This is a genomic window from Neobacillus vireti (assembly GCF_036962465.1).
In the GTDB taxonomy this organism is placed as follows: Bacteria; Bacillota; Bacilli; order Bacillales; family Cytobacillaceae; genus Neobacillus; species Neobacillus vireti_B.
Genome location: NZ_JBALNF010000028.1, coordinates 1 through 50,437, shown reverse-complemented (window position 1 = coordinate 50,437; position 50,437 = coordinate 1). Strand labels below are relative to the sequence as shown.

Here is a 50,437-nt window from a genome sequence, read left to right as displayed (position 1 = left end):
CTCGCCGGCACCTTTAGTTCGAGCCATTAGCTCAGTTGGTAGAGCAGATTGCAGACTTCTGTGAGTAAGCTTCTGCGGGCAATCTGCGAGAAAGAACGTAAGTTCTTTTGAGCATCTGACCTACCACGAATTAGTTATAGAAGATCATCTTTGTATGAGCCATTAGCTCAGTTGGTAGAGCATCTGACTTTTAATCAGAGGGTCGAAGGTTCGAGTCCTTCATGGCTCACCATAGTTTTGTGCAAACAGTATGCGGGTGTGGCGGAATTGGCAGACGCACCAGACTTAGGATCTGGCGCCGCAAGGCGTGGGGGTTCGACTCCCTTCACCCGCACCAAAGTTTTCTCAAATGCAAAATTACTTTATAATAATGCGCCCGTAGCTCAATTGGATAGAGCGTCTGACTACGGATCAGAAGGTTATGGGTTCGACTCCTTTCGGGCGCGCCATTATTTATCGGGAAGTAGCTCAGCTTGGTAGAGCACTTGGTTTGGGACCAAGGGGTCGCAGGTTCGAATCCTGTCTTCCCGACCATCTCAAGTGGATATTAACATTATGGGGCCTTAGCTCAGCTGGGAGAGCGCCTGCTTTGCACGCAGGAGGTCAGCGGTTCGATCCCGCTAGGCTCCATTTTATATACATGGAGGAATACCCAAGTCCGGCTGAAGGGATCGGTCTTGAAAACCGACAGGCGGGTTAAACCGCGCGGGGGTTCGAATCCCTCTTCCTCCTCCAGTATTTTTTTATACTGTTATTGCGAGTTGTACTCATCGAGCTGCTGCTTGAATAGGCATTCTGAGATGAGGACAGTCAGTAACAAAAACATGGAGCATATTCCAAACTTAATAATTTCTATTATCGCGGGGTGGAGCAACGAGCGTTGCTACATTGAAAAAATCAGCGAGTTGTACCCATCGAGCTGCTGCTTGATTAAGCTTTCTGAGATGGGGACAGTCAGTAACAAAACTTGGAGCATACTCCAAACCTAATTATTTATACTATCGCGGGGTGGAGCAGTCCGGTAGCTCGTCGGGCTCATAACCCGAAGGTCGCAGGTTCAAATCCTGTCCCCGCAATTTGGTCCGGTAGTTCAGTTGGTTAGAATGCCTGCCTGTCACGCAGGAGGTCGCGGGTTCGAGTCCCGTCCGGACCGCCATTTTTATCCCAGTAGGACAACTCTACTGTTGATATACATATAATTTGTGTGGCTCAGTAGCTCAGTCGGTAGAGCAAAGGACTGAAAATCCTTGTGTCGGCGGTTCGATTCCGTCCTGAGCCACCATTAGCTTTAATGCCTACAATATAAGGGCCTATAGCTTGCTGGTTAGAGCATACGCCATCTAAGCGCAGGGGTTAGAGGTTCGAATTCCTATAGTTGCATAAGAAATTAAAGGTAAAAGGCGCTTGTATAAGTGCTTTTTTTTTATATCTTTTTAACCCTTTCAGCGATAACTTTTTAATCAATGCCACCATAATACCGGCTGGAATCACATTGGCTTTACAAGATTACGCATATCTTAATGGAAAATAAAAAAACCCTCTATTTATGAAAAAAAGAGGGCTTTTGCATACTATTTTTTTATGGGCACCTATTAAATATCCACCAACTTGCTCCGCCGGCACTCCTCATGAAACGCCCGCAGCCGCTTCGTCCGATCCATCAGCGTTTCCAAGAAATACTCCCAGTCATCCACGCGCTTCAACTTCTTATACAACGTACGCAGCTTCTTCAAATGCCGAACCGCCATCTTATAGCTCGACCGGTTCTTCTGATCAATCTCCCGCTGCGCCGTCTGATGAAGCATCCCAAGCAGCACCTCAGGCCGCTCCTTCTCTATCACCTTCAAGCGCTCCTTCGGCAAATCATAAAAATCCAGTCCGACAAATGCCTGGAGCTCGCCCCAGCGGTCATACTGCTTGCGCTCAAACAACAAATACTCATACTCCCCGAAACTATACGGCAGCATCACGAGCAAGCCGCGCTCATACAAATCAACCCGATCATTCTCCGCACAGTAAGCCGTCACAGACTTCAGTGCATTCCGCGCAAACGTCACACAGCTATGATAGCCGCCCAAAGCAGTCAAATACGCCTTCACCTTTTGGAAAAATAACTCAATCAACGTCCCAACCCGGCGCCAAGCCTTCAAACCGGACAAGTAATCAATCCAATACACCAGATAAGGAACAATCTCCTCATCGGTAAACTGGCCGATCAGCTTCATCGCTTCCTCATCTTCCCCTATAAGCAGATGAAGATGAATCCCAGCCACCATCATCGGGAGTGGATTTTCCCAATCCTGAAGCTCTTTCAGACCTGCTTTAATCTTCGTTAACTCATCCTCACGCCAAGCCTTCTTTTTGAAAAATTGTACCCACATCAGCCGGTACAAATAAATCCGCTCATATTCCAACCCACTCGCACATCGGAGCAGCTCAAAGGCATCATCCTTCAGCCGCTCAATAAACTCATCGAATGCAAACGGCAGCGACTGTACGCCGATTTTTATTGCCAAATCCTCCGCATCTTCCATCAAATTGTGGAACAAATGCAGATAGGCCCGCCGTACGGTATCCTCATCATGGCCAAGCTTCTCACTTAGGGCGGCCAGTTTGCGGAATGACACGACGATCGCAATCATTTCATATAACAGGCGCCATTCCTGTTCAACCGGAGCACTGGCATGGATCCGGCGCTCATAAATCCCGTACAATTCCGGAATCACATAGGGGCTTGTATATTTTTTCGAAGCGAGCAGCGTGTCAAAGCTGACCTCAAATGAATGCACCCAGCGGCTGTAATCTGGCTTCAATAAGCCGTTGGCCTTGATCAAGTCCTTGGCTGTCTGCATGCCCCAGTCTGCCACTTCCTTTTGCTCGCGAGCAGGCTCGCGCCACGCTGTTACCCAGTCGCCAACACTGCCATACTTGGAAAACGCAGCAAAAAAGGTCGCCACCTGATGACGGCAAAATCCTTCGTTTGGACAGGTACACGTACTCATTGAGGCGTATACCAGATCAAGCTTCACATAAACACGCGTCACATCCTGGACCATGGAGGTGATTTTATTATTAAATATTTGTAATTGCTTCACCACCCCTTGGCGGTACAGCATTAACCCCTTTTGGACCAGCTTCGCATCCTCCACATTCGTGGGAACGAGCAGTTCGCGAACTTGTTCCTCAAAATATTCCATTTGTTCATTAGCAGGTGTCGACACCACGGCCGTAACCCCCTTTATAAAAAAATCCATATTCATCTATTATATCCAAAAAATCAAGATAAGCGAAGCATGGGGACGGTTCCAAAGTAAACGCCCGGCCGCATTTTGCGGCCGGGCGTTTTTTTGAGTTTCTTAGTTTAATGTCAAGATAAGGGGACAGAGTGAATTGAAAAATAATTAGTGGTCGGTAAATCGTTGGTAATAAATGGGCTAGTTTCCGCTTCTGTTGCAATTCCAAGCTTATTCAGATTCAGCATAAGCTTCGATAGTTGTTTCTCTGCACTCCCAGCACTCTGTCCGATTTCTCTCCATAATTGCTAGTTCCTCGCCGCATGAAATACAAGTATCCATAAGTAATCCCTCTTTTCGTGTTTTTTTAGTAAACAAACTGCCAACCTGATTTAGTATCTAAGTTGTTAGAAATATTATAACACATAATATTCTGAAAAAAATATCCTACATATGTAATTTTAGTGACAAAAATTGCAACCCTATCACATGAACATGTCAGATTTTCAGGCAGCCAGAAGCGAAGTTGACCTATTAATTACAAATATTACTTTTTTATTAATAACGACCAAATTAATAGCAAGGAATCAATGTTTTTATTAAAATGGGAATCAAAATTAAAAGGATCATGGAGGGATTAATTTGATATTCAAAGCCAAAAAGAAAGCAGACATAGGCGACCGTATCTTTTTTAAAAATGGAGTAAAAGGAATCGTTGAGAAGGTCAATGATAATTCAGTCATAACGAAGATAACTGAAAACAAGACGGAGTTGGAGTTTAAAGAAAACATTACAGTCGTTGCACACAAAAATTATCAGGTTTTGGCATAGATGAGGAAGCACGGGGAAGCACGGGGACGGTTCTATTGCTTCTTGGGAAGCAGGAGAACCGTCCCCATGCTTCCTGTCATGATTAACATGAGAATTAATATACCACCGCTTATGTAGTAAGGAAAATTAGGTTTATAACCAAAACGATCGAATATAAAAAAAGAGAAAATGAACAAAAACGATAAAAATAGCTCAAAAATGAAGGTAAGGATAAAGAATAATAGATAGGGTATAACTACCCCTGTATAAGAAACATGCTGTAAAGTTAATCCTTCCCAACATAAATCTGCTAATTTACTTATTTTCCTCATTTGTACCACTCCTAGTCATTCTCATATTCTTCTACTAGGTTTTCACAATATTACTATTTATATAACAATTAGTTGTAATTTTATGAATGAGGCAGCAGGAAGGCATGAAAAAACTCACCAAAAAAAGCATTGCTCACGTAAGCAATGCTTTAAACATCTTTAATATAACAACAGGGCAGTACCATTTCTATGCTAATCGTCGCTTTTTAATTCCCACCATCTCCACCATTTCTTTTGCTTGGCGGCAGCAGCAATCTGTTTTCTAGTTTCTTCCTCAATCATTTTACTTCGTTCTATTGGCGGAGAGTGCTAACATCTTTATCAAAATAGCCTCTGTGTCCTTTCGAATTACGGTGAATAGAATACCCGTGTCCTTCTAAGAGAATGGCATACTTCCGTAAAGTACTGCTATCTATTCCAAGCAAGTCTTGTACGTAACTAGGTGAATAAATTTCGGTCATGACATTAAACCTCCGCTAGAAACTTCTTCAATAGGAATTTTACAGAACTATCTTGGGAGTTTATTTGATAAATTGATCAAACGTAATTCTAACCAGCCAACCAAGAACAAGCGCAGCTGACAGATATGTACCTAGATAAAGCAAAATCTCCGGCAAGATTTCTCCTCCTCTTATTTTTACTTTAAACTGCAAATCCTCGCTTTAGACAATGTTATTATAACAAGCGAATCTTAGAAATTTGTCGAATGAACAGAAGGTAACCAAATTGTAAAAAGACTTTAACATGACTTAATAAACCTACAAGCAGTTGGTAATTATGAACATGAGGACGCAAAGCCTTCATATGACCCTATTAATGAAACGTGTGCTATATTAACTATTTTAATAAGTAGGTAAGACTTAACTAGACAATACTATCATTGTTACTTAGACTGAAAACTAATAATGATAAACATCCGTATAGTCTACTAAACATAGAAAAGTGAAATTTAGAAAAAGTACGAAGAGTTCTTCGAGTAACCTTGATTTGTGCAGAAACAAATCAGTTTGGATAACGAGGAGGAGAGATTATGTTGGAATTTGATATGAAAAGGGACCAATTGGCCACGATTAAAGTGATCGGTGTTGGCGGCGGGGGAAACAACGCCGTGAACCGTATGATTGCCGACGGAGTGGAAGGCGTAGAATTTATTGCCGTTAATACAGATGCACAAGCGATTCATCAATCTAAAGCAGGCACCAAGATGCAAATTGGTCAATCCTTGACGAAAGGTTTAGGAGCAGGTGCAAATCCGCAAATAGGAAAATTAGCAGTGGAAGAAAGCAAAAAACAGATGGAAGAAGTGCTATCAGGTGCTGACCTAGTTTTCGTTACTGCCGGAATGGGCGGAGGGACTGGCACAGGAGCAGCCCCTGCGATTGCAAAAATTGCCCGAAAACTGGGTGCCCTGACAATTGGTGTTGTCACACGTCCTTTCAAATTTGAAGGCCGCAAACGTGCAGTAAACGCGGAAAGTGGAATTGACGAAATGAGGGAAGCGGTTGATACCTTAATTATTATTCCAAACGATCGCTTATTGGAGATTGTCGATCAGAATACACCTATGATTGATGCTTTCCGTGAAGCGGATGCTGTCCTTCGCCAAGGTGTGCAAGGGATTTCCGATTTGATTGCTGTACCTGGTTTAATCAACCTTGATTTTGCTGACGTGAAAACGGTCATGTCCCATAAAGGAACAGCCTTAATGGGGATTGGTATTGCGACGGGTAACAATCGCGCCGCCGAGGCTGCCGAGAAAGCCTTAAATAGTCCATTACTCGAGACTTCCATCAATGGAGCACAGGGTGTCATTATGAACATAACTGGGGGTCAGAATCTAAGTCTTTTTGAAGTACAGGAGGCAGCTGAAATTGTTGCTTCTGCATCCCACGAGGAATTAAATATGATTTTTGGTTCAGTCATTAACGAAAATCTAAAGGATGAAATGATCGTAACGATCATTGCCACTGGATTTACGGAGCAAGAGGGTAAAAAAGAAAGTGCAGAAGAATTACATAATCCTTCTCTGCCACCAGTGGAAAAAATGTCTAATCCATATCAAAGGGAACGACGTAAACAACCTAATCTGATAACCCATGGCGAACCTGTTCAAGAGTATGATCGGCACTCAGAAAACTCTGCAAAAAATCTGGATATTCCAACGTTTTTGCGCAATCGAAAAAGACGATCTTGATTAATTTAATAAAATGCAAAAATTCCTGCTAATGACTGAAAGGTAGGAATTTTTTACTAATGTTTAAGATTTCCAAGATACAATAACGTTTCAATAGTTTTTTAGCAGCATTTTATCGATTGAACGTACTGTATCATATGATTTTAGTAGCTTCTCAGGTACAAAGGTCCTGCCGTAATCCCAGGAATTCCTTTCTATTAAAGCGAGAAGCTTTTCTTTTTCTTCATCCTCACCATACTTTAGAGTCCGTAAATCATGTTTGTTTTTCTTAAAATCTAAAAAATAGCCGAGTTGATGAAAAAGAATGAGTTTAACACAGTCTTCATCTGTCTCTTTAATTTTAAAATTAATATTGGCTATGTATCCATTTATTTGCAGGTAGTTAAACTTAATCGTATTTGTCGAAACGTTATAACTCATAGGTGCAGGTAGTTTATTGTTCAATTCATAATTAATGTTTAATTTATGCTCTTGCAACGTATTCTTAATGATCTCCTCAATATCCCATATATAAAGCAACTTTCTCATCACGACCTTTCCGAAGAATTTGATACTCTTTATTTTTAAAAAATAAAGGTTGAAAGTAAATCCTGCTATTTTCCTTTATTTTATCCCTATGTCAGAATCGAGCCATATTTATTATTACATGTTTGGTGCAAAGTTGAACCTATTCCACAAAAAAGAGGTAAGCACAACTTACAAGTGCTTACCTGCTAGAACCTCATCCAGAGAAAGAATTCTATGCTTTAACTCATCGTTGGAATCTAAAATACCGATCACAATTTGATTATCTTCGGTAATGGTCGCATATCTAAAACGTTCATCCTCATTAATGAGAAAAGATGTTCCCTGTTTTGCCTCCATTTTCGCAAAGACACTTTCTGTGTACTCTAGCGGGAGAAAATCATCTAATCCTTCTGGCGGTCTACCAAGCCATTTAAATAGGAAATCTTTGATTGAAAATTGCTCAATCATCGATAAATGATTTTTAAATGCTAGCTTATTTACGGGTACTGTTTTCAGCTTAATCACTCCTTAAATAGTAAGTAAAGCTTACCCTTTCAAGTTTCTAACATCAACGGTATTACCGTGACAGAATATTTACATTTTTATTTCGATAAAACGATATAGGGAAGTGGAGGATACGGACTGTATCTTTTTTAATAAAAAAAGGCATAGGAATTCTTAAGCCGTTCCCTTTTGAGGTACCCGCACAGGAAAGCGCAGAATGAATTAAGAAGCTTATTGAACTACCAGGAAGGATAGAGAAAAAAGGAATTTCGGTAATTAATGTAGAACATTGAGTGAAAAAATGGTTTTAAAGGAGTTTTGATATATGACAAACTTCGGTAAAGTGGTTAATGCATTCAATAAAGCGTTGAAAAGTAATCAAACCGTAACGAATGACGAAAGAAAAGAATTAGTAAGTGAATTAGATAAGGCAGCTGAAATATTTAAAAGATTAAATAGTAAAGAATTTATTACAGAATTTGAACAAAATCTTCACAATCTTAAAATGGATATGGATAAGGAAATAGTTAAAAAAACCGTGAATATAATTCCGAGAATAATAAAACAAATGAAGATAAAAAATGAAGTAGAAGCGATAACTATAAAGGTAGAATCATTTGATTTCCCTTTCCCACCTGCGGTTTTTATTTCAACTGACCATGACCAAATAGAGTTGGAAGCAAGCATTATAAAGCCACAAGAGCTGCATTATGAATTTGATGCCGCTTCAGCAGATTATAATAATGAAAATTCCAATCAGGTCGATGTGATTCTGAAAACTTATCAAAAAATCATATCTGAACTTAGCCAATATAATTGGAAAGGCATTTGTAAAATCTCCGATAATTTTGTGATTGATTTTATTAAGCCTGGATTTCTTGGCGAAACAAAGAAAAGGCAAGAATAGAGAATGGAACTTGATGATAACGAAGGACATAAAGAAATAACTCCCCGAAAAAAAAGCCAACCCGCTTTCATCATAGGGTTGGCTCAATATTTAGCTCTTCATTATTTGATAGAGTAGTAACTTGTTCGAATAAGTGAGTAAGATAGCTGTTCAATTCAAATCCATCTTCCTTAACAAACTCCGTTAATAATGATAATTGACTGTTCATTGCTCCCATCTCCCTTGTAATTATCTTTACTAGTACTATTCCCAATCTAGCACTCTTTTATACATGAAAAAATCTCCCAATTTGGGAGATTTTAATAGAAACGCTTAAAAGCCGCGAAATGGGCTGTATAATAAGGGCTGTGTAAATTAGAAATCATAATGCCGTGCTTTTCATCGGCATGGATAAATTGATTCTCGTTAAGATAGATACCTAAATGGGAGATTCCCTGTTTATATGTATTTTCAAAAAATACAATGTCGCCAGCTTTAGGCGAATCCACGTAATAGGTTCGGTCATAATAACCGGCAGCCGAAGTACGGGGCAGCGATTTCCCTGCTTTATTGGCAACATAAAAAACAAATCCACTGCAATCAAAACCAGAAGTCGTACTGCCGCCCCAGACGTAAGGAACCCCGATTAGACTTTTAGCAATCGAAACGATCTGTGCGGAAACATCTGTCTGCGTTACTGGCGCTGGCGCGGTTACGGTTTTAACGGTGCCTGTCACCTTCAGCGTTTGCCCGACATAAATCCGATCAGATGTTAAGTGGTTAAGTGACTTTAAATCTGGGACAGTCATATCGTAGGTAACCGCTATTTTTCCAAGTGTGTCTCCGCTTTTGACAATATAATTACTAGTGACAACCGTTGGGGTGGACGTTGCCGGCTTTGCGGCTGCAGGAGCGGCCGGTGCAGCGGGAGCTGGAGTACTAGTCTGATTCGCATAAACCTTTAGCGTCTGCCCGACATAAATTAAATCTAATTTTAAGTTGTTGAGTGATTTCAATTGTGCAACCGTCATTCCAAATTGACTGCTAATTTTACTTAGACAATCCCCACTTTTAACCTTATAAGTGGTAGTTGGCTGTGTCGCAGCAGGAGCCGGAGCTTTGGTCGTTGTCACAGTCGCTGCCGCTGGTACAGTAGTTGTCGGTGCAGACACGGTCACGGTTTTCCCAGGAGCAGATACCTTCAGGGTTTGTCCAACATAAATGATCGTACCCTTCAGACTATTCCACTGCTGCAGCTCGCCGACCGTCACATGGAAGCGGTTGGCGATCGTAATTAAAGCATCACCGCTGACAACTTTATAAGTCGTTTGCTGAACTGCCTGAACGGAGGCAGTTGGTGTATGGGAGGAAAGCTGAAGCGTTTGATTGACGTAAATCTGATCAGAGCTTAAATTATTTAATTTCTTGATATTATCCTCACTCGTATTGTTATCTGAGGCAATTTTTGAAAGACTATCACCTTTTTGAACTTTATATGTAGACGCCAATGCGGAACCGGCAAAAACGCAAGAAAAGAGAGCTGTTGTCGATAGAGTTCGAACGATTGTTTTCTTCATCTAGGAGAAATCACCTCGTATTTACATATTTTTATTAATTTTACCATAGTTTGCTAGTATTATCAGAAAAATTCCCCAAATTTCTCATAGAATTTTAATTTAACAGGATCGATTTCCGCCTTACCCAAATTTTCTGAAATTAAACGACAAAACATTACAGAAACATTACATTTTGATAACGTTTTCGACATATTCTGGCATTCTTCCAAAAAAGTTGTAAACTGGAAATAGATTAAAACATTTGGGGGAAAGTATGAAAAAGAAATTGTTAACGTTCATTACTGCTACCGTATTTGGGACATCATTATATAGCACTTCAGCCATGGCTGCTACAATAAAAGTTAAAAGCGGGGATACTTTATCGAAGTATTCTAAACAATATAATCTATCAGTATCAGAAATTAAGACGGCTAATAAATTATCTAGTGATAGACTTAAAATAGGTCAGAATATCATCATTCCTGAAAAAGGGAAGGCAGTCGCTGCGGCTAAACCTAGCACCAGCACGGCTTCAGTAGTATACACGGTTAAATCGGGCGATAGCCTATCAGCGATTGCCAAGAAATATAAAACAACAGTGGCACAACTTAAAGCTTGGAATGGTCTGAAAACGGACAAGATTAAACTAGGCCAAAAATTAAAAGTGAATGGTGCTCCTGCAGCAGCACCAAAAACCACGCCAACAGCGGCAGCTAAACCAGCAGCGTCTACCATTAATAAAGGCAAGTTAATCTCAGACGCAAAAGCAGTGATTGGCACTCCATATAGATGGGGAGGAACGACGCCAAGAGGATTTGATTGCAGTGGATTTATTCACTATTTGATAAATAAACAAAAACCCGCCCCTCGTCTGACGGTTGATGGGTATTGGAAGACAACGAAACCCGTGTTTTCTATCTCGGTTGGTGATTTCGTTTATTACCATACTTATACGAATGGTCCTTCACATATGGGAATCTACATTGGGAATGGCAAGTTCATTCATTCCGCGTCCAGTGGTGTCCAGATTACGGCCATGAGTAACTCATATTGGAAAGCTCGTTATCTTGGAGCAAGACAATTATAATAGAATGTGAAAACCCATCTTCGATTTTGAAGATGGGTTTTTTATCTCTTTCCCCAAAAAATCATAGAGTTAAAGACACTGCTAATAATAAATTTCCCACAGCCCTTATCATTCGTTGGGTATATCAGATTGTTAACATCTTTGCTTATGAGGTGATTTCCAATCTTTAATAACTATGAGAATACTCAATTTTACGTGCAATTGATTCTGTTAAACGAGATGCTACTTTGGGAACAGCCCATTTAATAATTGGTGTTAACACTGCACCTGATAACCCGCCTGCACGGACTTCCACCCTACAAGTCATTGTTGTTTTACCATTAACATCTTCTGAAGTAAAGTGACCGCTTCCTGTAAAATTATCTGATAAACCTTTTAGATCAAACTTAATATTTGTAGGCTCATTCCATTCAGTAATATCTACCTGCGCTTGGATTGTTTTTTTAATCCCTTTCATACTACCTTCGAATGTCCAAATAGACTGCTGGTCATTTATGATTTCATGTTCTTTATAGGCTGGTACTGTCGTTGCCCATTTTTCAAGGTCACTGACATAATCCCAAACTGCTTGTACATCTACTGGAATTTCTACTGTATGTGCTCCTGTTGCCATTATGATTCCCACTTTCCCTATGTATGTATTGTAAATATATATATCTACAAAAAATGATTATTACATAAAAGACATAAACTTACATCCCTCATTACTCCTAGCTTTCTTTCCTTCAGTAATCTTATTAACTCCTGAGCTGAGAATCATAAATTTTTCAAAAAACTAAGATTTTGAAAAAAAATTGTATACATGGTGGTCAGACACATAAGTACGACAATAATGAAATCTTAGAGGGGATTTTTCAATTCCTAGAAGAATATCACAGCTTCAATCGTGAAGCGATGTATGGAAACGTAGGATTCACAAAAACAGAAGGGTTCTTTGCAGAAATTTTCTTAAATGAACGGTAACCTGCCTAAAAGAATAGATAATAAGTATAGTAGGACCATCAATATTGTTTGGTGGTCCTTTTCGTATGAAATGGAAACTTTTTCAATTTAAATCCGTCTAAATCATATATTATTTAAGTGCTGAATTTTGGCTTTGGAGGCGGAATAATAATGAAAAAGAAGGGACCCTTTGATTTAAAGCAAAGACAAATTCAAAAAATCTACAAAGAAGAACTTATGCAGAAAGAATCAGAGCATACGTTTTTTCTTATCATCTCTGGATGTTTTATTATTTTATTACCATTGATTCCACTTACTTATAATTTTTTTCACCCTTAACAATGTGTACTCAAAATACCTACAGGGCCGGTAATAGCACAGATAAATTTTTACCTTATTAATAAATGAAAGCAGTAAGGACTTCTGTTATATCTGCACTTTAGTACGATAAGAAAACGGGTTCGCAGCAGCGGACCCGTTTTTGAACATAAGCACCTATAGTAAACGTTTCAAAATTTTGTAGGTGAATATAACAAGACAATATTTGAAATGTTGGAAATAATTAAAAAGTGTCGGAGAGAATTAAGTTTAATCATGGACAAAAATGGTAAAATAAAGTAAGTGGTGGAAATTTTCCAGGTTAATAGATTAGAAGTTTGGAGGGATACAAGTTGAAGAGAAAATGGGTTAGTCTTTTTTCCATGGCGTTTCTTCTGGTGTTTAGTGTAAGTATCGTTGTGCCTCCAGATTCCGCATCCGCGGCTGGATCATCTGCCCTTGTTAATACAAGTGGGGCAGTTCTTAAAAAAGGAAGCCGAGGACCTTCTGTAACAGAGCTGCAGAGAAAGCTTACATCGCTTGGATACAGCACAAAAGGAATTGATGGGGTTTTTGGAGTAAATACAGAAAATGCGGTCAGGCAATTTCAAAAGGCTCGTCATCTACAAGTAGATGGAATTGTGGGCGCGGTTACCGCAAAAGCGCTGGGGACCAGCATTCAAAGCAACAGCATGGTATTGAATGTTCCACTGATTAACCAAATGGCTGCACCTCGTTTAAAAAATGGATGTGAGATAACCAGTTTAGCTATGGTTTTAAACTATCACGGTGTGAAAGTGACGAAAAATACATTAGCAAACCAGGTGAATAAAGTTCCTTGGATGTATCGTAATGGCTTAAAGGGAAACCCAAATGCAGGGTTTGTAGGTGATATGGCAAACGGACCGGGATTAGCTGTATACAATGGTCCAGTTTTATCCCTTGCCAAAAAATATGTAGGAAATAAAGCTGTTAATCTAACGAAGAAGCCTTTTTCTGAAGTATTAAGCTATGTCGGAAAAGGGCTTCCAGTTTGGATTATCACGACAACCACTTTTGCACCGGTATCTAATTTTCAGTCGTGGAATACACCGCAAGGATCCATTCGAATTACGTTTAGCGAGCATAGTGTTGTGATTACCGGATATGATCAAAATTATATTTATATTAATAACCCTTATGGTAATAAAAATCAAAAATTAAACAAGACTAACTTTATTAAAGCTTGGGAACAGATGGGAAGCCAAGCGATCGTCATATTAAAATAAAGCTCACATGAAGAAAATGCGGAAGGTAATTCTGTCGTGTCCAATATCTTCATACGAATACCACTACTGGAAGCATGATCCCTCAAACAGACTTGCTTTTTTTACATAATGAAAAGACATTTCATTTACCGTATCGGGGATAAAATGCATCTCATCGGGCAATGAAAGAGGTCTTCATTTACTGTGGCCTTTCCTGCCGGAACAGATTGTACACAAACCCGGCAAGCCCGGTTGAACCTTGAAGTGATAAATAAGGGACGATGAATTAAAATTGTATTTTTAGCCTAAGGAAATATTTCTTCTATCAAAGAAAAATAGGGTGCCTCCAATTTCCATTTGGTAGCATCCTATTTTATGGTCAGCTGCTTTTACCCGTGTCATAAGGCCATCCTTCGATAAGTGGTATTAGGTAACCTTTTATTTTAATTGGATTTCATTAAATAAACGAATTGCAGGACGTATAAGCATTTGGGTACTTCCTGTTATAAATAAACAAATAGCTAGAGTTTCCGTAGATGGAAAAAGAAATAATACACTTCCTATTAAAAATTCAAGCCCTAACAAAATATCATTTAATGTATAGATCACCTTAAAATTCCTTTTAATAAATAAGCTGAAAGGACCAGCTTTTACTTTAATATCTCTTTTCTGAAGCTTTATTTTAAACATTTGCAGCCTCCTGTGAAATGTATATCAAATAATATCATCTTATTAAATCCGTAAAAATTGAAATGAGCCAAATGATATAAAGAGATTACTCCTATTAAGTAGTTGCCAATGGGCAAAAAAGAAATAAAAGGAAACGAAAAACCCCATTTCCTTTACGAATGTACTACCCCATTGATACTGGAAAGTAACAACTTTTTTTCTTTATGCCATCCTTCATCGTTTGCTTTATGTTGTCTTAATCCCCTAGTATCAAGTAATTTAATCTTATATAATTTCACAATCTTCACTTTATATTTAACAAAGAGATTTAATATTCCCTAAAAAGGGTTGTTGTTAATAAGCCATTCTCTTTTGAGGTACCCTCAACGATAAAAACACATATAAAAGCAACCCATTTCGGAGGGTAATTAGCAATTGAATTCGCTCTATCTTTTATTTATTTAATAAGGTTTATTAAGGAAATTAGGGTTTAAATCAATATAAACCATAATAAAATTATGGTCTGCATTTTCGTGTGCTATTTCATACGTCAATAGTATTTTCATCAACATCAAAAAATTAGGGAGCTTCATTTGAAGTTCCCACTTTTTAAATCACTTTGCTCTTCTGCTAAGGCACCATTAAGTTGAAGAAAAACATTACCTATTTAATTTATACAATTTATAAGATATCAAATAAATTACATAATAAATTGGAAAAGAATAAATATATCTCCAAATTAAATATTCATAATGATTAATGTAATTAAAAATTGGTTCGGCAATAAATGATGTAAGAAAAGCCAAAATCAATGCTTTTATCATAGGGTTCATTTTGGGGCGTATCAACAAAAGAAATGTTACTGATGTAGGAAGTAAGGTGAAATCCCAAGGAATATCAATTGTTAAGGGTGCTAATTTTACTTTATATAACCAAAAACCATATGAAACACCAATATAATCAGTAAATGAAGCGAAAAGTATACAAAATAGAATTGGACTTATGACATCTTTAGTTGCATTTCTTTTCACGATATATCCGCCTACAATTATCCATGGAATAATAAACAATCCCAAAGATATCCACCATTGTGTTTTAAAAAGAAGCTCCTCACGCCAATAAGAATAGAGCTGACTATTCAAACCAAATAATTTCTCATATATCAGCTCTATTGTTTTCTTATCCATATCAAACTTCTTCCTTTCCTTGTACTACAGTTTTGAGTAGTATTCTCAAGAAAAAGGAATATATTCAAAATGTTCAACTATCCTGCTTAAGTTAGTTGAACAAGCCAGTATTGGAAATTTTAAGATAATCTTCGTGCTAAAAGCAGTGAGATTTAAATTGTGAAATCCACTGCTTTTATACTTGTTTTTATATATGTTTTTTCCTATGCGGATACTCCAAAAGAGAACGGCTTAGTATGTTAATTCATACGCCTTTTTTGTGCATTGGTTCGATATACCCGGATTCTTAATTATAGGAACAACCGCTGAAACAGCCAAATTGCCCCTAACGCCACAATCGCATACGAACTATAGGTGACTACTTTTCCAGAGTTCTTCAACTTAAATAAGTACGATAATAACGGAAGCAGCAATAATACAATCGACAGCTGAACCGCCTCAATCCCCAAGTTGAAATTGATCAGCGCCACAGCCAAATGACTTTTCGGAATCGCCATCTCTTTTAAAATCATCGCAAAACCGAGGCCGTGAATCAAACCAAACAAAAAGGTGATACTCCAGCGATAGCGGATTTCTTTTCTAAAAATATTCTCCAGCGCGACATAACAAATACTAAAGGCAATCACTGCCTCGACAAATCGTGACGGGAGCGTCACCCAACCCAATACCGCCAGACTAAGCGTAATACTATGGGCCATTGTAAACGACGTAACAATGGCCGCATACTGTTTAAAGGTTTGCTTTCGCAGCAGTAGGGCCAGTAGGAATAGCAGATGATCATAGCCCGTTAAGATATGAAGCATGCCTAGTTTGAAAAAGGATAACCAGGACGTGGCCGGCGTTTTTTCATCAGTGGTTGCGGCTGGCTTCGGCTGCACTTGATGAGTGTCAGGTTGTGCCGTTTGCCCTTGTTCCTGCTGAATTTCCGTTACTAAAACCGTCCAGGTCCGCTCTTTTCCTTGTAAAACACCCTCGCTGGATTCCCCATTAATGGTAGCCGTGATCAGGTCAACATAGTTGGTGCCGGTGTCATGAAAATAAAAACCATCATTGTAGTTAATCGTGTCACCAGGTGAAAAGGCAGGGAACGACATGTAGGTAGACAAAAATTCTTTATTTTCCTTTTTAACCAGTTTCATACTGGTTATTTTAGGAGTTTGTTCCTTGTTCCCTTTATCAAGGGTCAAGCCTTCCTCGATTAGCTCTTCGAGATGATGTTTGTTTTTAGTGATTTCTGATTTTTCAAGGACAAAGTTTTTATTCGCATCAATAGAGGGTATTAATTCAAGAATGGACAATGTATCAAGCGTAAAGACAAGTTCTGTTTGTTTACTGTCCATTGTTATTTTTGTATAACTCGCACTGTATGCATGTGCTAATGCTTTAGAAGGAATAGACATCCAAACTAATAGAATGGGTAAAAATACCAAGATTAAAGGTCTAATTCGATGTTTGTCGAAAAATATAGGCACAGTATTCCTCCTGAAATTACTATATTTAAATAATGAACATATAAGTTGATAGAATGTTATAAATTCCAAATCTATTTCTATATAAACATATTTTAAACCCGTTTGTACACATGGAAATAACTACTAAATAAATAATGTTCACAAATCTGACAAACGATATATCATTATAATTTAAAATTTTGTAGAATAGTAGTGTAATTGAAAGTATTCAGAAAGAAGGGGGATTTCGGTCTACTTTTTGTCGAAAAAACTATAAAAGGGTGGAGAATGAATGAAGGGGAAGAATAGGCAGTTTAAGCGATGGACGAGTTCGTTCATGGCAGCACTACTATTAATTGGTACATTTTTGCCGAGTAGTTTAATAGGCAGAGCGCATGCTGAGCAGGCTGATCATGTGGTCATCTCTCAAGTGTATGGCGGAGGGGGGAACAGCGGCGCTACTTATACGAATGATTTCATTGAATTATACAATCCAACCGATAGCGAAGTTGCATTGGACGGATGGTCTGTTCAATATGCGAGTTCGACAGGTCCGGGATGGACCGTTACACCGATTTCAGGAACCATTAAATCTCATGGTTACTATTTAATTCAAGAGGCAGCAGGTACTACTGTAAAGGACAAGCCATTACCGAAACCTGACACGCAAGCTTCAATTGCAATGGCAGCAGGAGCGGGTAAAGTGGTGTTGGTTAATTCTACTACTGCCGTTTCAGGACAATATCCAACAGGTGTAATCGATTTTGTTGGATATGGAACAGGGACTGTTGGTTACGAAGGGACGACTGGTCCAACAAAATCACCATCAGCCACATTAAGTGCAGTCCGCATACCGTATGCCAACACAGCACCTGCTCCAGGCCTTGGTAATGCATGGGATACAAATGATAATGCGGCAGATTTTGCTACCGTAACACCAACTCCAAGAAACACAGCAAGCCCAACCGAAGCTCCAATGGTCCCGGTAACCAGCCTGCAGCCGAAAGGATTGAACATCCAATTCCTTCAAAACGGCACAGCGGTTAAAGTAATCGGTAAACCAGAAGCAGCAGAACCAGGCTCCACCGTAAAAGTATACGAAACCGCAGCAAAAGGCACAGTCCTAGGTACAGCAACGGCCGCTGCTGACGGATCATTTACAATTGAATTCACAAAGGAGGCCCTATCCTCCGTTTATGTGGCGTCCACGCAAACAGGACTAGCTGAAAGCGCAGCCATCCAAATCAGCGTAGCAGCACCAAGTACACCAGTCACACAAGCAAAACTAAGCTATGTAGTAGCGGACGGGGTAGGGACACTGATTGGCGGCGCAGGTGCAGCAGCAGCAAATGCCAGCATCAATGTCTATCCTAATGACACAGCCACACCATCTGAAAAATTAAATACACAAGAAGTGACAGCTGGAACAGCAGGAGACTTTACCGTTACGATTAACAACGCTCCAAACACGGTTTATGTCACCCAAACAACCAGCTCGGCAAAAGGAATCATGCTCCAAAGCGGAACAGTATCTGTTTCGAAAGCGGATACAACTGCCATAACAAAGATCGCTGAAGTCCGTACATCGGATACAAAAGGCCAGCCAGTCAATCTGAACAAGTTCTTTACAATTGAAGGCGTGGCAACCGTAGATAATCAAATCCTTGGCACACAAAAGCAAAACTTCTATGTCCAAGATGATACAGCGGGCATCAATATCTTTAATACTTCCCTAGATTTAGGCTATCAGATCCTAAAAGGAGACAAGGTCCGCATCACAGGGAAAGTACTAGTCTATAACGGCTTAACCGAATTCGAACCAACTTCAATCGAAAAAATAAGCGAAGGAAATCCCATTCCAGCAGCTAAAACGTTAACAATTAATGATTTAAACACTTACGCAACGGCTGAACCGCTTGAAGGAAGCCTTGTAACAGTGACGGGAAAGGTTTCAGCAGTGGCAGCTTCAGGTGCTAACTATAACGTTACCTTTGTCGATGAAAACAGTAAAGCTACGACCTTAAGGGTAATGGGTACAACAGGTATCAAGCCAGATAACGATCTTGTAACTGGAAAAAGCTATACCGTAACAGGAGTATTAGGACAATATACAACCAATGCTTCCGCAACAAACGGATACCAATTGTATCCTCGTAATGTTAAAGATATTGCACCAATTCTAGGCATCACACACACGGCTTTAACAAAAGTCTACAAAGACGCAAATGTAGAGTTCCAAGCAAATGCCGACGGTGCCGAATCGGTCACACTTTACTACCGGGCAACAGGTACAACCGGTTATACGGCATTACCGATGATAAACGGAGGCGACGGGCGTTACACAGCTACATTAGCAGCAGCGAATGTCCCTCAAAACGGCTTTGAGTATTACATCGAGGCAAAAGCAGGAACACAAGTACAAACAGCTGGAACCAGTGCAGCTCCATATCCAGTAACCTTAATCGAAGATACGACTGGACCAGAAATTTCCGGTTTCACACCACAGGATACAACAAAAGTAGAAAGCCCAACACCAGAAATTTCGGCTTTAATTGATGACGCAAGCGGTGTTGACCAAGCAACAGTTCATATGTGGCTGGATGAACGAGAGCTAACCGCACCAGCAGCAACCATCAGCAAAACACAGGTAAAATATACGCCTGAAACAGACTTGGCACTTGGAACCCACAAGGTAAAGGTTGCGGCAAAGGATACAAAAGGCAACCTAACCGAAAAAGAATGGACATTTGAAGTGGTTCCACGTTTTACAGGTGGTAATCACTACCGCGGTACAACGCATAACCATACAAATATTTCGCATGACGCCGCCGGTACTCCTGAAGAGGCGTTAAAAGCAGGTAAATACCATCATTACGATTGGTTTGCTTTCTCAGACCACTCTCATGATATCGATCCTGAAAAATTGGGAACAGATACCGTGCAGCGTACAACAGCAGATGGTAAGGCAGTACCAGAACGTTCTGGCGGATCGGACTGGCAGTTAACCAAAGATCTTGCGAAAGAGTACACAAACAAAGATTACGTAGTATTCCCAGCATTCGAGATGACTTCAACCACATGGGGACACTCCAACATCTTCGGTACCGATAACTTTATCGACCGAAATATTAACGGCAAGCAATACCAAGATTTAAGCCAATACTATGCATGGGTCATGACATACGACGATATCGTTGGGCAATTCAACCACCCGGATATGTCAGCGAATGCGTTCAACAACTTTAAGCCATATGATGCAAAGGTAGACAAGCTATTCACCATGTTGGAAGTAGGAAATGGTTCAGGCCACTACGGCTATGCCAATGCTGAAGGAAAGTTCTTCTCAGCACTAGATTTAGGCTGGCATGTAGCACCGACTTATGGGGAAGACAACCATGAAGGTACATGGGGTCAAGTCAATGCCCGTACGGTTATCGTAGCGGACGATCTTTCCCAAGCTTCTCTTCTTCACTCAATGCGTAATATGCGCGTTTACATGGAAGAGGATCCGAACTTCACCTTAGACGTGTTAGCCAATGGCTACTACATGGGTTCAACAGTCGACAGCAAAAACCTTAAATTTAACATTAAGGGAAGCGACTTAGTGGCAGAAGCTCATAACGACACAGATTATAGCTATCTTCCAACAAGCTACAAATCAGATGACCGAATTGCAAAAGTAGAATTAATCACCAATGGCGGTAAAGTAGTCGATTCGATTACGCCGATGGAAAAAGACTTCACATGGACACCATCTTATTTAGTTACAGGCGGCCAGCAATGGTTTGTTGTTAAAGTAACCCAAATGGACGGCGAACGAATTTACTCTTCACCAATCTGGTCAAAAGAAGAACCAGTGGATGTAAAAGTAAACAGCATTGATGTAGACGGCGGCGTCATCATTGGCGGTAACCCGGCAACATTAAAAGCAACCGTAGCGAATAATGGTACACAACCAGTTAAAAACCTAAAAGTAGACTTCTATTATGACGAAGTAAACCAAACCAACTTAATTGGAACAAGCAACATTTCTTCAATCCTAACGAAGAGTTCAGCAACAGCATCTACGACCTGGAATGCACCAATAATAGGCGACCATAAAATTATTGCAGTTGTTACCTCATTAGATGGTCTGGATCTAGGTAATACGCAGTTTACCTTACCGGTAAAAATTAAAGAGCCGCTCGGCGTAAAAGTATTAATCGATGCCAACCATGGTAATGAAAATACAAGTGGCGACAGCGGAACCTATAAGGATAACCTAAAAGCCTTTACCCTTATGCTTCAAAAAGAAGGCTATACGGTTACAGAAAATAAAACAGCTCTTACAGATGCAACATTAAGCGGTGTGAAGGTATTAGTACTCACCCACACAAGAACAGCGTTAACGGCTGCTGAAGATACAGCTGTAGCAAATTTTGTGAAAAATGGCGGTTCCTTGTTAATGGCCGGGAAGAGCAATAACAGCACTGACCCTACCATGAACAATGCCCTATTAAGTGAGATGGGCTCAGCCATTCGCATGAGCAGTGATGGAGTCTTTGACGACAGCAAGAGCGGTAACTTCTGGAGTGATCCAAAAGTCAGCCCATATGCAGTCCGAGTGCATCCAGGATTAGTATCAAACTTAATTACCGACCGCGTATCGTTTATTGATTACTACAGCGGTTCAAGCTTATCAGGCGCAAATAATCAGCCTCTAACAGATGGCGGGAAAGTGACGATCCTTGCAAAAGGAAATGAAACCACCTACCAAAACAATATTAAAGGCAGCTACACCTACGATGCTGTTTCCGATGAAACCGGCGGTTCGGCGATTCCGTTAATTGCCTCTGAAGAAATTGGATCAAATGGACGGATTGTCGTGTCTGGTATGAACATCTTTAACGACAAACAAATGGATGAATCATATGAGCCAAAAGGAAACGATGAATTCACATTGAATGCCGTCAACTGGCTTGCACATCGCGAAACGAAAGTGTCCAAAATCGCCGATGTACGCTCGAAGGAAGATGGTACAGATGTAGTCGTGGAAGGGACAGTAACAACTGGAGCAGGCAATTTCTTTGATGCGTTCTACCTGCAGGATGAAACCGGCGGTATTATGGCATTCCAGGAAGTTCCGGAAGGTTCACTGAAACTAGGCGACAAAGTCCGTGTAAATGGCCATATTAAGACTTTTGAAAATAACAAAGAACTAGAGTTTACAACCTTTGCAAGTGACGTTATTAAAATTGGTTCGGGTGATCCACTCCAGCCGAAGACAGTGGCAACTGGGGAAGCAACAACTTCCGCAAACCAAGGTCTGCTTGTAAAAGTAACCGGAAAAGTCGTATCCAAGTATGACGATAATTCCTATGTAATCAATGATGGATCTGGTGATGTTTTAGTCTTTACAGACGGATACATTGTCAACCAAAGCGGTCCTGTCCCAGCTCTTAAAGTGGGAGACACGTTAGAAGCAGTCGGTCTTTCTGGGGCATTTTCAGAAGGGACTCGAATCCGTGTAAGAAACACGAAAGAATTGGTTGGAACAGACACTTCAGCTCCAGACGCACCGGTAGTAAATGGGGTAACCGATCAAGATAAATCCATCACGGGTACAACCGAAGCAAATGCAACCGTAAATGCAACAGTAGGCGGCCAAGAAATTGGCACAACTACAGCTGATGCAGATGGTAAATTTACAATTACGATTGAAACACAAACTGCAGGAACCAAGATTGCATTAACAGCAACAGACGCTGCTGGAAACCATGGGGCAGCAACTGAAGTCACTGTAAGTGATGCAACGGCTCCTGATGCACCAGTAGTAAATGATGTATCAGATAACGACGTTGTGATTAGTGGGACAACCGAGGCAAATGCTAAGGTAGAGGCTAAGGTTGCTGGCGAAGTAATCGGTACCGCTACAGCAGATGAAGTGGGCCATTACACGATCACAATCGAGAAGCAAGCAGCAGGAAGCAAAATTTCTGTCACAGCAACAGACGCTGCCGGTAACGCCAGCGAAGCTGCTAAAGTCATCGTACTTGATCGAACTGCACCGGAAGCACCAGTTATAAATGGTGTAACAGATAAAGATGTAGTTATCACTGGAACAACCGAAGCAAATGCAACTGTAACAGCAGTGGCAGGCGGCCAAGAAATTGGTACAGCTACAGCTGATGCAGATGGTAAATTTACAATTACAATTGCAAAACAATCAGCAGGTACTAATATTGCAGTCACAGCAACAGACGTTGCTGGTAATCAAAGTGCAGCAACTGAAGTGACCGTACTAGACGCAACCGCTCCAGATGCACCAAGCATCAACCTAGTAAACGATAACGATGTCGTTATCACGGGTAAAGCAGAGTCAGGTGCAACAGTTGTGGCTACAGTGGATGGCAAAGAGATTGGTAGAAGTAAAGCTGAATTTGACGGCACATTTACCATTGCGATTGCCAAGCAAGCAGCTGGTTCAACCATCTCGATTACAGCTACAGATGCAGCTGGTAACATTAGTTTAGCTGCTAGTGTAAAAGTTGTAGATGAAAAAGTAACAAAGGTAAGTGTCACAACAGCAAAGCCTGGTACACAGGTGTTTAAGGAGCCAATTCAATTTACAGCAGTCTCAGAAGGCAGCAGAACTCCTGAATATCGTTTCTATATCATCGATAAAAAGGGCAATGTCATCTACTCGCAAGCTTATGGGACTAGCAATACATTGACTTGGACGGCTAGGACTCCTGGAACCTATACACTTGTCGTAGAAGCAAAGGATCAGTTTAATTTTGGTCTAATCACACCGTATTCTGAGGCAAGAACTCAATTAACATTTGAGGTTGCGGCAGGCAAAGCTAGTAAATAGTTTTTAAAAACGTAAATGTTTTTTCATAGTTTGTTCATATTCAGGGGGTAGAATAAGGACATGAAGAGGTAAGCTAATTCAACCCTTTTTCATGACCCCCTTTATATAGAATCGTTGTCCGACCAACATGCGGCCGGACATTTTTTTTACCGTCCTGAGCAGGAGGGGCATCTTAGATGGCTTTGTTAATAATCAGAGGAATTTTGTTAATAAAACTATTTTTTTGTTAATATATCTTATTTTTTGTTAATAAAGTCCCCAATTTTGTTAATAAACCTTGAATTTTTGTTAATAAACAAGCTTGGAGTTTTTTTCGAAAGGGCTGGATCAGGAATTGTGCATAAAATTAGGATTTTTCTACAAAGCCGGAGGAGGATTCTACAAACCTAGCACCCAATTCTACAAAACTAACACAGTATTCTACGAAACCTCCATCTAATCCTACAATAATTGGTAATTAACTCTCAATCCCATAAAAAAGGCTCCTACAACGTGTGTAGAAGCCCACTTCTTTAATATACCTTCACCAAAACCGACCGACTCTGATTCCCCGCCCGATCCATCGCGGAAACATCAAGAGTAGATCCCTTTGCTTGTGCTTTAATAACCGCTTTAAAATTACCATACTTGTCGGACACGGCTTTTCCTACTAGGCTAGTACCCTTATAAATATAAACCGTTGCGCCCACTTCAGCTTTACCAGTAACGGTGGTTGACCGATACGTCACTTTATTAACACTAGGTGCAGCAGGAGGAGTCTTATCAATCACCGTTACCGAAGTGTAACTTTGATTACCGACAAGATCACTGGCATAAATCGTGACAACCGTTCCAGCTTTTTGCGCGCGAGCCATTTTGATTACAAATGTTCCTGCGGTGGTAGCAATGCCTTGTCCTAACACCGTGCTTCCGGTCTTAACGACAATCTTTGCCCCAGCTTCCGTTTTTCCGATAAGCACCGTTTGATTCTCTTTAAGCGATGTGGTAAGAGCTGGCTTTACAGGAGCGGTCTTATCCAATACTGTTACCTGAACTTCAGTACTTTTATTACCTGCACCATCCTGAGCGTAAACAATCAGTTTGGTACCGGCCTTTTGTGCCGAAATACTAACGGAGAAGCCGCCAGTACTTGAGGCAAGCGCATTGCCTAACACGGTTGTTCCGGATTTTACATATACAGTCGAACCTGCCTCCGCTGTACCAGTAACTGTTGTTTGATTATCTCCGACGGTATTAACAGTCGGCGGTGCTGGAGGAGTTGTATCTCCTGTATTGTCATTTATTAGCGTATAAGTGATATCCGAGTCTTTATCTGTGGGTGCAGTAAATGGTAAATCAACTAACTTAACAACTGCACCGCCACCGTTTAAATACATTCCATAATCGTTATAGATTTTAGGAATCAGAGCATTAAAGGCAGGTACTCCTTTAAATCCATAAAGACCAGTAGCCTGCTTTAACAATAAGGCCTCTCGAAATGAGGTCATAAATTTTCCAAATGACATGTTCGGGTCAATGTATTTATGGATGACCGCTTCCACAGCACGATAGTTATTGTTTGGATTCTCTACAATTTCCTTAAATATTTTGTCGCCTTGGCCCGCTTGCAGCTTGAGATATTGAAAGAACAAGTAGGACAAGGAATAGTTGGATAATACATCACCGTAATCATCCCAATACAATAACGAATGACCGTTGGTAATCGAATCAGAGTAATTGTAATAATCAATCCGATCTGTTAGGGGACTGCCTGTATAGATTTGTTCAGCAGCCATTGATAATCCTTCATCTAACCACGTATCCATTTGGGTAGTGCTGCCCTCGATAAAGGCGGTGCGGTTAAAGTCGACCATGTGTTGAAATTCATGGGCTAGCGTGCTGTAAGCTTGTGAAACATCTTTTCCAGAACCAATTCCCATTGTTGGATAGGTATCGATGTTGAAGACTTCCATTTGATTGGAGTCAGGAAGGTCATATAGATCGTATGGATTGAAGTATCCTGCCACATAACCGCCGGTTCCGCTGAAGCCATCCTGGATATCATAGCAAAGGATATTTACTTTCCCATTTCCATCGACATCGGATTCCATCCCAAAGTTGGTATTGACCATCGGTTTTATTTTCGTGTCAAACTCTTGACCGAGTTTCTGCGCATCGGCAGCGGTAATTTGATTGTTATAGACCCAAACATTAGAGGTTGTCCCACTGTATAGCAATTGAGCCGTAATTTCATAATCATAATCTGACTCAATATTGGCCACCCAAAAGGATTTGCTGTCTCCTACTGCAAACGATGAGGTAGACAACATATTTCGACGAAGTTTACTAGTTTTGTTTTTTGCTATATTAAAAGGTTTAACATAATCCATTTTATAAGCACTAGGCTTTAATTGTTTATTATACGTATAGTTCTTATTGCTAATTTTAAAAGATCCTGTATAGGCAGTTCCATCTCCGTCTGTGGACTCGTTATTGATAATAACATAGCCCTGACCTGATGTAATCGCATGTGCGGTTTCTCCAGCAGAAACGGAGAATAATAGAAGGCCGGATAAGACGATAGAAAATAATCGTTTGAATTTATTCATAAGAGCTCCTCTCACTCATCATTGATTTCTGTGTATTAACTTAGTAAACGGTTGCCCACGCAGAACTACTTTGATTGCCGCCTTTATCGATGGCTAGTACTTCTAGTTTAATGCCCTGCTTCTGAACCGGTATGATCGCGCTATAGTACCCAGCACTATTGCTTGTGGCTTGTCCCACCAAAGTGGATCCGGAGAAAATATAGACCCCTGTACCTGCTTCTGCTTTACCGGTGATGGAGGTGGAGGTGCTCGTCACTTTATTTACGGTAGGCGCCGCTGGAGCTGTTACATCCATGACGGTTACAGCATTCCCTGCACTGCGATTTCCAACTTTATCTATGGCGTAAACCGTTAGGACTGTGCCTGCTTTCTTTAGGGCTGTGAGTTTAATTGTAAAGGAGCCTGTTGAAGTAATTTGGCCAATGACGCTAGTGCCTTGTCTAATTTCTACTCTAGAGCCGTTTTCGGCTGTTCCATTAATAATCGTTTGGTTATCACCAATAGGACTAACACCTGGTTTCCCTGGAGGTGTCCGATCGATAACGGTGATGGTCGTACCTACGCTTTGGTTTCCGGCAGCATCTTTTGCATAAACGGTTAGTTTTACTCCAGCCCGTTGTTTAGGAATGGACACACTATATGTCCCGGTTGAGCTGACTTTTGCTGTACCAACTGTGGCACTTCCATTTTTTACAAGAATATAAGAATTTGCTTCTGCTCTGCCTGTAACAATCGTGTCATTGTCGTCAACTGTGTTAACGGTTGGCTTGGCCGGCGGTGTTTTATCAGGCACCGAATAGAAAGGATTGGTTACCTTAAATTGCGTGACATCTTGGTAGTACGAATCACTCAGATATTCGGAGACCCCTATTCTTACATATATGTAGGGCTGGCCTTGAAAGTTTGCTTTATTTATATAAGAATTCAACAAAACATTTACATAACCTGTTGTATTAAAATTTGTTTCCCCCGTGTATTGTAAAGTTCCAGCATTATTTTTATAAAACTCAATTGTAATATATGGATCTTTAAAAATGTAATAATCGCACTGATATAGCATTTGAACATTCATAGCAGTAAAAGAATAATTTATAACTGACTTGAAGTAAAGATCGTGATATGTACTCCAACTATCATACAAGGAATCTACATATGTATTATTTCCTCTTAATGGATAATCTCCCGGATTTACAGATAAAGACTTCCTCATAACCGTACTTGGTAAGCTGCTTTTAGTAATGTTGCTGCTTAAACTTTTTTGCACCGGAATCAATTCCGCAGCATGTGCACTAATCGGTATCCCAATCAAACCTAAAAATAACAAACATAATACAACCCTTAAACTTTTCATTCCTTCACTCCCTAAGCCTAATTTCATCAGACAATAGTCCTCTATTAAGAATATTATAAATTATTCTACTGATAAAATATATCACAAGTGGAAATTATTTGTAATAAGCTGTAATAAAAAAAAGGAGCCTACGCTAGGCTCCCTTAAAAACTATTAAAATATAAAAACTAACGTTTAGAGGCATTAGGAACAAATAATGGCTTACCAAACTTGGTTTTACCATATTTTCCAATAATTCCTTGGCCTTCTTTGCTGACTAACCAATCAATGAAAGTCTTACTTGAATTTGGCTTTTTCGTTCCCTTTACTTCAATGACACCATATGGATTGTATAAATCACTTTGTCCGTACACTAATTTCGCTAAAGACGTTTTATTCGTTAAAAAAGTAGCCTCATCAGTGAGGGTATATCCGTCTAATTCTTCGGCCATACGGAGAGTATCACCCATACCAAGTCCAGCCTTTTTATACCAAGTACCAGAAGGAGTAATGCCTGCCAATTTCCATAGGGCAATCTCTTTCTTATTAGTACCAGAGTCATCTCCTCTAGAGATAAAGATAGCTTTGGCAGTACTGATTTTTTTAAGAGCTGTTACCGCTGAAGTTGAACCTTTAATATGAGCAGGATCTGCTGATGGTCCAACAAGCAAGAATTGGTTATACATCACGTTCCAGGCATATGTACCATAACCATTCTTCACAAATTGGTCTTCACTTTTACGATCGTGCACAAGAACCACATCGGCGTCGCCTTGCTGACCCATTTTTAAAGCTTGTCCAGTTCCGACTGCGATTACCTTTACATCTACATTATACTTGGATTCAAAAACAGGAATAATCGTATCCAGCAGGCCTGAATCCTGGGTACTGGTCGTCGTAGCAAGAATAATTGAGCTTTCAAGTTTTGGTGCTGCAGCGGTAGTAACGACATTCTTGGTATATTTGGAATAAACATAACCAGTGGTTGTTTTCCAAATGACTTTATACCATGAACCCTTTGTACCAATAACCGAAAGTACCGTGCCCTTCTTGGCAATGGCAATACGGCTATAATGAGAACTAGCTCCTTTTCTAATGTTGGCATTGATCGTCGTTGTTACTTTCTTAATCACCTTTGGCTGACTAGTAGCAGCCAATGATTGGGTGCTCACCGAAAAGACGAGCATAAGAGCTGCAAAAATGGAAAGGACCAAACTTCTAATTTTCATACTATCCCTCGCTTAGAATGTTAATTTTTACAAACCTATCATAAGGGACAATTTACCTATAGTAAATCAAGTTTTGTCTAGTTTCATTAAGTTTTGTTAAGTTTATTACAGAATTGTGGCAGTTCATAAGACTTACTTTTCAATGATAATGAAAACATTTACAATAGTGTCTACCTTGTAAGCTTTTGGAGGAAACGAGATGAAAGAGTGGATCTTCTTATTTAAGCAAGAAGCGATTATCAAAATCATTACCCTGTCACTACAGGTTTCGTTAACAGCCTTGCTCATTGGCGGCCTGATTGGGATCCTATTTGGAACAATCCTAGGAATCTATCGGTTCAAAGGTAAAAATATCATTCTATCAGTAGTCTATACGTTCATGGGTGTACCTCCTGTGTTAATTGGCGTGATTGTTTATCTTTTATTATCTAGAAAAGGGATATTTGGTTTCGCTCAGCTCTTATTTACTCCAACCGCGATGACGATAGCACAAATCCTATTAGTAACCCCGATTGTGACGGGACTAATCTATTCAGCTTTATCAGCCAATGTGAACAAATATTCAGCCGCCGCACTGACGCTTGGGGCAAACCAGCTACAATTATGGATGGTCCTGCTAAGGCAATCGAGAAGAGGCATTATTACGGCTTGTTTAACGGCATTCGGACGGGCGATTTCAGAAGTGGGAGCGGTTATGTTAGTCGGCGGTAATATTGAAGGCGAAACAAGGGTAATGACCACAGCGATTATTCTCGAGACAAGGCAGGGGAACTTCAATACGGCGCTTGCTTTAGGTTTGGTGTTATTATTGATTAGTTTTCTGATTAATTTCTTTGTCTTATGGAGATTTATGTTACCCAAAGGTCCGAATCAAGGGGTGATTCAGGTATGACCAATGCGGTCGTAATCCAGCAGCTTCAAGTGAAAACCAAGCAAAGAATGCTGCTTGAAATTAATGATATTGAAATCGTTTCAGGAAACAGATATGTGATCATCGGGCCGAGCGGTGCAGGAAAAAGCACACTGTTAAAATCGATTGCCTCCCTGCAAACGTATAGTACAGGAGAGATAACACTATTTGAAGCAATATTAGAGAAGAAAACCAAACAAGCGTTAAGAAAAAGAATGGTCTATGTCGCCCAGCATGAGGTCTTATTCACCGGGGACGTTGCTTATAATATCGGCTTAGGACTTAAATTCCGGAAAGTTTCCAAACAGGAAAGGCAAGGGAAGATAAAGGAGATCCTAGCCTTAGTCGGACTCGAAGGGTATGAAAAAAGAAATATCGACACGCTTTCAGGCGGTGAAATCCAGCGAGTGGCTTTAGCAAGGGCGCTTGTTTTTGAACCAGAGCTGTTGCTGTTAGATGAACCCACTGCCAATCTCGATCCCTACAATGTCCAAATGATGGAACAGGCAATTCTGAACTACTGTAAGGTGAAAAAAGCAACCTTGATTTTGGCCACCCATAATATGAATCAAGCGAAACGGATTGGGCAATATGGGCTTTTTATCGCTAATGGATTATTGAAAGAGTTTGGGGAATTGCCTGGTTTAGTCGAAACTCCAAACTCACCTGAGTTAGTGGAATTCCTCGAATGGGCGTAAACAAAGCCTAACGGTTTAGAGACACAAAAATTCTATCCGATCTGAAAAAAAATACATTTGTAAAAATTAACTAATCAAAAATATATTATTAATTACGTATAAGTACCAAAAGACTAATAAAAGTTCTACAGCAATAAATAATAAAATTTTATTGATGATTGTTCTTTTATTAACAAATACTTTTCGAAAAGCAAATAAGAAACAAACGACAAAGCAAATAAAATTTATCACTAAGGTACCGCCTATAAGCGAAGGAATGAAATCGTCAATGGTGCGTTTTGCTCTCAAATCAGGATTGAAAGAATTCAAAGCGCCCATGAATTGTATAAAAAGGTAAAAGAGTACTGCATTAAAAATAATATAGTATAAATTTCTAATCATAAAATGAGCCCCCTTTACTAAAATAATAACATTACAAAGAGGGCCTGCAACAGTATATCGTGCAGGTCCTTTTCGTGTTATTCATATCATTCTGTTTCGTTTGGCTCAGATACGTTTTTAAATAGTTCACCGAGGTGTTCTTTTTCGATATATTTACTGAATACATCTTTGATGATCCAATAATTCACTGCTGTCCTCGTATAGCTATTATTAGGTAATTTAGAATGTGAACTAGCCGGATCCGCCCCGATGATGACGTAGCGTTTGTCAAAATTTAAAACATGATTTTCGACACGATCATCGCCTTTACCAGCGTCATGAGCCGAGCCTAATGCACTATTCAGCGTGACGATAGAATCATCATACGTTAATGGTATTTCTGGTGAATCTCCTTTAAAATATGCATCCATTATCCTTTTATGTGCGTAAGTGGTGAAATCCCCATTTTTGGGACTCAGCTCTTTTTCTAGATAACGAACTTCTACCGGTTCTCCGGGAGCCTTGTCATAGGAAGAAATACCGCCAATTGCAAAATACAAAGCATTTTTCTTACTAGCAGTTGTGAAGTTTTCATTTAGACGATCTGGGAAAGACATGACCTTAACCCATTCATATTCTTCATCAGTAAAATTCCACATTAATTCATAATGGTTCGGATCCAAGTCTCCTGCTGCCGGAGAAGCAATTTGGTCATATGTTTTTCCTGACCATTTTTTTGCAGAAGCACAAATAGAAGCATGTTCACCGCAATAATCGGCAAGACCATTTCCTCCCCAATGCGGTGTCGCGATGGTAATGATTCCATCAACATCTACCGATTTCACACTGACTTTTTCGTTGTAGTAACGGGAAACTAACCCACCCATGGAGTGAACCACAAAAATGACTTTCGGTTTAGAACCTGCTGTCGGTCTTTTTAATTTACCCGCTGCAACTAAGTTGTCTAAATATTTACCTAAGATAAAGGAGGACTCCCAAGGATGGGCTAAGTTTGGATAATTAAAGGTATACAAGTCGGAGAAACGGCCGACTTTGGATTCAACGGAATTATAAAGACCTTTTCCGTTTTTAAACACTGCTTGGTTTTCAATACTGGAAAACTTCGCTACTTGTGCAGGACTAGTTGCATCCATCGCCCGCTGCGCTTTTTCTCCTTCTGTTCCTCCATTAACACCATCTAGTGGGGACCAAGCGCCAAATGTTTGTTTATTGTCAGATGTCCAACCGTGAAGGAATACCACGCTTGGCGCATATTCTTTTAATGGTTCTAGATCTTGTTCATCATCATAAATGTCATAATCCGAATTTTTCTCTGCTGGGTTTGATTTAAAATTCCAACATTCAACTGTTTTTCCATACCCATCATCACAAGTGGTTTTATCAGTTAATTCTTTGCTATCAGGGACATGATCGCCATCAGAATCAGTCTTGGTATCCGTTTTGTCAGGATATTTATTCAAGCGAACAAGAGTGTTATTAGAAAGGCGTACTGTCACTTTTTCATTTGTTTCTTCACCTATATTTGCAATTAATTTATCAAGCTCAGTAGAGAAATTACCATTAATATCGGCTAATATCCCTCCAGTATTGGTATACAAATCTTTATAGTATGAAGAATAATCAGTAGATGTAATAACGGAAGCAGAAATTTTATCGGCTTTTAAACGATTAATCTCTTCAGCCATGGTAGTTAATCCATCAAATCTAGTATTTTCGTGGTAATCGACATCGGTCAATAAAACAATGAATTTAGCCTTGTTATCAGTGAATCCCATTAATCTAGCTTCTTCTAAAGCGTCGACAGCAGATTCAGGATCGTCTCCTCCGCCATTAGCTCTCACGCTATTCAGATCACTTTTAAATGCATTAGCGGTTGTAAACCATCCGTGATTTTTAGTTGATTTTGGTCCATCAGCGTTAATGTCCTTATAATCAACTAAACCAAGACGAACATCTACTTTATTCGCATCTAACCGGTCAACAAAATCATTGATGTTGTTTTTAACATTGTTGATTGTATAACCCATAGAGCCTGTTGAATCCAAAACAAATGCAACATCGGCTTTACCTTTTTCAATGCGGTCGCTCTTATTGCCGCCATCCGTTCCCTCAAAGAAGGAAGGGGTATCAACAGCTGCATAATGACTGAAATGCGTTGTTTTAGCAGAGATGGTATGGGTAGCTGCATCATAAGATGTCGTTAAGAACTTTACCTTATTTTCTTTATCGTCATACCAAACAACTTTATAATCTTCCAGTTTTCTAGAAGACAATAAAGAATTGTCTATTTTAAATGAGATTGTGGCTTCATTAAAACTTGAAGTTGACTTGATATCAATAGGTTTACCAACAACACCTGGAATGGATGTGAGGGTTGGTACATGGGATGCGTCTAAAACGGTCACACTTGTGTTAAAGTTACCTTTTCCAGTGATAGAAATGCTAGCCGGCGCAAGGTTATCGGTAGAATTGACATCTTTAAATAAATCAGCATCTAACTTTTGAGTAGACGTTTCGTCACCGTCTAATGTACCATCACCATCTGTATCCTTTTTTAATGGATTAGTGCCCATATCAATTTCATCACCATCGGATAAGGTGTCGCCATCTGTATCTTCTAGGAGAGGGGATGTCGAATAAGTGCTGATTTCATCGCCATCCTTTAAATAATCATTATCTGTATCATCATTCAAAGGATCTGTTTTGTTTTCCATTTCTTTAATATTAGAAACCTTATCAGCGTCTAAATCTTCATTGCCATCTAAAATTCCATCTTTGTCGGTATCTTTTAATGTCGGATTCAAATTTATCGCATATTCAAATCCGTCTGGAAGAGAGTCTCCGTCCGTATCCGGATTGGCAGGGTCTGTTTTTAAAGTTGTCTCAAGAGATAAAGAGAGTCCGTCATTATCTTCATCATCTTTATAAGAAATAGATACTTCATCTTGAAACACCTTGCCTTTGCTGTCATGTGCCGCGACAATCACACGATTGATACCTTGTTTTAATTTAAGGTTTTTAATTTCCCAATTTTTATCTCCTGTTACCTCCCCTTTTGAATCAGGCTCTAACGAATCGTTAAGAAAGACAACATACTGGATAACGCTTGGTTTTTTACCTTTATAGGTACCTTCTAAAGTAAGTGAATCATAATTCGCTACGAAAGACGCTTCTTTTGGTGAGGTAATTCCAATAGAAAAAGGTCCTTCTTCAGCTGGTGGATTGTCTACATCAGCTTGTACAGTTGTAACGAGTTCATAGGTTTTATTATCCACACTTACTTTGTAAGTCGCTGAAATGTTTTCTTTCAATATCGCTGCATTTGCATGTGAAAAGGAAGGAACCATTAAAGAAAGAATCAACAAAGAAGCAACTTCTTTTTTTAGGTTCTTTTTTCGTAGAGCAATTACCGCAATGGAAAGAATAGTGGATGAAACAAGCAACAATACAAAGTACTTCATGAAGGGTGTTTCATCCCCTGTTTTAGGAGAGGACCCGCTTGTACTGTCCGTTGCCGTAGTACCTTTATTGTCTGAATCATGACTTACATTCGTTTCAGACGGTTTGGTTGTAGTTCCACTCTTTTTCGCTTTTGCGTCAAAATTAATAACATATTCTTCAGTGCCTTTAATGGTCTTGATGTTCCAAATCTGTTTTTTACCATCTACTTTTTGGTTTGTTTTGACCGCTTCCAGACCGTCTGGCAATGTCGAAGTGACAACGACATTTTTTGCGTCGCCGCTTGATGAATTGGAAATGGTAATTTTATATTTAATATCATCTCCGGCTTTATATGTTTGTTTATCTGATGAAACGGTTAATTTCAATTTTGGTGTATTTTCAGCTGCATGGACAATCATTTGCTGTTGTTGTGAAGCTAAAAAGAAAACAACAATAGCCACCATGCAATACAATGTTCGTTTAAAGTTCATTCTCCTACTCCCCAGTAAGTAATTTAGCATGTACAATCATACGTTTGCCTTTATCTTTAGCGGCACAAGTTGATAATGTTAGAACTCTATCATTCTGCTCAACGGATACAGGTATTGAGAATATGGAATTGTGTTTTTCTTTATTCATATAGGTTATAAATTCTTGTTCGTTTGAAAACTCCGTTTTCAGCAATTTGGTATTGTTGGCAAAATAGATTGAAAAAATCTCCCACTTATATGTACGACCTTGAAAATTAAAACGTATGAATTTGTGTTTTTGATAATAGCGTTGACCCTGATAATCTTTTAAACTTCCAAACATACTTTTATCTTTCATGTTATGTCCATAAAGAATGGTATGTTGGTTTAATTTGTTTGCCGAATTTTCATTGTCCATAAAAATAGTCCCGACAAAATCAGGCTCTTTTCTGAAATTGTGCCTTAAATAAAAATGATTGTCGTCCCCTTTAACAACCGGATAGTTGATTTTTGTGTCGTCAATTCTGATCCAACCAATACAATCTTTATTTATCCGTTTTAAGGCTTTAAGACTATCTTCGGTCTTCTTAGAACTGGTTTTCTTCTCTTTCTTGTTAAATGGATCATAGATTTTTTGTATAGCTTCATACTTCTTCGCAGACTTATGGTAATGATCAATCTGGCTGATTAGCGAATAGGCAGAATATACAATCACAACTAAACAAGTGGTAATTACAACCCATAGAACTTTACTCTTTATAGAACCATCACCCCATTTTTAGCTTATAGAATATTTCGAAAATAGTAAAATATTCCTGATAATTATATCAGAACGAACTGGAAATTTATTAGAAAATAAAATAACAATGTTCGACATACATGAGGATTTATGTCGATTTTATATGAACGGATATATAATTTTGAAGAAGGTCTCAAAGTAATTCTTAATTTACTAACCAAATTTTTCATTAATAGGTGGTGTTAAATTGCAAGGTAAAACTATGAAATAATTGTGCAAATGAACAAATAAACCGAGTTTCTACTATTATATAAGTGTTAAAAGCGCTTGCAAGAAAATAATAAAAAAGCGAACTCAATTAAGAGTCCGCTTATTGATTCGTAAAGTATTTGATTAAATAGTTACTCCATACCTCATACCCTTTTTCACTGGGAGCACTCATATCTGGTTGTAAGTACTCTTTAAAGGCATCCGTATTTGGATCGGGCCAGGATGACCAATGATCAAGATAGGCAATCTTATTATCCTCTGCAAACTTCTTCAAGATGGCTACCTGACTAGGATAAATCTTGGCTTGATACAGTGGATACGAGGGCTGAAGAATAAAGGTAGTGTCAGGATTCTTCACTTTAATATCGTTCATCATTTTTGTTAAATCCATTAGGGTGTTATCTGGTAATACCTCTCCGTTATTAAGTAAAATAAACGGCTCCAGTACAATTAAATCAGCCTTTTCGGCGGCTATTTCTTCCTGATTATTCATACTAATAAACTTGGTGGAGGTAGTATTAAAGGTTTTTAGCCCCACTTTAATATTCTTAGTCCCAAATGTTTCTAGAAGCTTTTCTTTCACCTTGGGATAACTTCCAGCCGTATCTGAACCAATTGCCGGTGACCCAACAAAAAGGATTTTATAGGTTTTTTTCTCTTTTATGGCTTTCTTAAAGGTTTCAACAGCTGCTGATGGCCAATTAGAAGTATAGACTAGTATATTTTCCTTTGAGGATGCAGTAGTAACCTCCTCATTTGCCTGCTTGGAGGGTATGGAAATAGAAGGTTGATTCGAAGCAACCGCCATTTTTTTATTCCAATTGGAATGTCCCAAAATTAATACTGTAAGGCATGCAATCCCTAAAAGTATAGTAAAGAAATTCTTCATTTATGATACCTCCAAAATATTCTGCACCTCCATTATAGCAAAAATAATTTGATAATTACTTCCAATTTTAATTTTTATCTACAAATAATTACAAAACAGTGTAAAATTAAGAGAAGTTAAACCAAATATTTGACAAAAACAACACGAATATTACAAATTAAACCAACATTTACCTACTTTTTATGCTATAATACTTTTGGTTTATTTTTGGAAATAAAGGGAGGACAACATGGAAGAAACCATTAGTTTAAAAGAATTGTTGGAAACATTGCGTAAACGACTAAGTTTGATATTGAGCATAACATTTATTGCCATATTAATTAGCGGAGTAGTTAGCTACTTTTTCATAACACCTATTTATCAAACGTCCACACAATTGCTTGTCAATCAGGCAAAGAATGATCAAGCTACGTATCAATACAATGAAGTACAGACCAACCTTCAATTAATCAATACCTACAATGTCATTATAAAAAGTCCTGCCATTCTTGAAAAGGTCATTAAAGAATTGAATTTAGATATGACAGTTTCAGAACTTAATGGAAAAATTTCTGTTCAAAACGAAAAGGATTCTCAAGTAGTAACTCTATCTGTTCAGGATAAAGATGCTACAACTGCTGCAAAAATTGCCAATAAAACTGCCGATGTGTTTAAGAATAATATTGTAAAAATCATGAACGTTGATAATGTTAGTATTCTAGCAAAAGCAACCGTGACGGATGAGATATCGCCAATTAAGCCTAGGCCATTATTAAACATCGCCATAGCAATGGTGGTTGGTTTAATGGCTGGAGTAGGATTGGCCTTCCTTTTAGAGTATTTAGATAACACGATTAAAAATGAACAAGAAATTGAAAAGTTGCTTGGTTTACCGGTACTAGGGTCAATTGCAATGATGGATGATGCACAGTCAAAGAACGGTAAGAAAAGAAATACCGGTAGAAATGCGAAACTAAGAGGTGAGACGATTGGCTCTTAACAGAAATAATACGAAATCAATAAGTAATAGAAGAAATATCATTACTATGTCTGACCCAAAATCACCAATATCTGAACAGTATCGTACAATCAGAACAAATATTCAGTTCTCATCAGTGGATAATGAAGTGAAATCATTGATGGTCACCTCAACTGGACCGGGAGAGGGTAAATCCACTACAGTTGCGAACTTAGCGGTTGTATTTGCACAGCAAGGGAAAAAAGTACTGCTAGTGGATGCAGATTTAAGAAAACCAACAGTTCATTATACATTTAATCAAACGAACACTTTTGGTTTAACAAGCGTGTTAACAAAGCAAATGAGTTTAGAAAAGGCTGTTGCTGATACGGATGAAAAGAATCTTTTCGTGTTAACGAGCGGTCCTATACCGCCTAATCCCGCTGAGTTATTAAGCTCAAAAGCGATGGAACAATTTTATCAGGATGTACTTAATTTATTTGATGTTGTCTTATTTGATACGCCGCCGTTATTAGCGGTTACAGACGCGCAAATATTAGCTAATAAATGTGAGGGTTCCATTTTAGTAGTCTCAAGCGGTAAAACAGAGAAGGATCAAGTAGTGAAAGCGAAAGAATTACTTGATTCAGCACAGTCTAAACTATTAGGTGTGGTCTTAAACAATAAGAAAATGAAAGACACAAATTACTATTATTATTATGGGGTTTAGTGACAAGTTTCGACATTTTTCACCCCTTTACCTTCATAATGTAAAGTGATACTATGATAAAAGTCGTGTATTTATGACAATAATTTGGAAAGGGTGTGCGTATAATGGTGGATATTCATTGTCATATCTTGCCGGGAATTGATGACGGAGCAGGAAATATGTCAGATAGCATTCTGATGGCAAAGGAAGCAGAGAAAGAAGGAATCCATACCATCATTGCCACCCCTCATCTCAATAACCAATACGATAACCGTAAAGAGTTAATCGTAACAAAAGTTCAAGAAGTAAATCAGGCACTAAAAAACGACGGAGTGAATGTGACGATCCTTCCAGGGCAAGAACCAAGAATCTACGGTGATATTTTAGATGATTTAGAAAAAGATGAGATTCAATCTTTAAATAATAGCCAATATCTATTTATTGAGTTCCCTTCAAACCATGTCCCAAGATATACAGAGAAACTTTTATTTGATATCCAAGTAAAAGGGCTAACCCCAATCATTGTCCATCCCGAAAGAAATTCGGAATTAATTGAACGGCCTGACTTGCTTTACCACTTAGTTGAAAAGGGCGCTTTAACTCAGGTAACCGCATCGAGCTTATGTGGTTATTTCGGTAAGAATATTAAGAACTTTTCTAATCAGATTATCGAGGCAAACTTAGCCCATTTTATTGCATCTGATGCTCACAACATTACCAATCGGACCTTTAAAATGATGGAAGCATTCGATCTTATTAATGAAAAATACGGTACGGATTTTGTTTACCTATTTAAAGAAAATGCTGAACTATTGATTACGGGTAAAAATGTCATCAAGGAGATACCTGTTCAAATTAAAAAGAAAAAGAAATTTTTATTTTTCTAAAATACTAAGTGCCGAGAATGACAGATTTTATTACTATCTCAATTAGGCCAAAGGCCTAATTCGGCGAGGCTACCCTGTCCGTTATCCATGGGGGCACTCGATCATGCTGTGGGAATGGGGATGTAATTCCTTATCCTTAGACGTTAGTCGTCGAGAGCATGATGTGAGGATGGGTTAGATGCCCTCTTTAAAAAAACAATACTAAATATCTAATGAAAAGGTAGGTATGAAAGCACTTGCACTTTCATTAGATATTTATTTTTTTGCCCTAGTATTTTATTAGGAAAAGATACTATTAGATAAACAAAATAATTGGGGGAATAGAGTTGAAGAAAGTAAGAAAAGCCATTATTCCGGCAGCTGGGCTGGGGACTCGATTTTTACCAGCAACAAAGGCAATGCCAAAGGAAATGCTTCCAATTGTTGATAAGCCAACAATCCAATTTATAGTGGAAGAAGCGGTTGCCTCAGGTATTGAAGATATTATCATCGTGACTGGTAAAGGAAAGCGAGCAATCGAAGATCACTTTGATATGGCGATGGAGCTTGAGGAAAACTTGATCGAAAAGAAAAAATTTGATCTATTAGAAAAAGTTCAATTTGCTACTAATCTAGCAGATATCCATTACATCCGCCAGAAGGAACCAAAAGGGCTTGGGCATGCCGTTTGGTGTGCAAGAAATTTCATTGGAAATGAACCGTTTGCTGTCCTTTTAGGTGATGACATTGTTCAAGGTGCGAAACCTTGCTTACGTCAGTTAATTAATGAGTACGAAGAGACCTTCTCTTCTGTAATTGGTGTTCAATCGGTGCCTGACCAAGAGACACATCGTTATGGGATTATTGATCCTTCTTCACAAAATGGAAGATTGTATCAGGTTAACAACTTTGTAGAAAAACCAAAACCAGGTACAGCTCCATCGAATCTAGCGATTATGGGCCGGTATGTATTAACTCCAGAAATCTTTATGTTCCTTGAAGAGCAAGAAAAAGGTGCCGGGGGAGAAATTCAATTAACTGATGCGATTCAAAAATTGAATCAGATTCAAAGAGTTTTTGCTTATGATTTCGAAGGGAAACGGTATGATGTTGGTGAAAAGTTTGGTTTTGTCAAAACAACTGTTGAATTTGCTTTGCAACATGAAGATCTCCATGATGACATGATCGATTACTTGAAAAATCTCGTTTCTACTTTAGATAAAGAAAAAGTCATCTTATAGATAGAGAAGGAAGGGGTCTAGGTTGCCTGATTTAGCAAATCAAGATGTTGCGTATTTAGAGAAACAAAATGGCATGTTTCCGGTAAATAACCGGAGATTCTACTTATTTGGTAAGAGATTAATTGATATCATCGGTGCTTCATGTGGAATTATTTTTTTGAGTCTTCTTTTTATAGTTATCGCTCTGTTAATCAAGATTGAAGACCCCAAAGGAAAAGTATTCTTCTCTCAAAAGCGTGTTGGATTGAATGGAAAAGAATTTAAAATGTATAAGTTCCGTTCGATGGTCTCAAATGCAGAGGAAAAATTACAAGAGCTATTAAAGTATAACGAAGTATCTGGCGCCATGTTTAAAATGAAAGAAGACCCCCGTATTACCAAAGTGGGGAAGTTTATAAGGAAAACAAGTATCGACGAACTTCCGCAGTTATTCAACGTCCTTAAAGGGGAAATGAGTTTGGTGGGACCTCGCCCTCCTCTTCCTAGGGAAGTGGCTATATACTCTACCCATGACAAACAGAGGTTATTGGTTACCCCTGGCTGTACAGGACTTTGGCAAGTAAGTGGAAGGAATAGTTTAGGGTTTGAGGAAATGGTGGAATTAGATATTCAATATATTCGTAAACGTTCCATATTTTTTGATATAAGAATTATTATCAAAACGGTCTTAGTCTTATTTGGTTCAAAAGATGCATTTTAGGAAAGAGGTACAAAAAAATGATGAATACAAACTCGAAAATATATGTAGCTGGCCATCGTGGTCTTGTCGGTTCTGCGATTGTTAGAAAACTAGAAGAAAATGGATACACTAATTTAGTATATCGTACTAGCAAAGAATTAGATCTTAGAGATAAAAGTCAAGTAGATCATTTCTTTGCTGAAGAAAAACCTGAATTTGTTTTTCTTGCAGCTGCAAAAGTAGGCGGTATTGTAGCAAATAATGAATACCCAGCTGACTTTATCCGAGATAATCTTTTGATTCAAACGAATATCATTGATGCAGCATATCGAAATGATGTTAAAAAGCTTTTATTCTTAGGAAGTACATGCATTTATCCAAAGATGGCACCACAGCCATTGAAAGAAGAGTATTTATTAACTGGAGAGCTTGAGCCAACAAATGATGCTTATGCGATTGCAAAAATTGCAGGTATTAAAATGTGTCAATCATATAATCGCCAGTATGGTACAGATTATATTTCAGTTATGCCAACCAATCTTTATGGTGAAAATGATAACTTTGATCTTCACACATCTCATGTTTTACCGGCATTAATTCGTAAGTTCCATGACGCAAAGGAAAACAATGCTCCATTTGTAGAGGTATGGGGAACAGGTACACCAAAGCGGGAATTCTTATATTCGGATGATCTTGCAGATGCATGTGTGTATCTAATTAATAATTATTCTGGTAATGATATCGTAAATATCGGGGTTGGTGATGACCTTCCAATAAAAGAATTAGCAGAAAAAATTAAAAATGTAGTTGGGTATACCGGTCAGATTCAATTCGATACAACAAAACCCGACGGAACACCAAGAAAATTAGTAGATGTAACAAAGCTTAATTCTTTAGGCTGGAAAGCTACTACTTCACTAGAAGAAGGTTTAAAGAAAGCTTATCAATGGTTTTTAGATAATCAACTAACAAAAGTAAACTAACATATATTGGAGGACAAAATGAAAAAAGCATTAATTACAGGTGTAACAGGACAAGACGGATCGTATTTAGCAGAATTTTTATTAGAAAAAGGCTACGAGGTTCACGGAATAATCCGCCGCAGTTCTTCTTATAATCAAGAGCGTTTAGAGGATCTTCTTACAGAAGAAGAGGCTAGTGCATTATTAAACAATAGTAACTTCCATCTTCATTATGGTGATGTGACTGACGCATTAAACATTACTAGAATCATCGGTGAAATTCAACCAGATGAAATATACAACCTAGCAGCGCAATCGCATGTTCGTGTTTCTTTTGACATGCCTGGTTACACATTAGATGTTGATGCTAAAGGAACATTAAATATACTTGAAGCGGTTCGTATCTTAGGCTTAACAGAAAAAACGCGTGTATACCAAGCTTCAACATCCGAACTATTCGGAAAAGTGCAAGAAGTACCACAAAAAGAAACAACACCATTCTATCCACGTTCTCCTTATGGTGTGGCAAAAATATATGGTTTCTGGATTACAAAGAACTATCGGGAATCTTACAATATGTTTGCTGTAAATGGAATTTTATTTAACCATGAATCAGAACGTCGTGGCGAAACATTTGTAACTCGTAAAATTACTCTCGCAGCTGCTCGTATAGCCCAAGGAAAACAAAGAAAATTATCTCTTGGGAATTTAGAATCATTACGAGATTGGGGTTATGCAAAAGACTATGTTGAATGTATGTGGTTAATTCTTCAACATAATAGGCCAGAAGACTTTGTTATTGCGACTGGTGAAATGCACACTGTACGTGAATTTGTTCAACTAGCATTTAATCATGTTGGTATTGAGTTAGAATGGACTGGTAATGGAGTTGAAGAAAAAGGTATTAACAAAGCAAACGGTGAGGTAATTGTTGATGTTGATCCTAAATTTTTCCGTCCGGCTGAAGTCGAACAGTTATTGGGAGATCCAACTAAATCTAAGACTTTATTAGGTTGGAATCCAACAAAGACTCCTTTTGAGGAATTAGTTCGTATTATGGTAGAAGCAGACATGAAGAAAGTTGAAAAAGAAGAAAAAATCAAAAAAATGTTTGATTAATAGGAATAATTTTGAGGTAGGTAATGTATCTACCTCAATTTATTTTGAATATATAGAATGTAAAAAAATATTTAGAGGCCGTGCTGTTTGTACCAGGAGTTGCGTGTAGCCTCAACAATAAGGAAGAATACTACATGGTTAATAAGATACAAACTGAAAAAAGGAAGCTTTTAATTTACGCTCATTATTATATACCTGATGTAGCGTCTACTGGTCAGATTTTAAAAGAACTGGTGGAAGGAATGCTTCATGCCTTTGATATAACAGTAATATGTGTTGTTCCTTCTTATACCGGGAAGGTTGCTGAAGAGTATAAGACCAAATTGTTTTATAAGGAAGAAATTAACGGAATAAAGATTATCCGTATTCGTGTTCCGGAATTCTCAAAAAGCAACAAAATAAGTAGAATTAGAAATATCCTAGCATACTTTTTTGGATCTATGCTAGCCACTTTTCAGGTTGGAAAAATGGATTATGTGTATTCCATATCCCAACCACCTATTCTTGGAGGTTTGATTGGCGTATGGGGGAAATGGATAAAGCATGCAAAATATATCTATAATATCCAGGACTTCAACCCTGAACAAACAATGGCTGTGGGATATAGTAAGAATAAGTTTATTCTTAAAGCAATGATGTTTTTTGATAAATTCAGCTGTAAAAGCGCCGATAAGGTGATTGTGGTAGGGCGTGATATGGTAGAAACTCTAAAAGATAGATTTAAAAATAAGAATGTTCCAAATCATGCGTTCATCAATAATTGGATTGATGAAAATAAAATATATCCACTAGAAAAGTCCAACCTTCAGGTAGTGGGGTTTAAAAAAAGGTACGCGCTGGATAATAAATATGTGATTATGTACAGTGGTAATATTGGACTGTACTATGACCTCGAAAATATTATAAATGTTATAAAGAAATTCCCCCCTGGAACTAGAACTGCTGATGGCAGAGAAGTTGTGTTTGCTTTCATTGGGGCTGGTAGTATAAAGGACAAATTGGTGAGTTTTAAAGAAAAGAATAACATGCACAATGTTGTATTTATTCCATATCAAGACAAGGATGACTTAATATACTCATTAAACGCAGGGGATGTTCACTGGTGTGTAAATGCAAAAGGAATAAAAGGAGTGTCCGTTCCTAGCAAATTTTATGGCTGTGTTGGAGCAGGAAAGCCTGTAATTGGTGTCTTAGAGGAAGGGTCAGAAGCAAGGTTGTTAATCGAGGAGATTGGATGCGGGTTAGTTTGTGAGCCTGGAGACTATAAAAGTATAGAGAGAATAATAGGTCAGTTTTTAAAAATTAATGCTGAAGAACACAAGACTATGGGAATGGCTGGTCGAGATTATTTAATAAGAAATTTAACCAAGGATGTTTCGGTTTGTAAATATGTGCGAGCTATTCAAGAAAGTTAAGAAATTTTACCAAGTCTTTTTAAAAAAATGTCTATTTATACCAAATTACTATTTATTTTTTTACTAATTAAATCTTAAAATATTTTATTAATCACCTGTACCAGTGTCTGTACTAATTAACCTACACTATAATAGTTTTCACTAATTCATTGTGTATCAGGAAAGGGTTTACCATGAGTAAAATAGCAATTATAGGATTTCATAACTTGCATCTAATGCAGTTCCTATATAAATATACTGAATTATTGGATGCAAATGATATTGCCTACGATGTAATATATTGGGACCGAGATATAGATAGCAGTATTAAGGTGAAAAAATTTAAAGGTACCCCAGTCTGCTTCAGGTACAAAATGGATAATTATCAACCTAAATATAAAAAAATAATAGGGTTTTTAAAATGCCTCTTATTCGTCAAAAAGACGATAAAGAGAAATCGGTATGATAAGTTAATTTTCCTGACTACTCAGACTGCATTACCACTATATTTGACAACAATAAAATATAAAGGAAAATATATTTTTGATTATAGAGATATTACATTTGAAGATATAGGAATTTGCAAACGTTTGGTCCGCAAAATTATTGATAACTCAGTATTTACTGCAATTTCTTCTAGAGGTTTTGTCCGGGTACTTGGAGACAGTGAAAAGTTTATTACCGCACATAATTGTAGTGATTTGGATTTATTAGAGATCACAAACACAAAAAAAAATTCGAATGTTATTCGGATTGTATTCTGGGGGATGGTAAGGCAGATTGAGTTCAATAAAAAAGTTTGTGATATGTTTGCGAACGATGATCGTTTTGAAGTGTTATTTCATGGCGAAGGCTATTATCTAGAGCTACAGGCTTATTGTAGTGCTCGTGGGTATCATAATATAACATTCACAGGCCGTTATTCTGTAGAAGAAATAAAAAAGTTTGCTTCGAATGCTGATATCCTTATGAATTTATATGATAATGATAAACAACAGAAGTGGGCGATGACAGTAAAGCTGTATGATGGTATTCGATATCAGTTACCAATGTTAATTACTAAGGGGTCATACATGGCAGAATATTTGGAAGGCTATAAATTTGCTTATCCAATTGAAATAGGGAAAACAAATTTAGATGATATTGAGTTTTGGTATAGAAGCCAATTTAATTCAGATAATAGTTTTGAAAAAATATATGAAAACATAATAAACGATGAAATGATATTCAAGAAAAATTTAATAGAATTTGTATTCTAAGAGGGTACTAGAATGAAAATAGCTGTATTCATAAACAATATTAATATTAAAGATGTTGACTGTAGTTGTATGCGTAAGGGCAATCCCGGTATTGGCGGCACTGAATACTGTTTTCTCTTATTATGCGAGATGTATAAAATGTATTATCCACAGGATGAGATTACTATTCTGGCGACAAGCGAAGGAAAACTACCAAATGTTGACTCAATTGAGGTTGTAGGCGGAATTCAAAATGTAGTCGAAGTGTGTAAAAGTATACATGCAGATATACTGGTTATTAGTGCTGTGGATGAGGGGAATCCACTACCGGATGTTCTGCTTAATGAGATAGAAAGAAATCTGCAAAAGACAGTTATTTGGGGACATAATTTTTACCTTAGCGATTTTGCTACGAAGCTGGCCAAGAACAAGTATATTAGAGCGAATGTGTTTGTTGGAAAGCAACAATATGATCGCTATTTAGACCATTCGTTGATTTACAAGTCAACGTACATTTTCAATATGTATCCTAAATCATTAACGTTTCCGCGGCAATACAATGATAGTAAGACAGTGACTTATATTGGGTCATTGGTATATCATAAAGGTTTTCACTTACTTGCAAAGTCATGGAAGGAAATTATTAAAGCTGTTCCGGGTGCACAATTATACGTAATTGGAACAGGGAAACTCTATAGTAGAGAATCAAAACTAGGTCCATATGGAATTGCAGCTGAAGACTATGAAAGACTTTTTATAAAAGGGTTGACAGATGAAAGAGGCAAACTGTTAGACTCTGTACATTTTTTAGGGATTTTAGGGGCAGAAAAAAATGATATCATTGCACAGACGAGCGTAGGCGTTGTTAATCCATCAGGACGTACTGAAACATTTGGATTAAGTGCATTGGATTTTGAAAGCCATGGAGTCCCGGTGGTAACAATAGGTAATGGGGGCTTTTTAGATACTGTAGTAGATGAATATACGGGATTACTATATTCTAACGTTAAAGACTTACCAAAAAAAATTATTTATTTGCTAGAAAATGCAAAGGTAAATCAGAAGTATGGAGAAAATGGAAAATTATTTTATGGAAAATTCTTACCAGAAAGGCTTATAGGACAGTGGCATGACTTGTTTGAGACAGTTATTAATGATTCTAAGTTAGAAGTCCAAATACCAAATGACTTTTATAAAGGACAATTAAAAAGACTTAGATTGGCCAATTACAAATTGAAAAGTGCATTGAAAATTCAATGGTTACCTTCTGTAATAACAATTGAAACAATTGCGAAAAAGATCATTAGAAAGGTGAAGAAATGATTAAATTTAGTGTTGTAGTTGTTTGTCTTAATGCGGGTAATGATTTAATCGATACAATTAATAGCATTCTAAATCAAACATATCAAAATTATGAGGTAATTGTAAAAGATGGACTTTCGTCTGATGGATCTATTTCTTTAATTCCAAAGGATAATCGTATTAAGTTCATATCCGAATCGGATAGTGGTATATATGCGGCTATGAATCAAGCTATAAATTTTATAAATGGGGACTATGTTATTTTTTTAAATTGCGGAGACTTGTTTTATGATAACGATGTACTACTTAATACCGCTGAAGCAATTAACAATAATAAGTATGATATTTTCTATGGTGATTGCTACAATGTGCTCCAAGGACACTATAATTCATATCCGCAAAAGATAACATCATTTACATGTTATCGAACTATGATTTGTCACCAATCAACATTTTATGCAAAAGAAATATTAAGTAGAGGTTACGATCTAAAATATAGAGTTTTGGCGGATAGAGAACTGCTCGTATCGAGTATTGTGAAAGATAAAAAAAGTACAAAATATTTAAATTTTACCGTCTGTAGATATAAAGCAGGAGGCTTTTGTGAAACTCCTGAAAGTATTAATATTGCTAAAAGAGAAGAAAAAACTATAAAAAAGAACAATTATAATGGTTTAAAACGTATAAAATACGAGTTATTACTTTTCTTCACAATGAGAGAACTTAGGGCACTCTTAATTCGGAATGAAAAATTCAGAATGATGTATTATAAGACATTGAAAAGGATTTACTCCTTGAATAAGTGATTTTATATTTTCTTTTCCAATTTAAGTGGAACGAAATTTAAATATCATAGAAAGAGTGTAAGAAGGAGTGGCAAAATGTCTAATACTAAGATAATGTTTTCTATCGTTACACCAACATTTAATAGTGAAGAGTACCTTGAAGAGTGTATTCTTTCAATAAAGTCGCAATCATATAAGAATCTCGAGCATATCATCGTAGATGGCGGTTCAACAGATGGTACATTAAATATTATTAAACGCTATGAAGGTACTTATAATATGAGATGGATATCAGAAAAAGATGATGGCATGTACGATGCAATATCTAAAGGGTTTAGTATGGCAAAGGGAGATGTTTTTTCTTGGTTAAACTCTGATGACATGTATATGCCATGGACATGTGCTATTGTTGCGGCAGTTATGAAAGCAACAGATATCCAGTGGTGTACAGGGATTCCTTGCCACTATAATCCGGAAGGTATCTCTCATAATGTTCCTAGAATAACTCCTGTTTACCCTCAAAGCTATATCCGTAAGGGATATATGGACGGACGAGTGGCAACATTTGTACAACAAGAATCAATGTTTTGGAAGAAAGAATTATGGATTAAATCAGGCTACGTTCTTTCAGAATATAAGATGGCTGGTGATTACCATTTATGGAGGGAGTTTGCTAAGGATAATAGATTAGTAGTCCTAGACAGTATTATTTCTGGATTTCGAATACATGAGGGTCAAAAATCTTCTGACCGTGATAAATATTACTCTGAAATTGGTGAACTTACACTAATTAGAAAGATATTGGCAAAAACTAAAATTGTTTCTGTTGCTTGCTTGATAGAATCAATATTTACTCATTCCTTAAGAATTAGAACAAAAAAGTTTTTAAAATAAATAAAATACCTTTCGACTGGAGGCAAAAGGTATGATATTAGTAAATAAATTATGGACTTCAACCAAACTTTTTGCAACTGTTTGTCTGATTTGGTATTTGTCGGGTAGTTTATATTACATGTTTACTAACCGGAATATTCAAATTTTAGAGGTATTCGCTGCTTTAATAGCAATTTGTATCTTTTTAATAAAAAAAAGTAAATTTGTGATTAAACAAGATACGTTGTATATATTAATAATTTCATTCTGTGCACTTTTTAATCTGCTTTTAATATCTGGTGTTTCATTCGGTTTACTATTTTTATCGGAAGTCTGCATATTTGTTATAGCTTATGTTTTTTCAGAAAAAATTCCTTATGAGTCCTTTGTAATGTATACAATCAATATAATTTGCGGTTTGGCTTTGATTTCATTAGTTGGTTGGTTTTTTTCAGAAACTTTAGTAGATCACTATTTGGTCAGATATACTGGCAATTGGGACATTAGGTCCTTCTATGTTTTTAATATTAATGCCATGTTTCCAGAACGTAACAGTGGAGCTTTCTGGGAACCTGGAATGTACCAAGGATATTTAAATTTTGCAATATTGCTTATTATTTTGAAAACCAAAAGGAATAAATGGGATATTTTTAGAATAGTACTGCTAGCATTGACCGTATTCACAACCTTTTCTACTACAGGCTATTTAATACTTGCAATGCTAATTATGCTCTATTTTAGACAACATAAAAACTCAATGTTAAGAATATTTATGTCTACAGTAATCACTATTGTTCTTTTGTTTGTAAGTATGAACATAGGAACAATAATACAGTGGATTGAGTCAGTTTCTTTATACAGTATTACTAGCAAAATAACAACAGGAGATGTTTCATTTACAACTAGAATTTATGCGGGTTTTTGTGATTTGATAATTGCATTGCATAACCCATTAGGAGCTGACCGAAACCATCTTGCGGAAATAGTACAATTAACCGCAGCTTCAATTGGTAAAGCTGTGAGTGCTAGGACTAACACGTTTACTACTGCGTTTGCTTATTTTGGAATAGTTAATGGTATTTTTTACATTAGTTTGTGGATTAAAGGTTGTTTTAAATCTGGTACAAATGTAATAGATAAAATATTAATAACAATTATAATAACTATAATCCTTTCGACAGAACCTCATTATGATCTTTTGTATTTTAATATAGTTTTATTCTATTGGTTAAACTTAAAGAGTAGTAAACATTTATCTAATAAATTCAATGTGGTGCAAAAAAGTGAAGTTTAAAAATTTATTTCAAAGAAAAGCGCTCAAAGCCGGAATGGGTTACACGGTTGGTAATTACTTCCTTAAAGGAATTAGTATCATAACGATTCCAATATTTACTCGACTCTTGTCAACATCCGATTATGGCTTATATAACACCTATTTATCTTATGAAAGTATAATATATATTATTTTGGGAATGGCTTTGCATAGTAGTGTTAAAAATGCAAGATATGAGTTTAAAGGGGAAATAGATAGCTATATATCCTCCGTTTCATTACTTGCTGTTTTTAATTTAATGATATTTTTAATAATTGGAAATTTGGTTAGTGAATATA

At 37.9% G+C, this 50,437-nt stretch carries 41 protein-coding genes and 9 tRNA genes; 32 read left to right on the top strand and 18 right to left on the bottom strand.

Translation table 11 applies throughout. The features are described from left to right. Window positions 1-156 precede the first annotated feature (156 nt). From V7077_RS12830 to V7077_RS12790, 9 genes are all read left to right on the top strand, one after another. Window positions 157-232, top strand: a tRNA-Lys gene (locus tag V7077_RS12830). 20 nt (window positions 233-252) lie between these two features. Then, window positions 253-337 (top strand) — tRNA-Leu (locus V7077_RS12825). Window positions 338-372: 35 nt separating this feature from the next. Continuing rightward, window positions 373-449: transfer RNA gene (locus V7077_RS12820), tRNA-Arg, on the top strand. Window positions 450-457: 8 nt separating this feature from the next. Next, window positions 458-534: transfer RNA gene (locus tag V7077_RS12815), tRNA-Pro, on the top strand. 23 nt (window positions 535-557) lie between these two features. Further along, window positions 558-630, top strand: a tRNA-Ala gene (locus V7077_RS12810). A 12-nt stretch (window positions 631-642) separates the two neighbouring features. After that, a tRNA-Ser gene (locus V7077_RS12805) sits at window positions 643-735 on the top strand. A gap of 267 nt (window positions 736-1,002) precedes the next feature. After that, window positions 1,003-1,076: transfer RNA gene (locus V7077_RS12800), tRNA-Met, on the top strand. Between the two features lie 3 nt (window positions 1,077-1,079). Beyond that, window positions 1,080-1,156, top strand: a tRNA-Asp gene (locus V7077_RS12795). A 50-nt stretch (window positions 1,157-1,206) separates the two neighbouring features. After that, window positions 1,207-1,282, top strand: a tRNA-Phe gene (locus V7077_RS12790). A 310-nt stretch (window positions 1,283-1,592) separates the two neighbouring features. Here the strand turns inward: V7077_RS12790 and V7077_RS12785 are convergent. Then, on the bottom strand, window positions 1,593-3,224 hold the full coding sequence (locus V7077_RS12785) for an SWIM zinc finger family protein (protein ID WP_335502065.1): 1,632 nt from the start codon (window positions 3,222-3,224) through the stop codon (window positions 1,593-1,595). A 651-nt stretch (window positions 3,225-3,875) separates the two neighbouring features. Here V7077_RS12785 and V7077_RS12780 point away from each other — a divergent pair. After that, a complete protein-coding gene (locus tag V7077_RS12780) occupies window positions 3,876-4,064 on the top strand; it encodes a DUF2187 family protein (RefSeq protein ID WP_335502063.1) in 189 nt (62 codons plus the stop codon). 32 nt (window positions 4,065-4,096) lie between these two features. Here the strand turns inward: V7077_RS12780 and V7077_RS12775 are convergent, their stop codons facing one another. Together V7077_RS12775 and V7077_RS12770 are read right to left on the bottom strand one after the other, a co-directional pair. Beyond that, a complete protein-coding gene (locus V7077_RS12775; RefSeq protein ID WP_335502061.1) occupies window positions 4,097-4,375 on the bottom strand; it encodes a hypothetical protein in 279 nt (92 codons plus the stop codon). A 293-nt stretch (window positions 4,376-4,668) separates the two neighbouring features. Then, window positions 4,669-4,836, bottom strand: coding sequence for a hypothetical protein (locus V7077_RS12770; RefSeq protein WP_335502059.1), 168 nt, complete (start codon window positions 4,834-4,836; stop codon window positions 4,669-4,671). A 569-nt stretch (window positions 4,837-5,405) separates the two neighbouring features. Between V7077_RS12770 and ftsZ the strand changes: the two genes are divergently transcribed. Beyond that, window positions 5,406-6,569, top strand: a complete 1,164-nt coding sequence (ftsZ, locus tag V7077_RS12765; protein ID WP_335502057.1) for a cell division protein FtsZ — start codon at window positions 5,406-5,408, stop codon at window positions 6,567-6,569. Window positions 6,570-6,659: 90 nt separating this feature from the next. Here ftsZ and V7077_RS12760 read toward each other — a convergent pair whose 3' ends face one another. Further along, complete coding sequence (locus V7077_RS12760) at window positions 6,660-7,097, bottom strand: hypothetical protein (protein WP_335502055.1); 438 nt, start codon at window positions 7,095-7,097, stop codon at window positions 6,660-6,662. Between the two features lie 168 nt (window positions 7,098-7,265). Next, on the bottom strand, window positions 7,266-7,601 hold the full coding sequence (locus V7077_RS12755; protein ID WP_335502054.1) for a hypothetical protein: 336 nt from the start codon (window positions 7,599-7,601) through the stop codon (window positions 7,266-7,268). A gap of 304 nt (window positions 7,602-7,905) precedes the next feature. Between V7077_RS12755 and V7077_RS12750 the strand changes: the two genes are divergently transcribed. Then, window positions 7,906-8,487: a hypothetical protein gene (locus tag V7077_RS12750; RefSeq protein ID WP_335502052.1), complete on the top strand. Its 582-nt coding sequence runs from the start codon at window positions 7,906-7,908 to the stop codon at window positions 8,485-8,487. 70 nt (window positions 8,488-8,557) lie between these two features. Here V7077_RS12750 and V7077_RS12745 read toward each other — a convergent pair whose 3' ends face one another. Together V7077_RS12745 and V7077_RS12740 are read right to left on the bottom strand one after the other, a co-directional pair. After that, window positions 8,558-8,695, bottom strand: a complete 138-nt coding sequence (locus V7077_RS12745; protein ID WP_335502050.1) for a hypothetical protein — start codon at window positions 8,693-8,695, stop codon at window positions 8,558-8,560. 91 nt (window positions 8,696-8,786) lie between these two features. Further along, on the bottom strand, window positions 8,787-10,043 hold the full coding sequence (locus tag V7077_RS12740) for a C40 family peptidase (RefSeq protein ID WP_335502048.1): 1,257 nt from the start codon (window positions 10,041-10,043) through the stop codon (window positions 8,787-8,789). A gap of 253 nt (window positions 10,044-10,296) precedes the next feature. Between V7077_RS12740 and V7077_RS12735 the strand changes: the two genes are divergently transcribed. Next, entirely contained in the window at window positions 10,297-11,109 is an 813-nt protein-coding gene (locus V7077_RS12735; RefSeq protein ID WP_335502046.1) for a C40 family peptidase, read from the top strand. A 166-nt stretch (window positions 11,110-11,275) separates the two neighbouring features. On the opposite strand, the gene V7077_RS12730 is transcribed toward V7077_RS12735, so the two are convergent. After that, window positions 11,276-11,722, bottom strand: coding sequence for a CoxG family protein (locus V7077_RS12730; protein WP_335502044.1), 447 nt, complete (start codon window positions 11,720-11,722; stop codon window positions 11,276-11,278). Window positions 11,723-12,222: 500 nt separating this feature from the next. Here V7077_RS12730 and V7077_RS12725 point away from each other — a divergent pair, with 500 nt between their 5' ends. Further along, a complete protein-coding gene (locus V7077_RS12725) occupies window positions 12,223-12,390 on the top strand; it encodes a hypothetical protein (RefSeq protein WP_335502042.1) in 168 nt (55 codons plus the stop codon). A gap of 332 nt (window positions 12,391-12,722) precedes the next feature. Next, complete coding sequence (locus V7077_RS12720) at window positions 12,723-13,637, top strand: C39 family peptidase (protein ID WP_335502040.1); 915 nt, start codon at window positions 12,723-12,725, stop codon at window positions 13,635-13,637. 417 nt (window positions 13,638-14,054) lie between these two features. On the opposite strand, the gene V7077_RS12715 is transcribed toward V7077_RS12720, so the two are convergent. The 3 genes from V7077_RS12715 to V7077_RS12705 all read right to left on the bottom strand — a co-directional run bounded on the left by V7077_RS12715 (window position 14,055) and on the right by V7077_RS12705 (window position 16,944). Beyond that, window positions 14,055-14,306: a YrhK family protein gene (locus V7077_RS12715; protein ID WP_335502037.1), complete on the bottom strand. Its 252-nt coding sequence runs from the start codon at window positions 14,304-14,306 to the stop codon at window positions 14,055-14,057. Between the two features lie 638 nt (window positions 14,307-14,944). Further along, window positions 14,945-15,472 carry a CBO0543 family protein gene (locus V7077_RS12710; protein WP_335502035.1) on the bottom strand — a complete coding sequence of 176 codons (528 nt, stop codon included), beginning with the start codon at window positions 15,470-15,472 and terminating at the stop codon, window positions 14,945-14,947. Window positions 15,473-15,762: 290 nt separating this feature from the next. Next, window positions 15,763-16,944: a HupE/UreJ family protein gene (locus tag V7077_RS12705; protein WP_335502033.1), complete on the bottom strand. Its 1,182-nt coding sequence runs from the start codon at window positions 16,942-16,944 to the stop codon at window positions 15,763-15,765. Between the two features lie 271 nt (window positions 16,945-17,215). On the opposite strand from V7077_RS12705, the gene V7077_RS12700 reads away from it, so the two are divergent. Continuing rightward, window positions 17,216-23,776: a DUF4350 domain-containing protein gene (locus V7077_RS12700; RefSeq protein ID WP_335502031.1), complete on the top strand. Its 6,561-nt coding sequence runs from the start codon at window positions 17,216-17,218 to the stop codon at window positions 23,774-23,776. 512 nt (window positions 23,777-24,288) lie between these two features. Here the strand turns inward: V7077_RS12700 and V7077_RS12695 are convergent. The 3 genes from V7077_RS12695 to V7077_RS12685 form a co-directional block, all read right to left on the bottom strand. Next, complete coding sequence (locus V7077_RS12695) at window positions 24,289-26,364, bottom strand: Ig-like domain-containing protein (protein ID WP_335502028.1); 2,076 nt, start codon at window positions 26,362-26,364, stop codon at window positions 24,289-24,291. Between the two features lie 40 nt (window positions 26,365-26,404). Further along, on the bottom strand, window positions 26,405-27,715 hold the full coding sequence (locus V7077_RS12690; RefSeq protein WP_335502027.1) for an Ig-like domain-containing protein: 1,311 nt from the start codon (window positions 27,713-27,715) through the stop codon (window positions 26,405-26,407). A 167-nt stretch (window positions 27,716-27,882) separates the two neighbouring features. Then, window positions 27,883-28,923 carry a substrate-binding domain-containing protein gene (locus V7077_RS12685; protein ID WP_335502026.1) on the bottom strand — a complete coding sequence of 347 codons (1,041 nt, stop codon included), beginning with the start codon at window positions 28,921-28,923 and terminating at the stop codon, window positions 27,883-27,885. Between the two features lie 199 nt (window positions 28,924-29,122). Between V7077_RS12685 and V7077_RS12680 the strand changes: the two genes are divergently transcribed. Both V7077_RS12680 and V7077_RS12675 read left to right on the top strand, forming a co-directional pair. Continuing rightward, the gene (locus V7077_RS12680) at window positions 29,123-29,815 is read left to right on the top strand and encodes an ABC transporter permease (RefSeq protein WP_335502024.1); all 693 of its coding nucleotides are present in this window, start codon (window positions 29,123-29,125) and stop codon (window positions 29,813-29,815) included. Then, a complete protein-coding gene (locus V7077_RS12675; RefSeq protein ID WP_335502023.1) occupies window positions 29,812-30,531 on the top strand; it encodes an ABC transporter ATP-binding protein in 720 nt (239 codons plus the stop codon). The genes V7077_RS12680 and V7077_RS12675 overlap by 4 nt, the downstream gene beginning before the upstream one ends. Before the next feature lie 66 nt (window positions 30,532-30,597). Here the strand turns inward: V7077_RS12675 and V7077_RS12670 are convergent, their stop codons facing one another. The 4 genes from V7077_RS12670 to V7077_RS12655 form a co-directional block, all read right to left on the bottom strand. Then, complete coding sequence (locus V7077_RS12670; protein WP_335502021.1) at window positions 30,598-30,912, bottom strand: hypothetical protein; 315 nt, start codon at window positions 30,910-30,912, stop codon at window positions 30,598-30,600. 86 nt (window positions 30,913-30,998) lie between these two features. Then, window positions 30,999-34,844: a VWA domain-containing protein gene (locus tag V7077_RS12665; RefSeq protein WP_335502019.1), complete on the bottom strand. Its 3,846-nt coding sequence runs from the start codon at window positions 34,842-34,844 to the stop codon at window positions 30,999-31,001. 4 nt (window positions 34,845-34,848) lie between these two features. Further along, window positions 34,849-35,556: a class B sortase gene (gene srtB / locus V7077_RS12660; RefSeq protein WP_335502074.1), complete on the bottom strand. Its 708-nt coding sequence runs from the start codon at window positions 35,554-35,556 to the stop codon at window positions 34,849-34,851. Between the two features lie 376 nt (window positions 35,557-35,932). After that, window positions 35,933-36,721 (bottom strand): SGNH/GDSL hydrolase family protein, encoded by a 789-nt coding sequence (locus tag V7077_RS12655; RefSeq protein WP_335502017.1) that lies wholly within the window; start codon window positions 36,719-36,721, stop codon window positions 35,933-35,935. A gap of 229 nt (window positions 36,722-36,950) precedes the next feature. Between V7077_RS12655 and V7077_RS12650 the strand changes: the two genes are divergently transcribed. The 14 genes from V7077_RS12650 to V7077_RS12585 form a co-directional block, all read left to right on the top strand. Continuing rightward, a complete protein-coding gene (locus V7077_RS12650) occupies window positions 36,951-37,700 on the top strand; it encodes a YveK family protein (protein WP_335502015.1) in 750 nt (249 codons plus the stop codon). Window positions 37,701-37,746: 46 nt separating this feature from the next. Beyond that, entirely contained in the window at window positions 37,747-38,388 is a 642-nt protein-coding gene (locus V7077_RS12645) for a CpsD/CapB family tyrosine-protein kinase (RefSeq protein WP_335502072.1), read from the top strand. Between the two features lie 104 nt (window positions 38,389-38,492). Next, window positions 38,493-39,254, top strand: coding sequence for a tyrosine-protein phosphatase (locus V7077_RS12640; RefSeq protein WP_335502013.1), 762 nt, complete (start codon window positions 38,493-38,495; stop codon window positions 39,252-39,254). A gap of 326 nt (window positions 39,255-39,580) precedes the next feature. Further along, window positions 39,581-40,474 (top strand): UTP--glucose-1-phosphate uridylyltransferase GalU, encoded by an 894-nt coding sequence (galU, locus tag V7077_RS12635; protein ID WP_335502011.1) that lies wholly within the window; start codon window positions 39,581-39,583, stop codon window positions 40,472-40,474. Window positions 40,475-40,547: 73 nt separating this feature from the next. Then, a complete protein-coding gene (locus tag V7077_RS12630; protein ID WP_335502069.1) occupies window positions 40,548-41,174 on the top strand; it encodes a sugar transferase in 627 nt (208 codons plus the stop codon). Window positions 41,175-41,194: 20 nt separating this feature from the next. Then, on the top strand, window positions 41,195-42,136 hold the full coding sequence (gene fcl, locus V7077_RS12625; RefSeq protein WP_335502067.1) for a GDP-L-fucose synthase: 942 nt from the start codon (window positions 41,195-41,197) through the stop codon (window positions 42,134-42,136). Between the two features lie 18 nt (window positions 42,137-42,154). Further along, on the top strand, window positions 42,155-43,234 hold the full coding sequence (gene gmd / locus V7077_RS12620; protein ID WP_335502009.1) for a GDP-mannose 4,6-dehydratase: 1,080 nt from the start codon (window positions 42,155-42,157) through the stop codon (window positions 43,232-43,234). Between the two features lie 134 nt (window positions 43,235-43,368). Beyond that, window positions 43,369-44,649: a glycosyltransferase family 4 protein gene (locus V7077_RS12615; RefSeq protein ID WP_335502007.1), complete on the top strand. Its 1,281-nt coding sequence runs from the start codon at window positions 43,369-43,371 to the stop codon at window positions 44,647-44,649. A 173-nt stretch (window positions 44,650-44,822) separates the two neighbouring features. Continuing rightward, on the top strand, window positions 44,823-45,887 hold the full coding sequence (locus V7077_RS12610; protein WP_335502005.1) for a hypothetical protein: 1,065 nt from the start codon (window positions 44,823-44,825) through the stop codon (window positions 45,885-45,887). Between the two features lie 12 nt (window positions 45,888-45,899). Continuing rightward, window positions 45,900-47,189, top strand: a complete 1,290-nt coding sequence (locus V7077_RS12605) for a glycosyltransferase family 4 protein (RefSeq protein WP_335502002.1) — start codon at window positions 45,900-45,902, stop codon at window positions 47,187-47,189. Further along, window positions 47,186-47,974, top strand: a complete 789-nt coding sequence (locus V7077_RS12600; RefSeq protein ID WP_335502000.1) for a glycosyltransferase family 2 protein — start codon at window positions 47,186-47,188, stop codon at window positions 47,972-47,974. Before V7077_RS12605 ends, V7077_RS12600 begins: the two co-directional genes overlap by 4 nt. Window positions 47,975-48,049: 75 nt before the next feature. Further along, the gene (locus V7077_RS12595) at window positions 48,050-48,847 is read left to right on the top strand and encodes a glycosyltransferase family 2 protein (RefSeq protein WP_335501997.1); all 798 of its coding nucleotides are present in this window, start codon (window positions 48,050-48,052) and stop codon (window positions 48,845-48,847) included. Between the two features lie 31 nt (window positions 48,848-48,878). Further along, a complete protein-coding gene (locus V7077_RS12590) occupies window positions 48,879-50,120 on the top strand; it encodes a hypothetical protein (RefSeq protein ID WP_335501995.1) in 1,242 nt (413 codons plus the stop codon). Further along, the coding region (locus V7077_RS12585) for an oligosaccharide flippase family protein (protein WP_335501993.1) at window positions 50,110-50,437 on the top strand (328 nt) is incomplete at its 3' end. The genes V7077_RS12590 and V7077_RS12585, both read left to right, overlap by 11 nt.

What these genes read in the sequence shown, in the direction of transcription:
- V7077_RS12775 (WP_335502061.1), bottom strand. Translation starts at nt 4,375, where the DNA reads ATGAGGAAAATAAGTAAATTAGCAGATTTATGTTGGGAAGGATTAACT.
- V7077_RS12770 (WP_335502059.1), bottom strand. Translation starts at nt 4,836, where the DNA reads ATGACCGAAATTTATTCACCTAGTTACGTACAAGACTTGCTTGGAATA.
- ftsZ (WP_335502057.1), top strand. Translation starts at nt 5,406, where the DNA reads ATGTTGGAATTTGATATGAAAAGGGACCAATTGGCCACGATTAAAGTG.
- V7077_RS12760 (WP_335502055.1), bottom strand. Translation starts at nt 7,097, where the DNA reads ATGAGAAAGTTGCTTTATATATGGGATATTGAGGAGATCATTAAGAAT.
- V7077_RS12750 (WP_335502052.1), top strand. Translation starts at nt 7,906, where the DNA reads ATGACAAACTTCGGTAAAGTGGTTAATGCATTCAATAAAGCGTTGAAA.
- V7077_RS12745 (WP_335502050.1), bottom strand. Translation starts at nt 8,695, where the DNA reads ATGAACAGTCAATTATCATTATTAACGGAGTTTGTTAAGGAAGATGGA.
- V7077_RS12740 (WP_335502048.1), bottom strand. Translation starts at nt 10,043, where the DNA reads ATGAAGAAAACAATCGTTCGAACTCTATCGACAACAGCTCTCTTTTCT.
- V7077_RS12735 (WP_335502046.1), top strand. Translation starts at nt 10,297, where the DNA reads ATGAAAAAGAAATTGTTAACGTTCATTACTGCTACCGTATTTGGGACA.
- V7077_RS12730 (WP_335502044.1), bottom strand. Translation starts at nt 11,722, where the DNA reads ATGGCAACAGGAGCACATACAGTAGAAATTCCAGTAGATGTACAAGCA.
- V7077_RS12725 (WP_335502042.1), top strand. Translation starts at nt 12,223, where the DNA reads ATGAAAAAGAAGGGACCCTTTGATTTAAAGCAAAGACAAATTCAAAAA.
- V7077_RS12715 (WP_335502037.1), bottom strand. Translation starts at nt 14,306, where the DNA reads ATGTTTAAAATAAAGCTTCAGAAAAGAGATATTAAAGTAAAAGCTGGT.
- V7077_RS12710 (WP_335502035.1), bottom strand. Translation starts at nt 15,472, where the DNA reads ATGGATAAGAAAACAATAGAGCTGATATATGAGAAATTATTTGGTTTG.
- V7077_RS12700 (WP_335502031.1), top strand. Translation starts at nt 17,216, where the DNA reads ATGAAGGGGAAGAATAGGCAGTTTAAGCGATGGACGAGTTCGTTCATG.
- V7077_RS12695 (WP_335502028.1), bottom strand. Translation starts at nt 26,364, where the DNA reads ATGAATAAATTCAAACGATTATTTTCTATCGTCTTATCCGGCCTTCTA.
- V7077_RS12690 (WP_335502027.1), bottom strand. Translation starts at nt 27,715, where the DNA reads ATGAAAAGTTTAAGGGTTGTATTATGTTTGTTATTTTTAGGTTTGATT.
- V7077_RS12685 (WP_335502026.1), bottom strand. Translation starts at nt 28,923, where the DNA reads ATGAAAATTAGAAGTTTGGTCCTTTCCATTTTTGCAGCTCTTATGCTC.
- V7077_RS12680 (WP_335502024.1), top strand. Translation starts at nt 29,123, where the DNA reads ATGAAAGAGTGGATCTTCTTATTTAAGCAAGAAGCGATTATCAAAATC.
- V7077_RS12675 (WP_335502023.1), top strand. Translation starts at nt 29,812, where the DNA reads ATGACCAATGCGGTCGTAATCCAGCAGCTTCAAGTGAAAACCAAGCAA.
- V7077_RS12670 (WP_335502021.1), bottom strand. Translation starts at nt 30,912, where the DNA reads ATGATTAGAAATTTATACTATATTATTTTTAATGCAGTACTCTTTTAC.
- V7077_RS12665 (WP_335502019.1), bottom strand. Translation starts at nt 34,844, where the DNA reads ATGAACTTTAAACGAACATTGTATTGCATGGTGGCTATTGTTGTTTTC.
- V7077_RS12655 (WP_335502017.1), bottom strand. Translation starts at nt 36,721, where the DNA reads ATGAAGAATTTCTTTACTATACTTTTAGGGATTGCATGCCTTACAGTA.
- V7077_RS12650 (WP_335502015.1), top strand. Translation starts at nt 36,951, where the DNA reads ATGGAAGAAACCATTAGTTTAAAAGAATTGTTGGAAACATTGCGTAAA.
- V7077_RS12645 (WP_335502072.1), top strand. Translation starts at nt 37,747, where the DNA reads ATGTCTGACCCAAAATCACCAATATCTGAACAGTATCGTACAATCAGA.
- V7077_RS12640 (WP_335502013.1), top strand. Translation starts at nt 38,493, where the DNA reads ATGGTGGATATTCATTGTCATATCTTGCCGGGAATTGATGACGGAGCA.
- V7077_RS12630 (WP_335502069.1), top strand. Translation starts at nt 40,548, where the DNA reads ATGTTTCCGGTAAATAACCGGAGATTCTACTTATTTGGTAAGAGATTA.
- fcl (WP_335502067.1), top strand. Translation starts at nt 41,195, where the DNA reads ATGAATACAAACTCGAAAATATATGTAGCTGGCCATCGTGGTCTTGTC.
- gmd (WP_335502009.1), top strand. Translation starts at nt 42,155, where the DNA reads ATGAAAAAAGCATTAATTACAGGTGTAACAGGACAAGACGGATCGTAT.
- V7077_RS12615 (WP_335502007.1), top strand. Translation starts at nt 43,369, where the DNA reads ATGGTTAATAAGATACAAACTGAAAAAAGGAAGCTTTTAATTTACGCT.
- V7077_RS12610 (WP_335502005.1), top strand. Translation starts at nt 44,823, where the DNA reads ATGAGTAAAATAGCAATTATAGGATTTCATAACTTGCATCTAATGCAG.
- V7077_RS12605 (WP_335502002.1), top strand. Translation starts at nt 45,900, where the DNA reads ATGAAAATAGCTGTATTCATAAACAATATTAATATTAAAGATGTTGAC.
- V7077_RS12600 (WP_335502000.1), top strand. Translation starts at nt 47,186, where the DNA reads ATGATTAAATTTAGTGTTGTAGTTGTTTGTCTTAATGCGGGTAATGAT.
- V7077_RS12595 (WP_335501997.1), top strand. Translation starts at nt 48,050, where the DNA reads ATGTCTAATACTAAGATAATGTTTTCTATCGTTACACCAACATTTAAT.
- V7077_RS12590 (WP_335501995.1), top strand. Translation starts at nt 48,879, where the DNA reads ATGATATTAGTAAATAAATTATGGACTTCAACCAAACTTTTTGCAACT.